The following is a 56,897-nucleotide window of genomic DNA, read 5'->3' as shown; positions in this document are numbered from 1 at the left end:
TGCCCGTCGTAGGCCACACGTACGCGCGCTCCAGATACCGGGAGACCGCCGCAGGCGTGTAACGGTCCTCCGCGATCGCATACATCGGGATCCCCAGCCGGCCCAGGCTGCGGATGGCACCGACGCCGCCGTGGTGCAGCGGGTAGTCGCCGAACTTGACGATCAGGCCCGGCACGTCCCGATCGGGTTCGAACGGCACACTGACGGCATGACTGGCCACGGGTCCCCCCACGTGTCCCCACGGACCGGACCCACCCCGTCCGTGTCCCCCAAAGGACGCTAAGCCGGAATTACCCCCTCCGACAAGCCCAATTCGGACATTGCAAACTCTTTAGACACTGCCCAAGGTCGGCAACTCGGCCGTAACGTGTGGCGCGACCACGTGGGATCCCTCCGGAACCCCTCCGGAGACCTCGTGGGATCCATCGCACGCATGGCCCGGATGAGAGTGAGGCAGCCATCCCATGCCCCCCTTCGACGTCCCCGAGGGCGACCCCTTCGGTCCGCACAACCTTCCCTACGGCGTCTTCTCCCCCTCTTCCCCCTCCTCCCCCGCCGGCTCCGACCCGGCCGGCCGCAGGGTCGGCGTCCGCCTCGGCGACCACGTCCTCGACGCGGGCGCGGCCGCACGCGCGCTCGGCTCGCCGTATGCCTCCCTCCTCGCCCAGCCCTCGCTGAACCCGCTCCTCGCCGCAGGCCGCACCGCCTGGTCGGACGTACGGCGCGCACTGACGGCGTGGGTCACGGTGCCCTCACACCGGGACGTCATCGAGCCCCTTTTCCACCCCCTGTCCTCGGTGACCTTGCACCTGCCCTTCGAGGTGGCCGACTACGTCGACTTCTACGCCTCCGAGAACCACGCCCGGAACGTGGGCCACATCTTCCGCCCGGACGCCGGGGACTCCCTGACCCCGAACTGGAAGCACCTGCCCATCGGTTACCACGGCCGCTCCGGCACGGTGATCGTCTCCGGCACGGACGTCGTCCGGCCGTCGGGCCAGCGCAAGGCCCCCTCGGACCCACAGCCGGTCTTCGGCCCGTCGGTCCGTCTGGACATCGAGGCCGAGGTCGGCTTCGTGGTCGGGATGCCCTCGGAGCGGGGGAAGCCGGTGGGACTCTCCGCCTTCCGTGAGCACGTGTTCGGGCTGTGTCTCCTCAACGACTGGTCCGCTCGGGACGTCCAGGCCTGGGAGTACGTCCCCCTCGGCCCGTTCCTCGGCAAGTCCTTCGCCACGTCGGTGTCCGCGTGGATCACCCCGCTCGACGCGCTGGAGGAGGCACGGGTGGCGCCCCCGGAACGCACCCATCCGCTGCTGCCGTACCTGGACGACTCGCAGGAGGAGCCCGGCGGCTACGACCTGCGGATCTCCGTCGCCATCAACGGCCATGTCGTCTCCGAGCCCCCCTTCTCCACCATGTACTGGACGGCCGCCCAGCAACTCGCCCACATGACCGCCAACGGCGCCTCCCTGCGCACCGGCGACCTCTACGGCTCGGGCACGGTCAGCGGCCCCACCGAACGCGAGCGCGGCTCCCTGCTGGAACTGACGTGGAACGGCCGCGACCCCCTCGAACTCCCCGACGGCAAGCGCACCTTCCTGGAGAACGACGACGTGGTGACCCTGTCGGCCTGGGCCCCCGGCCCTGGCGGCATCCGCGTGGGCCTGGGCGAGGTCACGGGGCGGATCCTGCCGGGGTGACCTCGGCCGCGGGCCTGTCCGGCGGATCAGGTCGGAGGGGAGCTGCGGCGCCGAATCGGCGCGGGTGAGCGGGGCTCGGTGCGTGCAGCTGCAAGGCGGGGGGCGTCGACGCGATGGGGGTTCCTCCCGCGCGAGCGAAGCCGCGCGGGAGGAGTCGGCGACCGACGACAACGCGGGTGGGGGTCCCTCCGGCGCGAGCGAAGCCGAGCTTGAGGGAGGACGTGCCAAGCCGCGCGTGGGGGAGGGCGTGCCAAGCCGCGCGTGGGGGAGGGCGTGCCAAGCCGCGCGTCTCCGGCATGATCCGCCGGACAGGCCTCGGCACATCGGGCTGACTCCGCGGGCGCCCACCGTCATACTGGCGGCGGGCACCCCTGGACGAGGCCGCCCACCATGCGATGAGCCGCGCTCCCCGCGCACCTGAGCCACACCCCCGTACCCCGCAGTGCCCCACTCCTCCCGCCTTCCGACCAGGATCCGGAGCCCGTGGCATGACCGTCTGCCTGCTCCTGCTGAGCGTCGTCGCTCTGACGGCCGCCGTGCCGGTCCCGCGTGCGCTGACCCGGGCGGTGTGGCCGGAGCGGGAACCCGTGGTGGCGCTGTGGGTGTGGCAGTGCCTGGTCGCTACCGTGCTGCTGTGCTGCCTGACCGCCCTGATGCTGGGCGCGGCCGCCGTCTTCCACACCGTCCGCGCCCATGTCTTCGCGCCCGCACCGGCGGCGGTCACCGAGGCGTACGACCTGTCCACCACGCCGCCCTGGGCGGCCGCCCTCACCCTGCTGCTGGCCTGCGGTGCCGCGTGGACCACCGCCATGCTCGCCCGTGAGCTGGTCGAGGCCCGCCGACGCCGCGGCAGGGCCCGCGCCCACCTGCGTGAACGCGCCCCCGACCTGCCCGCAGGGCTGGGGCCGGCCCGTGGTCCGTTGCTGGTGCTGGAGGACGAGTACCCCGACGCCTGGTGGCTGCCCGGCCACCCGCCCCAGCTGATCGTCACCACCGGCGCCCTGCACCGCCTCACCGCACACCAGCTCGACGCGGTCCTCACCCATGAGCGCGGCCACGCCCGCGCCCACCACGACTGGCTCCTGCACCTCTCCACGGCCCTTGCCACCGGCTTCCCCCGTATCCCTCTCTTCGCCCACTTCTGCGACCAGACCCACCGCCTGGTCGAACTCGCCGCCGACGACACGGCCTCCCGCCGCTGCGGCCACCTGACGACGGCTCTGGCCCTGATCGAGCTGAACCAGCACCGCGGCGTCCTGTCCTGCGCCTCCAGCCACCGCCTCCTCGGCGAACGCGTCGACCGCCTCCTCGAACCGCCCCCACGCCTGGGCCGCAGGAATCGGGCCCTGACGACGACGGTGGCGGCGCTGGTGCCGTTGCTGCCCCTGCTCATCACCTTCGCCCCCGGGCTCACGGCGCTGGGATAGAGCGGTCGGCGGCGGCGCGCAGGGGCGGGCGCGGTGGGGCGGGCGCGAGGGGCGGCAGGCGGCAGGTGGCAGGTGGCAGGTGGCAGGTGGCAGATCTTGCCGCCCGGCCAGAGAAACAGCAGGTCAGCTCGTTACCTGACGCTTCGAAGACTGGCGCAACACTTCCGCAACACCACTATCCCTACCGGGTCGGTATGGTTCCGGCATGCCGCCCACCGACCGCATCCGAGACCACGCCGGCCAGGGCGCGACCACCGTCGCCGCCCACCGTGCGCGGCGTCGGCTGCGCGCCGATCAGGCACGGCAACTCGCCGACCTCCTCCGCCACCAGATCCTCACCGGCGGCTTCACGGCCGGCACCCTGCCGCACGAGACCATCCTCGCCACCGACTACCGCGCCTCCCGCAACACCGTCCGCCAGGCCCTCGACCTCCTCCGCGCGGAGGGGCTCGTGGAACGCCAACCCGGCGTCGGCACGGTGGTCGTGGCCCAGAAGTACCCCCACGGCCTCGACCGACTGATGGGCCTCGCGGAAACCCTGCGCGAGCACGGCAACGTCACCAACGAGGTCCGCACCATGGGCCCCGTCCCCGCACCCGCACCGGTGGCCGACCGCCTCCGTGTCCCGGCCGGTGCCGACGTCCTCTACATCGAACGTCTGCGCCGCCTGAACGGTCTCCCCCTCTCGCTCGACCTCACCTACGTCCCCCTCGACATCGGCACCGCCCTCCTCGACTGCGACCTCGAGAACACCGATGTCTTCCGCCTCCTGGAATCCATCACCGGCCGGCCCCTCGGCCACGCCGAGATCACCCTGGAGGCGGTGAACGCGGACGCCAACTCCGCCGCCGTACTCGAGGCCCCGCGCGGTGCGGCGGTCCTGATGCTGGAACGCCTCACCCACCTCGCCGACGGCCGCCCCGTCGACCTGGAGTTCATCCGCTTCCGCGGCGACCGCATCACGATGAGCGGTCTGCTGCACCGCTCCTGCTGACACCCCCTTCGCTCGTCACCTCCGTCCCGCCTTCACCCCTTCATCGTTCGGCACGACCTCACCGGTTCACTGCTGCGCGGGAAATCTCAGGAAATCTCTGGAGACAGCCATGCCCTTGGTGCCCCAGCGGGCCGACGTGCCCGTGACCATCGACGAGTCGAAGTGCATCGACGGCTGCACGCTCTGCGTGGACATGTGTCCGCTGGACTCCCTCGCCATCGACGAGAACAACGGCAAGGCGTACATGCACGTCGACGAGTGCTGGTACTGCGGCCCGTGCGCGGCCCGCTGTCCCACCGGAGCCGTCATGGTCAACATGCCCTATCTGCTCCGGTGAGAGGCCCCAACCCCATGAAGCACAAAGCACTCCTCGCTGCCTCCCTCCTGGTCCTGCCTCTCACCGCCTGCGGCGGCAACGCGGCGGCCGGAGACGACGGCTCCACAGTCACGGTGACCGTCGGCTACCAGTCCAAGACCATCAACACCGTCACGGCGGGCACCCTGCTCCGCTCGCTGGGCTACTTCGAGAAGCAGCTCAACGCCCTGCACGACGGCCACACCTACAAGGTCGCCTGGCAGGACTACGCCACCGGCGCCCCCATCACCGCCGAGATGACCGCCGGGAAGATCGACATCGGCTCGATGGGTGACTTCCCGCTGCTCATCAACGCGGCCCGGGGCAAGCAGCTCGGCCGCCCCACCCACCTGGTCTCGGTCACCGGCTACAACCTCCGCGGCGGCCTCAACACCATCGTCACCGCGCCCGGCTCCAAGCTCACCTCCCTCAAGGACCTCAAGGGCAAGAAGGTCTCGACGAGCGTCGGCTCCGCCGCCGACGGCACCCTTGTGCGAGCCCTGCAGCGCGCCGGCATCGACCCGGAGAAGGGCATCGAGAAGCTCAACCAGCAGCCCGCGGTGGGCGCCTCAGCCCTCGCGGGAGGCAGCGTGGACGCGCTCTCCCAGTTCGTCGCCTGGCCCGGCCTGCTCGCCTTCCAGGGCAAGGCCCAGGCCCTCTACGACGGTGCCCAGCTCGACCTGCCGACCTTCCACGGCGTCACCGCCCGCGAGGACTTCGCGAAGAAGCGCCCAGCCGTCCTTGAGGCGTTCCTGAAGGCCCAGGCGGAGGCGACCGACTACCTCAACGACCATCCCGTGGACGCCGCCGAGAAGGTCGCGAAGGCCACCGGCCTGCCCGCCGAGGTCGTCTACCTCTACAACGGGGCCCACGGCATCTCCACCTTCGACCCGGCCGTCAAGCCGCAGCTCGTCTCCGCCCTGAAGGAGGACGTTTCCGTCCTGAAGGCGGCCAAGCTGACCGGCGACGTGGACGTGGATTCCTTCGTCGACGACCAGTACGTCAAGAAGGCCCTCGGCTCGTCGTACGCCAAGCAACTCGCCTCCTCGCCCCTGCCGGCGGCGAGCGAGGTGTGGCCGAAGGGCGCCGCACAGACGCAAACCTTCAAGACGCCCGCCGAACTGCTCGGCTATGTCGCCAAGCACCGTGCCGGCATCCGCGCGGCCTACGTCCCCGACGCCACCACCGGCACCCTCTGGTTCGCCGACAAGGCGGTGTGGGTGGCCGACGGCGAACAGCTGCTGCCGTTCGTCGCCCCGGCGACCGCCCAGGCATACGTCGCCGGCCACGGCGGGGCACGCGTCATCACGTACGACGACGCTCTGGGGCGTGCCTCATGACCGGGGCGCCCCTGTACCGGCGGCCGGTCGGCCGGTACGCGCTGCGGGCGACCGCCCTCGCCGCCGCCCTCGGCCTCTGGCAGGTGTTGACCAGCCTGGACGTCGACCTCTGGCTGCGCTTCTCGCAGTTCCCCACGGTCACCGACGTCGCCCGCGCCTTCGCCGACCGTCTGTCCGGGCCGGACTACTGGACGGACCTCACCGACAGCCTCACCCGCATCGTCACCGGCTTCCTGCTCGCCGCCGTGCTGGGCGTGGCCACGGGTGTGCTCGTGGCGCGCTCGCGGCTCGCCGAGGACCTGCTCGGCCCGATCCTGGAAGTCGTCCGTCCCATCCCGGCGATCGCCCTGGTCCCCGTCGCGATCCTCCTCTTCCCCTCCAACGAACAGGGCATCGTCTTCATCACCTTCACCGCCGCCTTCTTTCCCGTGCTGGTCTCCACCCGGCACGCGGTCCGCGCCCTGACCCCCGTGTGGGAGGAGGCGGTGCGCACCATGGGCGGCGGCCGGTGGCGGATTCTCGGCTCTGTGATCCTGCCGGGCGCCCTGCCCGGCATCTTCGGCGGTCTGTCGGTCGGCATCGGCGTCTCGTGGATCTGTGTGATCTCCGCCGAGATGATCTCCGGCCAGTACGGCGTCGGGTACCGCACCTGGCAGGACTACACGATCGTCAACTACCCGGGCGTGTTCGTCGGCATGGTCACCATCGGCGTGCTCGGCTGGCTCACCTCCACGGCCGTGGAACTCCTGGGCCGCCGGCTGACCCGCTGGCTGCCCCGCACCTCGTACGTGCCCGGCGCCCGGGCCCGAACCGTCGCGCCCACTCAGCCGAAGCCCACCCCCACCCCCGCACCCGAGGCCGAGGAGGCACGCGATGAGCACCTCGTCTGAGACGCGGACAACCCCTGCCAAGGCGGCGAGTGCATCGGAGGCTCCCGCGCACGGCACCCGCCTAACGCTCCGCGCCGCCACCCTGGGCCGCCCGGACGCTCCCGTCCTGGCCGACGTCGATCTGGACGTCGCCCGCGGCGAGATCCTCACCGTCGTCGGCCCCTCGGGCTGCGGCAAGTCCACCCTTCTGCGCACCCTGGCAGGCCTGCTGTCCCCGCTGGCCGGGGAGATCACCCAGGACGGGAGCCCTCTGCCCGGCCCCTCCGGCGACCGCGCCCTGATCTTCCAGGAGGACGCCCTCCTCCCCTGGCGCACCCTGCGCGCCAACGTGGAACTCCCGCTGGCCATCCGGGGTGTGGCACGCTCCGAGCGACGCGCCCAGGCCGAGGCGTGGCTGGACCGGGTCGGACTCGCCGAGCACGCCCGCCAGTTGCCGCACCGCGTCTCCGGTGGCCAGCGCCAGCGCGCCCAACTGGCCCGCGCCCTGGCCGGACAACCGCGCGCCGTCCTCATGGACGAACCGTTCGGCGCGCTCGACGCACAGACCCGCGCCGGCATGCAGGACCTGCTGGTGGACGTGTTGCGCGGCACCGGCGCGACCGTCGTCTTCGTCACCCATGACGTGGACGAGGCGCTGTTCCTGGGCGACCGCGTGGCCCTCCTCGGCGCGGGCGGCCTCCTCGCCGTACGGGACGTACCGCGCCCGCGGGAGCGCACAGCGCACGACGACCCCGCGCGTGTGGCATTGCGGCGCGACGTCCTGACTTCCTTCGGTACGTGACACGGCACGTGAAAGGCATCCTGGTGGCTACCCCGGACACCCCCCTGCAGATCCCCGCCCTCGCCGACGCCGAGGAACTGACCTGCGACGTCCTCGTCATCGGCGGCGGCACCGCCGGCACCATGGCGGCCCTCACCGCCGCCGAGCACGGCGCGAACGTGCTGCTCCTCGAGAAGGCCCACGTCCGTCACTCCGGCGCGCTCGCCATGGGCATGGACGGCGTCAACAACGCGGTCATCCCCGGCCGCGCCGAGCCCGACGACTACGTCGCCGAGATCACCCGCGCCAACGACGGCATCGTCGACCAGTCCACCGTCCGCCAGACCGCCACCCGTGGCTTCGCCATGGTGCAGCGGCTGGAGTCGTACGGCGTGAAGTTCGAGAAGGACGAGCACGGCGAGTACGCGGTCCGCCAGGTCCACCGCTCCGGCTCCTACGTGCTGCCGATGCCGGAGGGCAAGGACGTCAAGAAGGTTCTGTACCGGCAGCTGCGGCGGCGCGAGATGCGGGAGCGGATCCGGATCGAGAACCGGGTGATGCCGGTACGCGTGCTGACGGCGGGCGAGGGCGAGGACCGGCGGGCGGTGGGGGCCGCGGGCTTCAACACCCGCACCGGGCAGTTCGTGACCGTCCGCGCGGGCGCGGTGATCCTCGCGACCGGCGCCTGCGGCCGCCTGGGCCTGCCCGCCTCCGGCTACCTGTACGGCACCTACGAGAACCCGACCAACGCGGGCGACGGTTACGCCATGGCGTACCACGCGGGCGCCGAGCTGACCGGCATCGAGTGCTTCCAGATCAACCCGTTGATCAAGGACTACAACGGTCCCGCCTGCGCCTACGTCGCCAACCCCTTCGGCGGCTACCAGGTCAACCGGCACGGTGAACGCTTCGTCGACTCCGACTACTGGTCGGGCCAGATGATGGCCGAGTTCGCGGCGGAGGTCGCCTCGGACCGCGGCCCGGTCTACCTGAAGCTGAGCCATCTGCCGGAGGAGTCGGTCTCGGCCCTGGAGTCGATCCTGCACTCCACCGAGCGCCCCACCCGCGGCACGTTCCACTCCGGCCGGGGCCACGACTACCGCACCCACGACGTCGAGATGCACATCTCGGAGATCGGCCTGTGCGGCGGCCACTCGGCCTCCGGCGTACGCGTCGACGACCACGCCCGTACGACCGTCCCCCGCCTGTACGCCGCCGGCGACCTCGCCTGCGTCCCGCACAACTACATGATCGGCGCGTTCGTGTTCGGGGACCTGGCGGGCGCGGACGCCTCCCAGTACGGGTCGTACGACGGGGAGTTGCCTTCTGACCAGCTCCGGGAGGCGCACGAGCTGATCTACCGCCCGCTGCGCCATCCGGACGGGCCCCCGCAGACCCAGGTCGAGTACAAGCTGCGCCGCTTCGTGAACGACTACGTGGCACCGCCGAAGTCCGGCGCCCGCCTCTCCCTGGCCCTGGAGGCCTTCGAACGGATGCGCGACGACATCGCCGCGATGGGCGCGGGCACCCCGCACGAGCTGATGCGGTGCGCGGAGGTCACCTTCATCCGCGACTGCGCGGAGATGGCCGCGCGCGCATCCCTGGCCCGCACCGAGTCCCGCTGGGGTCTCTACCACGACCGGCTCGACCACCCCCAGCGCGACGACACGTCCTGGTTCCACCACCTCGATCTGCACAAGTCCCCCTCCGGTGCGATGGAGTTCACGGCCCGACCCGTGGCTCCGTATCTGGTTCCGATCGACGAGTTCACTCCGGTCGGCGGTGCCTCCCGTCACCTCGGCGAGGTCCATCCCGAGCAGGTGGCCACGGCCGGGGCGCGTGAGGTGGCGCCGGTGGCTCCGCTGGCGACGGGTCAGGAGGCGGCGGAGCCCGCGGAAACCGCTCACTCCGAGGCCGACGTGGAGGTACCGACCTCACCCCGCCTTGTCGCTCTCCTCGCCCTCGCCGAGGAGGAGCCCGACCTCTCCGCCCTCACCTCCTACTTGACCGACCCCGAGCCGGCCGTTCGCCGCACGGCCGTCACCGTCCTGACGGAGACCGTGCCGCCCGGGACCGGCCCTGCGCTCGCCGCGGCGCTCGCCGACACCGACGCCGGCGTCCGCGCCGCCGCGGCGGCCTCCCTGCGCGAACTCGTCGAGACGCTGCCGCCCGAGCCCGCTCTGCGCGACCGTCTCGCCGCCGCGGTGTCCGGCGGTGCCGACCCGGTCGTCCGCGCCACGGCCCTGGACGTCCTGCGCGCCCTGCGCCTCGGCGACGCCTCCCTCTTCACCACCGCCCTCACCGACTCCGACCCGTCCGTCCGCATCGAGGCCGTCCGCGCCCTCGTCTCGGTCGACGCGGTCGCCCCCTTGGCCCAGGCGGCCACCACGGACCCGTCCCGCGAAGTCCGGGTCACCTTCACCAAGGCGCTGGGGACGCTGGCGGCCGGGGTCGGCGCATCGGGCGGGGCTTCGGTGGAGGACGGTGACGCACGTCAGGCTTCAGCAAGGGCCGGTACCGCGGTTCACCCTTCAGCGGCGCCCGACACCGACGCCGTCCTGTCCGCCCTCACAGCCCTCACCCACGACCCCGACGCCCTCGTACGCGGCGCCGCCTACGAGGCGTTGGCCTCCGCCGGGTGCCCGGCCCCGCTGGCCGAACGGGCCGTGGCCGCTCTGACGGACCCTGCCTGGCAGGTCCGTGCCGGTGCGGCCACCGCTCTGTCGGCCGCCGCATCCGATGTCGCCGTCCCGGCACTCGCCAAGGCGCTCGCCGACCCGAACGCCGACGTGCGCAAGGCGGCGGTCCTGGCCCTGACCCGGCACACCTCCGCCGAGGAGGCCCGCGCGGCACTCGCCACGGCGACGACGGACTCGGACGCGGACGTCAGGGCGTACGCGGCACGGGCCCTGTGACGGTGCCCCTGCGCTGAGGCCTCGGCTTCATATCCAGTCCTCCGGCTCCGGTTCCGCGTCCGTCTCGGGCCAGTCGTCGTCAGCCGCGGCACTCGGTTCGTCTCCGCCAGCCGGAGTCGACCCGGGTGCCGTGCCCAGGCCGGCCAGCACCGCCACGACGCCCTCCCCGTACGTCGCGAGCTTCTTCTCCCCGACCCCGCTGATGCCGCCGAGCCCTCGCACCGATGTCGGCCAGGCCGTGACGATCTCCCGCAGCGTCGCGTCGTGGAAGATGACGTACGCCGGGACGCCCTGCTCGCGGGCCTGCTCGGCGCGCCAGGCGCGCAGGGCCTCGAAGGCGGGGATCAGTTCCTCAGGCAGCTCGGCCACGGCGGCCTTGGCCTTGCCCCGGCCAGAGCCCGACGAGCCCGACGCACCGGACGACCCGGACGACCGCGGGTTCACCGGCTTCTTCGGCTCCTTGCGCAGCGGCACCTCCCGCTCCCGCCGCAGCACCGCCCCGCTGTCCTCGGTCAGCACCAGCGTGCCGTAGTCCCCCTCGACCGCAAGCAGTCCCTGCGCGAGCAACTGCCGGACGACGCCGCGCCATTCGCCCTCGGCGAGGTCCTGGCCGATGCCGAAAACTGACAGCTGGTCGTGGTCGAACTGGATGACCTTGCCGGTCCGCTTGCCCAGCAGGATGTCGACGATCTGCACCGCACCGAACTTCTGCCCCCGCTCCCGCTGCAGCCGCACCACCGTCGACAGCACCTTCTGGGCCGCGACCGTGCCGTCCCAGGTCTCCGGCGGGGTGAGGCAGGTGTCGCAGTTACCGCAGGCCGGCGCGTCGGGGTCCTGGCCGAAGTAGGCGAGAAGCTGGCCGCGACGGCACTGGGCCGTCTCGCACAGCGCCAGCATCGCGTCCAGGTGCGAGGCGGCCCGGCGACGGAACGCCTCGTCGCCCTCCCCGGACTGGATCAGCTTGCGCTGCTGTATGACGTCGTTGAGGCCGTACGCCATCCAGGCCGTGGACGGCAGTCCGTCACGGCCCGCCCGGCCCGTCTCCTGGTAGTAGCCCTCGACGGACTTGGGCAGGTCGAGGTGGGCCACGAAACGGACGTCCGGCTTGTCGATGCCCATTCCGAAGGCGATGGTCGCGACGACAACCAGGCCCTCCTCGCGCAGGAACCTGGACTGGTGCGCCGCGCGCGTGCCCGCGTCCAGGCCCGCGTGGTACGGCACCGCCTCGATGCCCTTGCCGGACAGGAACTCGGCCGTCTTCTCCACCGAGTTGCGTGAGAGGCAGTACACGATGCCCGCGTCACCCGCGTGCTCCTCGCGCAGAAAGCTCAGCAGTTGTTTCTTGGGGTCGGCCTTCGGCACGATCCGGTACTGGATGTTGGGCCGGTCGAAGCTCGCCTCGAAGTGGCGGGCCGTCGGCATGTTCAGCCGCTGGGTGATCTCCTGGTGCGTCGCGCGCGTGGCCGTCGCCGTGAGCGCGATCCGCGGCACGTCCGGCCAGCGCTCGCCGAGCACGGACAGGGCGAGATAGTCGGGGCGGAAGTCATGGCCCCACTGGGACACGCAGTGCGCCTCGTCGATGGCGAAGACCGAGATCTTGCCGCGCGACAGGAGGTCCTGGGCGGACTCAAGACGCAGGCGCTCCGGGGCCAGGTAGAGCAGGTCCAGCTCGCCCGCCAGGAACTCGGCCTCCACCACCCGCCGCTCGTCGAAGTCCTGCGTGGAGTTCATGAAGCCGGCGCGCACACCGAGCGCCCGCAGCGCGTCCACTTGGTCCTGCATCAGCGCGATGAGCGGGGAGACGACCACGCCCGTACCAGGTCTGACCAGGGCCGGGATCTGGTAGCACAGCGACTTGCCGCCACCGGTCGGCATGAGGACGACGGCGTCGCCACCGGCCACGACATGCTCGATGATCGCTCCCTGCTCACCACGGAAGGCCTCGTACCCGAAAACCCGGTGCAGTGTGGCGAGCGCTTCGCTCTCGGTCACCTCTGGCATCTCGCTGATCCCGCCCGTCCCGGCCATCGTCCTGTCCCCCGCACGTCGTCCCTCGACCACTGCCTCCACGATAGGGGTCCGCACCGACAGCCCCTCGAGTTATCCACAGGCTCTCCTCGTGACACACGGTGCTCAGCCCAATGGGCCCCGTCACCTGGCGACCGGGAACTCCACCCACGAGCCGTTCGCCACCGAGGGTGGATACGCCCGCTCGGAACCAGCTTCGCCGATCCGACCCGGCGCGGCCTCGGCTACCACTACGTCAACACGCGAAAGCCCCGGCTCCCACGAGGGAACCGGGGCCCACGCCCGCGTCGCGCGCGGGTCAGCGCACGAACACCCCTGCCTGACTCGCCAGGTCCAGGAAGTACTGCGGCGCCACACCCAGCACCAGTGTCACCGCGACGCCCACGCCGATCGCCGTCATCGTCAGCGGCGAGGGCACGGCGACCGTCGGGCCCTCGGGCCGCGGCTCGCTGAAGAACATCAGCACGATCACGCGGATGTAGAAGAACGCCGCGATCGCCGACGAGATCACACCGACCACGACCAGCGGGCCCGCACCGCCCTCCGCCGCCGCCTTGAACACGGCGAACTTCCCAGCGAAGCCGGAGGTGAGCGGAATGCCCGCGAAGGCCAGCAGGAACACCGCGAACACGGCCGCGACCAGCGGCGAACGCCGGCCGAGCCCCGCCCACTTCGACAGGTGGGTCGCCTCACCTCCGGCGTCACGCACCAGGGTCACCACGGCGAACGCGCCGATCGTCACGAACGAGTACGCCGCCAGGTAGAACAGCACCGAGGACACGCCGTCGGGCGTGGTCGCGATGACACCCGCGAGGATGAATCCCGCGTGCGCGATCGACGAGTACGCCAGCAGCCGCTTGATGTCGGTCTGCGTGATCGCGACGATCGCACCACCCAGCATGGTGACGATCGCGACGCCCCACATGACGGGCCGCCAGTCCCAGCGCAGGCCCGGCAGCACCACGTACAGCACCCGCAGCAGGGCACCGAACGCGGCCACCTTCGTCGCCGCCGCCATGAAGCCGGTCACCGGCGTCGGCGCGCCCTGGTACACGTCGGGGGTCCACATGTGGAACGGCACCGCGCCCACCTTGAACAGCAGGCCCATCACGAGCATCGCGGCGCCGACGAGCAGCAGCGCGTCGTTGCCCATGGTGCCCGCGAGCGCCGGGTCGATGTCCTTCGCCGTGCCGTCGACGACCTGCGCGATCCTCGCGTACGACACGGAGCCCGCGTACCCGTACAGCAGGGCGATGCCGAACAGGGTGAACGCGGAGGCGAACGCGCCGAGCAGGAAGTACTTGACCGCGGCCTCCTGCGACATCAGCCGCTTGCGGCGGGCCAGCGCGCACAGCAGGTACAGCGGCAACGAGAAGACTTCCAGGGCTACGAAGAGCGTCAGCAGATCGTTGGCCGACGGGAAGATCAGCATGCCGGCGACCGCGAACAGCAGCAGCGGAAAGACCTCGGTCGTGGTGAACCCGGCCTTCACCGCGGCCTTCTCGCTGTCGCTGCCCGGCACCGACGCGGCCTGCGCGGCGAAGGAGTCGACGCGGTTGCCGTGCGTCTCCGGGTCGAGCCGCCGCTCGGCGAAGGTGAACAGGCCGACCAGGGCGGCCAGCAGGATCGTGCCCTGCAGGAAGAGAGCCGGCCCGTCGACCGCGATGGCGCCCATCGCGGCGATGCGGGCCTTCGTCGTGCCGTACCCGTCGGCCGCGAGCGCGACGACCGCGGCGAACGCGGCGACGAGGGCGACGACGGACACGAACATCTGGACGTAGTAGCGGGACTTGCGCGGGACGAACGCCTCGACCAGCACCCCGACGATCGCCGCGCCCACGACGATCAGGGTGGGCGACAGCTGCCCGTATTCGATCTTCGGCGCCTCGATCTTCGAGATCGGGTCGGCCGCGGTTGTCCACAGGCTGTGGACGGCTACTGCGCTCACTTGGCCGCCTCCACCTCGGGCTGGGGGTCCTTCTTCTGTACGTCGGACAGAGTCTGTTTGACCGCCGGGTTGACGATGTCCGTGACGGGCTTCGGGTAGACGCCCAGGAAGATCAGCAGCACGACCAGCGGGGCGACGACCAGCAGTTCACGCGCCCTCAGGTCGGGCATCGCGGCGACCTCCGGTTTCACCGGGCCCGTCATCGTCCTCTGGTAGAGGACGAGGGTGTAGAGCGCGGCGAGCACGATGCCGAAGGTGGCGATGATGCCGATCGCCGGGTACCTGGCGAACGTGCCGACCAGGACCAGGAACTCGCTCACGAACGGCGCGAGTCCCGGCAGTGACAGGGTCGCCAGGCCGCCGATCAGGAAGGTGCCGGCGAGCACCGGGGCGACCTTCTGCACACCGCCGTAGTCGGCGATGAGCCGCGAGCCGCGCCGAGAGATCAGGAAGCCGGCGACCAGCATCAGCGCCGCCGTCGAGATCCCGTGGTTGACCATGTACAGCGTGGCGCCGGACTGGCCCTGGCTGGTCATCGCGAAGATGCCCATGATGATGAAGCCGAAGTGCGAGACCGACGCGTACGCCACCAGCCGCTTGATGTCCCGCTGGCCGACGGCGACCAGGGCCCCGTAGATGATGCTGATCAGCGCCAGTACGAGGATGACGGGCGTCGCCCACTTCGACGCCTCCGGGAAGAGCTGGAGGCAGTAGCGGAGCATGGCGAAGGTGCCCACCTTGTCGACGACCGCCGTGATGAGCACGGCCACCGGAGCGGTGCACTCCTGCATGGCGTTGGGCAGCCAGGTGTGCAGCGGCCACAGCGGTGCCTTCACCGCGAACGCGAAGAAGAAGCCCAGGAACAGCCAGCGTTCGGTGTTGGTCGCCATGTCGAGCGTGCCGTTGGCCCGCGCCTCGGCGATCTCCTGGAGGGAGAAGTTCCCAGCGACCACGTACAGCCCGATCACCGCGGCCAGCATGATCAGCCCGCCGACCAGGTTGTACAGCAGGAACTTCACGGCCGCGTACGACCGTTGCGTGGAAGCCGCCTTCTCTCCGTGCTCGTGGGCACGGTCCCCGAAGCCGCCGATGAGGAAGTACATCGGGATCAGCATGGCTTCGAAGAAGATGTAGAAGAGGAAGACGTCGGTGGCCTCGAAGGAGAGGATCACCATCGCCTCGACGGCCAGGATCAGGGCGAAGAAGCCCTGCGTCGGCCGCCAGCGGCGGCTTCCGGTCTCCAGCGGGTCGGCGTCGTGCCAGCCCGCCAGGATGATGAACGGGATCAGGAGGGCGGTCAGCGCGATGAGCGCCACCGCGATGCCGTCCACACCCAGCTCGTACCGGACCCCGAAGTCCTTGATCCAGGCATGCGATTCGGTGAGCTGGTAGCGGTCGCCGTCGGGGTCGAAGCGGACCAGGATGGTGATCGCCAGTGCGAGTGTGGCGAGCGAGACGAGCAGCGCCAGCAGTTTGGCGGCGTTGCGCCGGGGGGCCGGTACGGCGGCTGTGGCGATGGCCCCGATGGCCGGGAGCGCCGCCGTCGCTGTCAGAAGGGGAAAGGACATCGGTATCAGACCGCCCTCATCAGCAGGGTCACGGCGATGAGGACCGCCGCACCGCCGAACATCGAGACCGCGTAGGAGCGCGCGAATCCGTTCTGCAGTTTGCGCAGCCGTCCGGAGAGGCCACCGACGGAGGCCGCCGAGCCGTTGACGACCCCGTCGACCAAGGTGTGGTCGACGTACACCAGCGACCGCGTGAGGTGCTCGCCGCCGCGGACGAGGACGACGTGGTTGAAGTCGTCCTGGAGCAGGTCGCGTCGGGCGGCCCGGGTGAGCAGCGACCCGCGCGGGGCGACGGCCGGGACCGGGCGGCGGCCGTACTGGCTGTAGGCGATCGCGACGCCGATCACCAGGACCACCATCGTGGAGAGGGTGACGGTGAGAGCGCTGACCGGCGAGTCGCCGTGGGAGTGTCCGGTGATGGGCTCCAGCCAGTGCACGAAACGGTCACCGATGCTGAAGAACGCTCCGGCGAAGACCGACCCGACGGCCAGCACGATCATGGGGATCGTCATGACCTTGGGCGACTCGTGCGGGTGCGGGGGGGTGTACTCGCCCCGGGTCTCCGCGGCCGGTTCGACGCTGGGCTCGGCCGGGGACGGCGTCGGGGCGTGGCGCCAACGTTCTTCTCCGAAGAACGTCATCAGCATCACGCGCGTCATGTAGTACGCCGTGATGGCCGCGCCGAGCAAGGCGCAGCCGCCGAGGATCCAGCCCTCGGTGCCGCCCTTGGCGAACGCCGCCTCGATGATCTTGTCCTTGGAGAAGAAGCCGGACAGGCCCGGGAAGCCGATGATGGCGAGGTAGCCGAGGCCGAAGGTGATGAAGGTGATCGGCATGTACTTGCGCAGGCCGCCGTACCTGCGCATGTCGACCTCGTCGTTCATGCCGTGCATGACCGAGCCGGCGCCGAGGAACAGGCCGGCCTTGAAGAAGCCGTGGGTCACCAGGTGCATGATCGCGAAGATGTAACCGATGGGGCCGAGGCCGGCCGCGAGGACCATGTAGCCGATCTGCGACATGGTCGAGCCGGCCAGCGCCTTCTTGATGTCGTCCTTCGCGCAACCGACGATCGCACCGAAGAGGAGCGTGACGGCGCCGACGACGGTCACCACGAGCTGTGCGTCCGGGGCTGCGTTGAAGATCGCTGCCGAGCGGACGATCAGGTACACGCCGGCGGTCACCATGGTGGCGGCGTGGATGAGGGCCGAGACCGGGGTCGGGCCCTCCATCGCGTCCCCGAGCCAGGACTGCAGCGGGACCTGGGCGGACTTGCCGCAGGCGGCGAGCAGCAGCATCAGGGCGATGCCGGTGAGCGTGCCCTCACCGGCATCGCCGACGAGACCCGGCTCTTCCTGGGTGCCGAGCACCGGACCAAAGGCGAAGGTCCCGAAGGTCGTGAACATCAGCATGATCGCGATGGACAGGCCCATGTCGCCGACCCGGTTGACCAGGAAGGCCTTCTTCGCCGCGGTGGCCGCGCTGGGCTTGTGCTGCCAGAAGCCGATCAGCAGGTAGGAGGCGAGACCGACGCCCTCCCAGCCGACGTACAGCAGCAGGTAGTTGTCGGCGAGGACGAGCAGCAGCATCGCCGCGAGGAACAGGTTCAGGTAGCCGAAGAAGCGGCGGCGCCGCTCGTCGTGCTCCATGTACCCGACCGAGTACAGGTGGATCAGCGAGCCGACGCCCGTGATCAGCAGCACGAACGTCATCGACAGCTGGTCGAGGCGGAAGGCGACGTCCGCCTGGAAGCCCTCGACCGGGATCCAGGTGTAGAGGTGCTGCGTCAGCGTCCGGTGTTCGGCGTTCTTGCCGAGCAGATCGGCGAAGAGGACGAGGCCGAGCACGAAGGAGGCGGCCGAGAGGGCGGTGCCGATCCAGTGGCCTACGGCGTCGAGCCGGCGGCCGCCGACCAGCAGGACGGCCGCTCCGAGCAGGGGCGCCGCGATCAGCAGCGCAATCAGGTTCTCCACGATTCTTCCGACCCCTTACAGCTTCATCAGGCTGGCGTCGTCGACCGAGGCCGAGTGGCGGGAGCGGAACAGCGACACGATGATCGCGAGTCCCACCACGACCTCCGCGGCGGCGACGACCATCGTGAAGAAGGCGATGATCTGGCCGTCGAGGTTGCCGTGCATCCGGGAGAAGGCGACGAACGCGAGGTTGCAGGCGTTGAGCATCAGCTCGATGCACATGAAGACGACGATCGCGTTGCGCCTGATCAGCACCCCGGTGGCGCCGATCGTGAACAACAGGGCGGCGAGATAGAGGTAGTTGACGGGGTTCACTTCGACGCCTCCTCGGCCCGCTTGAAGTTCGGCGGCTCGATCGCGGCCCGCTGCAGGCGCTCCTCGGCGCGCTGTTCCAGGGCCTTGAGGTCGTTGAGCGCCTCAGTGGACACGTCACGGATCTGACCGCGCTCGCGCAGCGTCTTGCTGACCGTGAGGTCGGACGGGGTGCCGTCGGGCAGCAGGCCCGCGATGTCCACGGCGTTGTGCCGGGCGTACACACCGGGCGCCGGCAGCGGCGGTACGTGCTTGCCTTCGCGGACGCGCTGCTCGGCCAGCTCGCGCTGGGTTTTGGCGCGCTCGGTGCGCTCACGGTGGGTGAGCACCATGGCGCCGACGGCGGCTGTGATGAGCAGCGCGCCGGTGATCTCGAAGGCGAAGATGTACTTGGTGAAGATGAGGGCGGCGAGGCCCTGCACGTTGCCGTTCGCGTTGGCTTCGGTGAGGCCGTTGAACTCGTTCAGGGAGGCGTTGCCGATGCCCCCGATCAGCAGGACACCGAAGCCGAGCCCGCACAGCAGGGCCAGCCAGCGCTGACCCTTGATGGTCTCCTTCAGGGAGTCCGCCGCGGTGACGCCGACGAGCATCACCACGAACAGGAACAGCATCATGATCGCGCCGGTGTAGACGACGATCTGCACGATGCCCAGGAAGTAGGCGCCGTTGGCGAGGTAGAAGACCGCGAGAACGATCATGGTTCCGGCGAGGCAGAGCGCGCTGTGCACGGCCTTCTTCATGAAGACGGTGCACAGGGCGCCGATCACGGCGACCGTGCCGAGCACCCAGAACTGGAAGGCCTCGCCGGTGGAGGTGGTGTAGGCGGCGAGCTGCGCGGTCATCGGCCGATCACCTTCTCCGACGCCGGCTCGTCCTCACCGAAGGTCGAGTCGGCTTCCTGCGGGACCTCTCCCTTGGAGAGGGCGACCTGTCGCTCCGTACCGGGAGCGGCCTCCGTCACCAGGCCCCGGTAGTAGTCCTGCTCGTCCGTGCCGGGATAGATCGCGTGCGGCGTGTCGACCATGCCGTCTTCCAGACCGGCGAGCAGCTGCTCCTTGGTGTAGATCAGGTTGGCGCGGCTGGAGTCGGCGAGCTCGAACTCGTTCGTCATCGTGAGCGCGCGCGTGGGGCACGCCTCGATGCACAGGCCGCACAGGATGCAGCGGGCGTAGTTGATCTGGTAGACGCGGCCGTACCGCTCGCCCGGCGAGTAGCGCTCCTCTTCGGTGTTGTCGGCGCCCTCGACATAGATGGCGTCGGCGGGGCAGGCCCAGGCGCACAGCTCGCAGCCGACGCACTTCTCCAGGCCGTCCGGATGGCGGTTGAGCTGGTGCCGTCCGTGGAACCGCGGAGCCGTTGTCTTCTGCTGCTCCGGGTACTGCTCGGTCAGCCGCTTCTTGAACATGGCCTTGAAGGTCACGCCGAAGCCGGCCACGGGGTTCTGGAAACCGGGCTTGGTCTCCTTGGGCTCCTCAGCCATCGGACGCCTCCTTTCCATCCAGAGATCCGTCACTGGCAGTATCCGACCCACCACTGACAATCAACTCCCGCTCGCGGCGCGAGCGGCGCCGAGGCACCGGCGGAAGCTCCTGTCCCGGCAGCGGCGGCACGGGGAATCCGCCGCCCATCGGGTCGAAGGCGGCCTCCTTCGCGGGGACCTCCGCCTGCTTCCCGCGGTCGCGGAAGAGGTCCGCCACGAAGGTGAGCAGCAGCAGCGTCAGGACACCGCCGCAGACGTACAGAGCGATGTCGGCGAAGTCGTAGTTCTCGTTCCTGAGGGTCCGCACGGTCGCGACGAGCATCAGCCAGGTCACGGAGACCGGAATGAGGACCTTCCAGCCGAGCTTCATCAGCTGGTCGTAGCGGACGCGGGGGAGCGTGCCGCGCAGCCAGATGAAGAAGAACAGCAGCAGCTGCACCTTGACGACGAACCAGAGCAGCGGCCACCAGCCGTGGTTCGCGCCCTCCCAGAAGCCGCTGATCGGCCAGGGTGCCCGCCAGCCGCCCAGGAAGAGCGTCACGGACACCGCCGAGACGGTCACCATGTTGACGTACTCGGCGAGCATGAACAGGGCGAACTTGATCGAGGAGTACTCGGTGTTGAAGCCGCCGACCAGGTCGCCCTCGGACTCCGGCATGTCGAAGGGGGCGCGGTTGGTCTCGCCGACCATCGTGACGATGTAGATCACGAAGGAGACCGGCAGCAGGAGGATGTACCAGCGGTCCTGCTGTGCCTCCACGATCGCCGACGTCGACATCGAGCCCGAGTAGAGGAACACGGAGGCGAAGGCGGCGCCCATGGCGATCTCGTAGGAGATCATCTGCGCGCAGGAGCGCAGGCCGCCGAGGAGCGGATACGTGGATCCAGAACTCCAACCCGCGAGGACGATGCCGTAGATACCGACCGAGGCGACCGCGAGGATGTAGAGCATCGCGATCGGCAGGTCGGTGAGCTGCATCGTGGTGCGCTGGCCGAAGATCGAGATCTCGTTGCCCGCCGGGCCGAAGGGGATGACCGCGATCGCCATGAAGGCCGGGATGGCCGCGACGATCGGCGCGAGGACGTACACCACCTTGTCGGCGCGCTTGACGATGATGTCTTCCTTGAGCATCAGCTTCACGCCGTCGGCGAGCGACTGGAGCATGCCCCAGGGGCCGTGCCGGTTGGGGCCGATCCGCAGCTGCATCCAGGCGACGACCTTGCGTTCCCAGACGATGGAGAACAGCACGGTCACCATCAGGAAGGCGAAGCAGAACACCGCCTTGATGACGACCAGCCACCAGGGGTCGTGGCCGAACATCGAGAGGTCTTCAGCCGCGAGGTACGGGCTCATGCCTCCACCTCCTCGGGGGCCTCGGCGGCGAGCGTCGCCGGGCCGATGCGGACGAGCTTGCCGGGCAGTGCCCCGGTGTCGGAGGCGACGCCGCCACCGGTGGAGTTCAGCGGGAGCCAGACGACCCGGTCGGGCATCTCGGTGATCTTGACGGGGAGTTCGACCGTTCCGGTGGGTCCGGTCACCACGAGAGCGTCGCCGTCCCCCACCCCCGCCTCGGCGGCCGTGGCGGCCGACACGCGCGCGTGGGCGGCGTGCCGGGTGCCGGCGAGCGCCTCGTCGCCCTGCTGGAGAACTCCCTGGTCGAGCAGCAGCCGGTGCCCGGCCAGCACGGCCTCTCCGGCCGCCGGCCGCGGCAGTGGTGCGGCCGTCTCCAGCGGCTCCGTGGCCCGCGGTCCGTCCCAGGCTCCGAGCCGGTCCAGCTCCGCCCGCGCGGTACGCAGGTCCGGCAGCCCCAGGTGTACGTCCATGGCGTCGGCCAGCATCTGCAACACACGGGCGTCGGAGGGTGCCAGGCGGCGCGTCATCTGGTCGGGCTTGAGCGCGGTCTCGAAGAAGCGGACCCTGCCCTCCCAGTTCAGGAAGGCACCCGACTTCTCTGCGACCGCCGCCACCGGCAGTACGACGTCGGCGAGCTCGGTGACCTCGCTGGGCCGCAGCTCCAGCGACACCAGGAAGCCGACCTCGGCGAGCGCCGCACGCGCGCGTGCCGGGTCGGGCAGGTCGGCGACCTCCACACCGGCCACCAGCAGTGCTTGAAGCTCACCCCCCGCCGCGGCCTCGACGATCTGGCCGGTGTCACGGCCGTAGCGGTGCGGAAGCGCGGCCAGACCCCAGAGGGCGGCGACCTCCTCACGCGCGCGCGGGTCGGTGGCCGGACGTCCGCCCGGCAGCAGCGACGGCAGCGCGCCCGCCTCGATCGCGCCCCGCTCGCCCGCGCGGCGCGGGATCCACACCAGTTTCGCGCCGGTCGCGGACGCGGCCCGTACGGCGGCAGTGAGGCCACCGGCCACGGCGGCCAGCCGCTCGCCGACGACGATCACCGCGCCTTCGGTGCGCAGCGCCTCGGAGGCCTTGCCGCCCGCCTCCTCCAGGCCGACACCGCTCGCGAGCGCGTCCAGCCACTCGGTCTCGGTGCCGGGAGCGGCCGGCAGCAGCATGCCGCCCGCCTTCTCCAGGCCGCGCGTGGCGTGCGTGGCAAGCGAGAACACCTTCTGCCCGTGCCCCCGCCATGCCTTGCGCAGCCGCAGGAAGACGCCGGGCGCCTCCTCCTCCGACTCGAAACCGACCAGCAGGACGGCGGGCGCCTTCTCCAGCGCGGTGTATGTGACGCCCGTACCGTCGAGGTCCCGTCCGCGGCCGGCGACACTCGCCGCCAGGAAGTCGGTCTCCTCGCCGCTGTGCACGCGCGCGCGGAAGTCGATGTCGTTGGTGTCGAGCGCCACGCGCGCGAACTTGCTGTATGCGTAGGCGTCCTCGATGGTGAGGCGACCGCCGGTGAGGACACCGGTCCGGCCCCGCGACGCCAGCAGGCCCTGGGCCGCGATCTGCAGCGCCTCCGGCCAGGACGCCGGCACGAGCTCACCCTCGGCGTTGCGCACGAGGGGCGTCTGGAGCCGGTCGCGCTGCTGCGCGTACCGGAACGCGAAGCGCCCCTTGTCGCAGATCCACTCCTCGTTGACCTCGGGGTCGTCGGCGGCGAGCCGCCGCATGACCTTGCCGCGCCGGTGGTCGGTGCGCGTGGCGCAGCCGCCTGAGCAGTGTTCGCAGACGCTCGGGGAGGACACCAGGTCGAACGGGCGGGAGCGGAAGCGGTACGCCGCCGAGGTGAGCGCGCCGACCGGGCAGATCTGGATGGTGTTGCCGGAGAAGTACGACTCGAACGGGTCGCCCTCGCCGATGCCGACCTGCTGGAGCGCGCCCCGCTCGATCAGCTCGATCATCGGGTCGCCCGCGATCTGGTTGGAGAAGCGGGTGCAGCGGGCGCACAGCACGCACCGCTCACGGTCGAGCAGCACCTGCGTGGAGATGGGGACGGGCTTCTCGTACGTCCGCTTCCTGCCCTCGAAGCGGGACTCGGCGTTGCCGTGCGACATCGCCTGGTTCTGCAGCGGGCACTCGCCGCCCTTGTCGCAGACCGGGCAGTCCAGCGGGTGATTGATGAGGAGCAGCTCCATCACACCGTGCTGGGCCTTCTCGGCGACCGGCGAGGTGAGGTGGGTCTTCACCACCATCCCGTCCGTGCACGTGATCGTGCAGGACGCCATGGGCTTGCGCTGGCCCTCGACCTCGACGATGCACTGGCGGCAGGCGCCGGCCGGGGCGAGGAGGGGGTGGTCGCAGAAGCGGGGGATCTCGATGCCGAGCTCCTCGGCGGCCCGGATGACCAGAGTGCCCTTGGGCACGCTGATCTCCGCGCCGTCGATCGTCAGCGTCACGAGATCTTCCGGCGGGACCGCCGCCTCTCCCCCACCTGCGGGAGCGTTGGTGGTCACAGTCATGCGTTCACCTCCGTGCGGTCGGCCCAGGCCGTCGACTTGGCCGGGTCGAAGGGGCAGCCGCGGCCCGTGATGTGCTGCTCGTACTCGTCGCGGAAGTACTTCAGCGAGGAGAAGATCGGCGAGGCGGCACCGTCGCCGAGGGCACAGAAGGACTTGCCGTTGATGTTGTCGGCGATGTCGTTGAGCTTGTCGAGGTCGGACATCACGCCCTTGCCGGCCTCGATGTCACGCAGCAACTGCACGAGCCAGTACGTGCCTTCGCGGCACGGCGTGCACTTGCCGCAGGACTCGTGGGCGTAGAACTCGGTCCAGCGGGTGACGGCGCGTACGACACAGGTCGTCTCGTCGAAGCACTGAAGGGCTTTCGTGCCGAGCATGGAACCCGCGGCACCCACTCCTTCGTAATCAAGAGGGACGTCGAGGTGCTCGTCGGTGAACATCGGTGTCGAGGAGCCGCCCGGCGTCCAGAACTTGAGGCGGTGGCCCGGCCGCATGCCGCCGCTCATCTCGAGGAGCTGACGGAGGGTGATGCCGAGCGGGGCCTCGTACTGACCGGGGCTGGCGACATGGCCGCTGAGCGAGTAGAGCGTGAAGCCCGGAGACTTCTCGCTGCCCATCGACCTGAACCATTCCTTGCCGTTTTGCAGGATGGCGGGAACCGACGCGATCGACTCGACGTTATTCACCACAGTCGGGCAGGCGTAGAGGCCCGCGACAGCAGGAAAGGGGGGACGCAGCCGCGGTTGACCACGGCGGCCTTCGAGCGAGTCGAGCAGTGCGGTCTCCTCACCGCAGATGTAAGCGCCCGCACCCGCGTGCACGGTGAGTTCGAGGTCGAGTCCGCTGCCCAGGATGTTCTCGCCCAGGTAGCCGGCGGCGTAGGCCTCGCGCACGGCCTCGTGCAACCGCCGCAGAACGGGGACGACTTCACCACGCAGATAGATGAAGGCATGCGACGACCTGATGGCATAACACGCGATGACAATGCCCTCGATGAGGCTATGCGGGTTCGCGAAGAGGAGCGGGATGTCCTTACAGGTTCCGGGCTCCGACTCGTCGGCGTTGACAACTAGATAGTGTGGCTTTCCATCACCCTGCGGAATGAACTGCCATTTCATTCCCGTCGGGAATCCAGCACCGCCGCGCCCACGCAGACCGGAGTCCTTGACGTACGCGATCAGGTCGTCCGGTGACATGGCCAGCGCCTTGCGGAGTCCCTCGTACCCTTCGTGCCTCCGGTAGACGTCCAGCGACCAGGACTTGTCCTCGTCCCAGAAGGCAGACAGCACGGGTGCGAGCAGCTTCTCGGGGCTCGTGTCCTTCAACTCGGCTGCCACGGTCATCACTCCCCCTCCTCGGCGGTAGGCCCTGCCGGGTGGGCGGGGTCGGAGGCCGATGTGTCCTGCGGCGCGTCGTGCGAACTGAGGTGCTCGGCCGGCGACGGTTGGTGCACGGCCCTGTCCTGCGGCTCGTCGTGCGGGCCGCCGTCCCGCGGATGGACCACGCGCGCGGGTGCGGCCTCTCCCCTGGCCAGGCGGAGGCCCACCAGCGAAGCGGGTCCCGCACTGCCGCTCGCCTCGACGGCCCCTTGCCGCTCGTCGGGGAAGCCGGCCAGAATCCGCGCGGTCTCCTTGAAGGTGCACAGCGGCGCCCCGCGCGTCGGCTCCACCGGCCGGCCCGCGCGCAGGTCGTCGACGAGGCGCTTGGCGCTGCCCGGGGTCTGGTTGTCGAAGAACTCCCAGTTGACCATCACGACCGGCGCGAAGTCGCAGGCCGCGTTGCACTCGATGTGCTCCAGGGTGACCTTGCCGTCGTCGGTGGTCTCGCCGTTGCCGACGCCGAGGTGCTCCTGGAGCGCGTCGAAGATCGCGTCGCCGCCCATCACCGCGCACAGCGTGTTGGTGCAGACACCCACCTGGTAGTCACCGCTCGGCTTGCGCCGGTACATGGTGTAGAAGGTGGCGACCGCGGTGACCTCGGCCGTGGTCAGGTCGAGAACGTCCGCGCAGAACCGCATCCCGGTGCGCGTGACGTGGCCTTCCTCCGACTGCACGAGATGCAGCAACGGCAGGAGGGCGGAACGGGAGTCGGGGTAGCGGGCGATGATCTCGCGCGCGTCCCGCTCGAGCCGGGCTCGGACGTCGTCCGGGTAGGCGGGCGCGGGCAGCTCGGGCATGCCCAGGCTGACGCCCCGCTCCGAAGAAGAGGTGGTCACCGGTCGACGCCTCCCATCACGGGGTCGATGGACGCGACGGCGACGATGACGTCGGCGACCTGGCCGCCCTCGCACATCGCCGCCATGGCCTGCAGGTTGGTGAAGGACGGGTCGCGGAAGTGGACCCGGTAGGGGCGGGTGCCTCCGTCGGAAACGGCGTGCACCCCGAGTTCGCCCTTGGGCGACTCGACAGCCACGTACACCTGTCCCGGCGGGACGCGGAAGCCCTCGGTGACCAGCTTGAAGTGGTGGATCAGGGCCTCCATGGAGGTGCCCATGATCTTCTTGATGTGGTCGAGGGAGTTGCCGAGTCCGTCCGGCCCGAGCGCGAGCTGGGCGGGCCAGGCGATCTTCCGGTCGGCGACCATGACCGGGCCGGGCTGCAGCCTGTCCAGGCACTGCTCGACGATCGAGAGCGACTGGCGCATCTCCTCGAGGCGGATCAGGAAGCGGCCGTAGGAGTCGCAGCTGTCGGCGGTCGGGACGTCGAAGTCGTACGTCTCGTAGTCGCAGTACGGCTGCGTCTTGCGCAGGTCGTGCGGCAGGCCGGTGGAGCGCAGGATCGGGCCGGTGGCGCCGAGGGCCATGCAGCCGGCCAGGTCGAGGTAGCCGACGTCCTGCATACGGGCCTTGAAGATGGGGTTCCCGGTGGCGAGCTTGTCGTACTCCGGGAGGTTCTTCTTCATCTTCTTCACGAACTCGCGGATCTGGTCCACCGCGCCGGGCGGCAGGTCCTGGGCGAGTCCGCCGGGGCGGATGTACGCGTGGTTCATCCTGAGGCCCGTGATGAGCTCGTAGATGTCGAGAATCATTTCACGATCACGGAATCCGTAGATCATGATCGTGGTGGCGCCGAGTTCCATGCCGCCGGTGGCGATGCACACCAGGTGCGAGGAGATCCGGTTCAGCTCCATCAGGAGCACCCGGATGATCTTGGATCGCTCGGTGATCTCGTCCTCGATGCCGAGGAGCTTCTCGACGGCGAGGCAGTAGGCGGTCTCGTTGAAGAAGGACGTCAGGTAGTCCATGCGCGTCACGAACGTGGTGCCCTGCGTCCACGTGCGGTACTCGAGGTTCTTCTCGATACCGGTGTGGAGGTAGCCGATGCCGCAGCGGGCCTCGGTGACCGTCTCACCCTCGATCTCCAGGATCAGGCGGAGCACCCCGTGGGTCGAGGGGTGCTGGGGACCCATGTTGAGGACGATGCGCTCGTCGTCGGCGCGGGCCGCGGACTGGACGATTTCGTCCCAGTCGCCACCGGTGACCGTGTAGACGGTGCCCTCGGTGGTCTCACGTGCCGAAGCGGCGGATGCTGACTGCGTGCTCACGAGTAGGACCTCCGCTGGTCCGGAGCCGGGATCTGGGCGCCCTTGTACTCGACGGGGATGCCGCCGAGGGGGTAGTCCTTGCGCTGCGGATGGCCCTGCCAGTCGTCCGGCATGATGATCCGCGTCAGGGCCGGGTGACCGTCGAAGACGATCCCGAAGAAGTCGTAGGTCTCGCGCTCGTGCCAGTCGTTGGTCGGATAGACGGAGACCAGCGACGGGATGTGCGGGTCGCTGTCGGGGGCGCTGACCTCGAGGCGGATCAGCCGGTTGTGGGTGATCGAGCGCAGGTGGTAGACGGCGTGCAGCTCGCGGCCCTTGTCCTCCAGGTAGTGGACGCCGCTGACGCCGGTGCAGAGCTCGAAGCGCAGGGCCGGGTCGTCGCGCAGGGTGCGGGCGACGCGGAGCAGGTGTTCGCGCTCGACGTGGAAGGTGAGCTCGCCTCGGTCGACGACCGTCTTCTCGATCGCGTTCTCGGGCAGAAGGCCCTGCTCCTCCAGCGCGCCCTCGAGTTCGTCGGCGACCTCGTCGAACCAACCGCCGTAGGGCCTGCTCGCCGGTCCCGGGAGCCGGACCGAGCGGACCAGGCCGCCGTAGCCGGAGGTGTCGCCGCCGTTGTTGGCGCCGAACATGCCGCGCTGGACGCGGATCTCCTCGCCGCCCTGACCGCGCTGGCCCGGGAGGTTGGAGGCAGAGAGGTCCCTTTCGGGGTTGGTCCCGTTCGCGGAGCCGTTCACGCCGTTCTCACCGTGGGTGCCGTTCGCGTCGCTCACCGCAGCAGCCCCTTCATCTCGATCGTGGGCAGGGCCTTGAGTGCCGCCTCCTCAGCCTCGCGGGCCGCTTCCTCGGCGTTCACGCCGAGCTTGGAGCTCTGGATCTTCTGGTGGAGCTTGAGGATGGCGTCCATGAGCATCTCGGGCCGTGGCGGGCAGCCGGGGAGGTAGATGTCGACCGGGACGATGTGGTCGACGCCCTGGACGATCCCGTAGTTGTTGAACATGCCGCCCGACGAGGCGCACACACCCATGGAGATCACCCACTTGGGGTTCGGCATCTGGTCGTAGACCTGCCGCAGTACCGGCCCCATCTTCTGGCTGACCCGGCCCGCGACGATCATCAGGTCCGCCTGGCGCGGTGAGCCGCGGAAGACCTCCATGCCGAAGCGCGCCAGGTCGTAACGGCCGGCGCCGGTGGTCATCATTTCGATGGCGCAGCAGGCGAGGCCGAACGTGGCCGGGAAGACGGACGCCTTGCGCACCCAGCCCGCGGCCTGCTCGACGGTGGTCAGCAGGAAGCCGCTCGGCAGCTTTTCTTCGAGTCCCATGTCCTATGGCCCCTCAGTCCCATTCCAGGCCGCCGCGCCGCCATACGTACGCGTACGCGACGAAGACGGTGAGCACGAAGAGCAGCATCTCCACGAGCCCGAAAACACCCAGGGCGTCGAAGGTGACGGCCCACGGGTAGAGGAAGACGATCTCGATGTCGAAGACGATGAAGAGCATCGCCGTCAGGTAGTACTTAATGGGGAAGCGCCCGCCGCCGGCCGGCGTGGGGGTCGGCTCGATACCGCACTCGTAGGCCTCGAGCTTGGCCCGGTTGTACCGCTTTGGTCCGATCAACGTGGCCATGACCACGGAGAAGATCGCAAAGCCTGCCCCGAGGGCTCCCAGTACGAGGATGGGCGCATACGCGTTCACCGCTCCTCGCTCCTCTCAGTCGGCACTGACTGCTGGCGGTTGCGTCGGGCCCACTTCCGCCCCACCTGTCGCACGAGCCCCGCTCGTCCCCGGCGAAGATCGCGAACATGTGAAGCAGGTCACAAGCCCAACTGCCTCGCATCCTATGCCCGCCGCTCTGTGATCTGCGACACGGGGTATTGGACAAGCTTTGTGATCTCCACCACCTGACGAAGGATCATGAAGGGGGATGAGCGGCGATCTTCGCACAAGAAGCGTCCGAGTGATCACCAGAGGTGACATTTTCATTCATCGGCGCAGGTCGCGAAGGGCGTCTCTATATCAAGAGGGTTCCCTTGCATGCAAATTGGCGCTGGGTGCGACACCCTGATAGAGGCACGCGTTCACACCTCAGAGGGAGCTGCGCGGCGAGATGTGGACGCGTGCACGCGTTCACGAGCGGAGTCGGCCACCTGTCGCGCACAGGACGCCTCCATTCCGGTAACCGTTCCGTGACCTGCACCACACCCATAAGGGGGCCCTGAGAACCGGGCTTGGCCACCGACCCCAACAAGTGGTAAGCGGGGGGCAATTAGGGCGTAACGACGAAAGCCCATGATCACAGGCTTGATCACCTGCGCCCGCAATGCCCGTTATGGCGTCAATAAAGAAACTGGCGACGGGTGTTCAGGGCTCCCGTTGAACAAATGTGGCGCAGCACACGTTTCTTGAAGGTATGGAGGAGCCCCTGATACCGGTTGTACCCATGTCCCACACCGCTCACATACGCAGCCACCGGAAACCCCGCCGCAGCGCGTCGACCATCGCGATGCGCGCCGGAGTTGCCGGTGGTGTCCTCAGCACCCTGGCAGTGGCCGGGGCGTCCGGTGCGGCGAACGCGGCCGAGCCGGTGACGCAGACACTCGAACTGCCCACCCTGACGGGCGACGTGGCCGCTCAGGTGGCCCAGTCCGCGGCCGCCACGCAGCAGGCCGCCGCGAACTACGAGCTGCAGGCCGAGCGTGACGCGGCCGCCTCCGCGGCGGCCAAGGAGGCCAAGAAGGACCTCGCCGAGGCCAAGAAGAAGGCTGAGGCCAAGAAGAAGGCTGAGGAGGCCCGCAGGGCCGCCGCCGAGGCCGCTGCATCCCGTTCGTCGGAGCGGACCACTCTGTCCGCCTCCGCGTCCGCGTCCACCTCGACAGGCGTCTCCGCTCCCGCCAGCGGCAGCGTCGGGACGGTGATCGCGTTCTTGAAGGCTCAGGTGGGCGACGCCTACGTCATGGGCGCCACCGGCCCCAACGCGTGGGACTGCTCCAGCCTGGTCCAGGCCGCCTTCCGGCAGGTCGGCGTCGACCTGCCGCGTGTCTCGCAGGACCAGTCGATGCAGGGCACGGACATCCCCCTGTCCAGCATCCAGGTCGGCGACATCCTGTACTGGGGCGGCAAGGGCTCCGCGTACCACGTGGGTGTGTACATCGGTAACGGCCAGTACCTGGACGCGGCGAACCCCTCCAAGGGCGTCGTCATACAGGACCTGTCGGGCTACCCGGCGTCGGGCGCGGTGCGCGTGCTCTGAGCCGCACCGGCATCCGCCGTACAAACGCCGTACGAAGTGAAGGACCGCAGCCGCTCGGGGGCCGCGGTCCTTCAGTCGTCCCCTGGGGGACACACCTCGGGCGCGGCCCCCACCAGGGCCGCGCCCTCCAGGGTCACGCCTTGGGGGCCACCTTGCTCAGGCCGTTGATGATGCGGTCCATGGCATCGCCGCCGGTGGGGTCGGTGAGGTTGGCCAGGAGCTTGAGGGTGAACTTCATCAGCATCGGGTGGGTCAGACCGCGCTGGGCGGCGATCTTCATGACCCTCGGGTTGCCGATGAGCTTCACGAAGGCGCGGCCCAGCGTGTAGTAACCGCCGTAGGTGTCCTTGAGGATGCGCGGGTAGTGCTGGAGCGCCGTCTCGCGCTGGGCCGGGGTGGATCGGGCATGGGCCTGGACGATGACCTCGGCGGCGATCTGACCGGACTCCATGGCGTAGGCGATGCCCTCACCGTTGAAGGGGTTCACCAGGCCGCCGGCGTCGCCGACCAGCAGCAGGCCCTTGGTGTAGTGGGGTTGGCGGTTGAAGGCCATCGGGAGGGCGGCGCCGCGGATCGGCCCCGTCATGTTGTCGGGGGTGTAGCCCCAGTCCTCCGGCATCGACGCGCACCAGGCCTTCAGGACCTCGCGCCAGTCCAGTTCCTTGAAGGAGGCCGAGGTGTTGAGGACGCCCAGGCCGACGTTCGACGTGCCGTCGCCCATGCCGAAGATCCAGCCGTAGCCGGGCAGCAGGCGGTCCTCGCCCGGGCCCCGGCGGTCCCAGAGTTCCAGCCAGGACTCCAGGTAGTCGTCCTCGTGCCGCGGGCTGGTGAAGTAGGTGCGGACGGCGACGCCCATCGGGCGGTCCTCGCGGCGGTGCAGGCCCATCGCCAGGGACAGCCGGGTCGAGTTGCCGTCGGCGGCGACCACCAGCGGGGCGTGGAAGGTGACTTCGCGCTTGTCCTCGCCGAGCTTGGCGTGGACGCCGGTGATGCGGCCGGTGCGGTCGTCGCGGATCGGGGCACCGACGTTGCAGCGCTCGTACAACCGCGCCCCGGCCTTCTGGGCCTGGCGGGCGAGCTGCTCGTCGAAGTCGTCCCGCTTGCGGACGAGGCCGTAGTCGGGGAAAGAGGCGAGATCCGGCCAGTCCAGCTGGAGGCGGACGCCGCCGCCGATGATGCGCAGGCCCTTGTTGCGCAGCCAGCCGGCCTCCTCCGAGATGTCGACGCCCATGGCGACGAGTTGCTTGACCGCGCGCGGGGTGAGACCGTCGCCGCACACCTTCTCGCGCGGGAACTCGGTCTTCTCCAGCAGGAGGACGTCGAGTCCGGCCCGGGCGAGGTGGTACGCGGTCGTGGAGCCGGCTGGCCCCGCGCCGACGACGATCACATCGGCGGTGTTTTCGGAGAGGGGCTCGGTCACGGCGGGATCTCCCCAAGGTTCGAAATCTGCGTGCCGACCGGCACTGGACATGGGCAGTCTATTCAGCAGAATTGATCACCCGGCTGAAGGGCTGCCCCGTGAACCGAGCTCTCCCCGTAGTACGGCTGCGTGTCCCCACCGACGAGGACGCGGTCGCCTGGCACCGGGCCTTCGCCCACCCGGACGTCATGGAGTTCCACGGCGGCAGGGCCGCGGAGCTGTTCGTCTACGAGGAGCTGACCGCCCGCCAGCGCCGGCACGACGCCGAGCGCGGCTACTGCCTGTGGACCGTGCTCGACGAGTCCGGGCAGGTCATCGGCTTCACCGGCGCCCAGCCCTGGGAGCGTCAGTGGGGGCCGACGGGTGAGATCGAGATCGGCTGGCGGCTCGGCCGGGAGCACTGGGGCAAGGGGTACGTCACCGCCGCCGCGCGGATGACGCTGGACCGGGTGCGCGCGGCGGGCGTGCCGAGCGTGGTGGCCATGGTCGACGCCCGCAACGAGCGGTCCATCGCCGTCACCCGTCGGCTGGGCATGCGGCTCGCCGAGGTCTTCACCACGCCACGCAAGCAGCAGGGGCACTGCTATCGGCTCGCCCTGTAGCGGAGGTACGGGATCCAGTACGCATACGGTGAGTAGTCGACGGCTACAGGAAGCCACTTGAGGCTTCCCGGTGACACCCTCGGGCGGTTACCCTGCCCGTACCGCTGGGGGTGACATCTGTGCACGTAACACCCAAAACACCCGAAGTGCGAGTGCCGAAGCTGGTCGGTCTGATGGCCGTGGACGCGCGCGAGACGGCGCTGGCACACGGAGTGCTCCTCGCCGCGCCCGACCGGCCGGACTTCCCTCACACCGTCGTCGACTACGTCGTACGGCAGTACCCGCCGCCCGGCGTCGAGATACCGCGCGGTGCCGTCGTCACCGTCTGGTTCGAGCTGGGGGGAGGTGAGGGCGGCGGGGGCGTGCGCGAGCCGCGCATTCCGAACCCGAGCGGGGGCGGCATGCGACGCGAGCTCGACGAGCGGGGAGACGCCTACGAGATGATCGACAAGTGAGCGTCAGCCGTTCTTGAGGCCGGGGTCCACCTTGAAGCCCCGGTGCAGGGCCACCACCCCGCCCGTCAGGTTCCGCCAGGCCACCCTCGACCAGCCGGCCTTGCGGAGCCGCTCGGCGAGGGCGGGCTGGTCGGGCCAGGCGCGGATGGACTCGGCCAGGTAGACGTAGGCGTCCGGGTTGGAGGAGACAGCGCGGGCGACCGGGGGCAGGGCGCGCATCAGGTACTCGGTGTAGACGGTCCGGAAGGGCGCCCAGGTCGGGTGCGAGAACTCGCAGATCACGACCCGTCCACCCGGCCGGGTCACCCGGTACATCTCCCGCAGCGCGGCATCCGTGTCCTGCACGTTGCGCAGCCCGAAGGAGATGGTGACGGCGTCGAAGGTGTCGTCCTTGAAGGGCAACCGCGTCGCGTCGCCCGCCGTGAACGGCAGCCAGGAGTGCCGCTGCTTGCCGACCCGGAGCATGCCGATCGAGAAGTCGCAGGGGACGACGTAGGCGCCGGTGCGGGCGAAGGGCAGGGAGGACGTCGCCGTACCGGCGGCGAGGTCCAGGACCTTCTGCGCGGGGCGGGCGTCGACCGCCTTGGCGACCTCCTTGCGCCATCGGCGGTCCTGGCCGAGCGACAGCACGTCGTTGGTCAGGTCGTACCGTTCCGCCACGTTGTCGAACATCGAAGCGACTTCGTGCGGCTGCTTGTCCAGGGATGCGCGGGTCACGGATCCATTGTGGCAGCAGGGGGTACGGCGTCACGGCAGCAGCCTCGGCTTCTTGCGCGCCGCCACGTCCTCGACCCAGCCGCAGAGCAGCACGAAGCCCGCGATCAGGAGCCAGCCGACGGCGAACATCAACCACCCGCGCGGCGGCGGCCGCGGGAGGAAGTCGTCGTCATGCTGCGTTCCGGTCAGTTGGCGGCCGCGGAGGCGGACGCGGACGGGCTGGAGGTGGGGGCTCCCGAAGGCGGGGCGGACGGAATGCCGCTGGGGCGGACGGCCTGTTCGCCCTGGCCGCCGTCCGGGCGGAAACCGCCGTACCCCTGGCCGCTCCGACCACTCGGGCGCCCTGCCCACCAGGGCCTCCCCCGCCGAACGGCAGCAGCGAGGAGGGAGTCAGGGAGGTGCCCCAGCCCGTTGAAGGCCGCGCCGAGGACGACCGCGTACCCGAGGCAGGCGACGCCGAGGAGGAGGCCGATCCGGCGCAGCAGCTTGGAGCGGCGTCCGGAGGTGTCAACGAACACGGGTCCTTCGGCTGACTCGTTGCCGCGTTTGCGACGGCGACCGCGCACATCTGCGCGGCTTTCGATGGCAGGCTCGGATTGCATTCCCCGGATGTCAGGGACGCTTTATGTGGCCCAAACTCTGGATTCCTTGTGAGAGACCCACGAGAAAAGACTTAACCTGTCTCTTTTCTGAGGGATCTCCGGAACTCGTCCGCAACAGCCCCTCGCCATGAGAGCGTTGAATGTCCCTTTTGACGAGAGCGGGTGCATGCGCAATGAGGAGTTTCCGGACGCCGATGGCCGGGCTGACCTGTCTGTTCGCCTTGGCCTCGGCGGGATGCTCCGCGGGCTCCGAGGGCAGCACGAACGCGAATCCAGCACCGTCGAGACAGACCCCCGCGTCACCGTCGCAAAGCACCGCGCCCGCCACTGCTGCCCCCACCACCACCGCCTACGCCCCGTACGTCAGCGCCACCGAGGCCTCCGACAACGACCCGGCCGGCTCCCCCACGACGTACAACCTGGCCTTCGTGATCTCGGGCCGCAGCGGCTGCACGCCGAAGTGGAACGGCACGCACGCCGTCGGCGACTCGACGGTCAAGTCCCGGATCTCGGCACTGACGAAAACCGGCGGCACGGTCCGTGTGTCCTTCGGCGGAGCCTCCGGCAAGGAACTCGCGGCGACCTGCGACAGCGCCTCGAAGCTCGCGGCGGCGTACGGCGCCGCCCTGGACGCGGCCGGCTCCACCCAGGCCGACTTCGACATCGAGGGCGACGAGCTGACCGACTCCGACTCGGTCGACCTGCGCTCCGAGGCGATCGCCGCGCTCCAGAAGGAACGCCCCGACCTGGAGGTCTCCTTCACCCTGCCGGTGATGCCGTCCGGGCTCGACGCCGACAGCCTGGCCCTGCTGGAGTCCGCCAACGAGCACGACGTGCAGGTCTCCACGGTCAACATCATGACGATGAACTACGGCGAGTCCTACGACGACGACATGGGCGACTACGCCGTCACCTCGGCCACGGCCACCCAGGCCCAGCTCAAGAAGGTCTTCGGCCTGTCCGACGCGGGTGCCTGGCGGGGCATGGCGCTCACCTCGATGATCGGTGTCCAGGACGTGGCCAACGAGACGTTCACCCTCGCGGACGCGGCGCAGGTACGGACGTTCGCCGAGGAGAAGGAGGTCGCGTGGGTGTCCATGTGGTCCACGTTCCGCGACCAGCAGTGTGAGGCCGAGGACGCCGATCAGGACGACGCGGCCACCAACTGCAGCGGGGTGAAACAGAGTTCGGGGGCCTTCGCGCAGGCGTTCACAGGGTAGGCCTCACCGCCGCCGGTAGACGATCCGCCCCTCCACGATGGTCGCCACGCACGTCCCCGCGGCCCCCCGTTCGGCGAGCGCCGCCTCGTCGGGTACGTCGAAGAAGGCGAACCGTGCGGCGGAGTTCCGCTCCCTGGGCCGGGCGAACTCCACCGGCTGATCGCAGGCGTACGGGTCGAGCGAGGGCACCCCGGCGGGCCGTCCGATCCGGCCCATGACGCCGATTCCCGTCCGGCGCACGGCGTCCCGCACCGCGCGGTTGCGCATCTCCTCGCAGGCCGCGGTGACCGTTCCGTGCGCCAGCATGCGCTGCACCCCGCGCCGGGCGCTCGCGCCCCAGCGGGCGTCGTCCATGGTCAGCATCGCGAGGGCGTCCCCGAACAGCGGCTCGGTGCCGAGCTCGTCGGCCTCGCGCGGATCGGGGTGGTACGCCTCCTCCAGCAGCTCGGTGCCGTAGAGGTTGATGAGTCCCGGCGTGAGGATGCCGGGCCACTGGCGCACCCGGGCCCGCGGACGGTCGGCGAGGAGCTCGTCCAGCGGGCCGGCCGCGGCGATCCACGCGCCCTCGACGACGAGTGCCCGGCCCCTGGAGTCGGCGTGAATGGTCAGCACGTACGGGTCAGTTGGAGGCGAGCAGCTTCAGCTCGGGGTGGGCGGTCCCGCCGTCGATCGCGGTGGACGAGATGTGGGACATGACCCGCTCGTCGACCGGGTCGTTCGCCGGATCGTCGTGGACGACGATGTGCTCGTACGTCGTGGTCCGCTGGGCCGGGACGCGCCCCGCCTTGCGGATCAGGTCGATGATCTCCAGGCGGTTGGAGCGGTGCTTGGCGCCGGCGGAGGAGACGACGTTCTCCTCCAGCATGATCGAGCCGAGGTCGTCCGCGCCGTAGTGCAGCGACAGCTGGCCGATCTCCTTGCCCGTGGTCAGCCAGGAGCCCTGGATGTGCGCGATGTTGTCCATGAACAGCCGCGCGATGGCAATCATCCGCAGGTACTCGAAGAGGGTGGCCTGGGTGCGGCCCTTCAGGTGGTTGTTCTCGGGCTGGTAGGTGTACGGGATGAACGCCCGGAAGCCACCGGTGCGGTCCTGGACGTCACGGATCATCCGCAGGTGCTCGATGCGCTCGGCGTTGGTCTCGCCGGTGCCCATCAGCATGGTGGAGGTGGACTCCACACCCAGCCGGTGCGCGGCCTCCATGATCTCCAGCCAGCGCTCGCCGCTCTCCTTCAGCGGGGCGATCGCCTTGCGCGGCCGCGCGGGCAGCAGCTCCGCGCCGGCACCCGCGAACGAGTCGAGACCGGCCGCGTGGATGCGCTGGATCGCCTCCTCGACCGACACCTTCGAGATGCGGGCCATGTGCTCGACCTCGCTCGCCCCCAGGCTGTGGATGACGAGCTGCGGGAACGCCTTCTTGATGGCGGAGAAGTGCTCCTCGTAGTACTCCACGCCGTAGTCCGGGTGGTGCCCGCCCTGGAACATGATCTGGGTGCCACCCAGCTCCACGGTCTCCGCGCACCGGCGCAGGATGTCGTCGAGGTCGCGGGTCCAGCCCTTGGCCGTGTCCTTCGGCGCCGCGTAGAAGGCGCAGAACTTGCACGCCGTGACACACACGTTCGTGTAGTTGATGTTGCGCTCGATGATGTACGTCGCGATGTGCTCGGTGCCGGCGTACCGACGGCGGCGTACGGCGTCGGCGGCGGCGCCCAGCGCGTGCAGGGGCGCGTCGCGATAGAGGTCGAGCGCCTCCTCTGGTGTGATCCGCCCGCCGTCCGCGGCACGGTCGAGCACAGACTGGAGGTCGGCCTTCTCGGTCACCGGGGGCGTCCCTTTCGTCAAGGGTTGATAAGGGGGGCGCGCGAAGCGCTCGGGCAAGGGTGGTGGTGGGAGACGGGTGGGCGGACCGAACCAGCCTACGTCAGCCGCTTTCCCGCCAGCACTTCAGGCCGTGTACGCGCCGATGAGCAGCCCCAGGAACGCCCCCACGATCAGGAACGGCCCGAACGGGATCGCCGTCTTGCGGTCCGCGCGCCGCGCCAGGACCAGGACACCGCCGTACAACGCCCCCAGCAGGAAGCCGGCGAACGTGCCCAGCATCACCGTCGGCCAGCCGTACCAACCCAGGACGGCACCCGCCCCGAGCGCGAGTTTCACATCGCCGAGGCCCATGCCGCCGGGGTTGATGAGGTGCAGCACGAGGTAGCCGACACCGAGAGCGAGGGAGCCCAGCAGGGCCGTCGTCCAGTCACCGGCGTGCTCGGGCGCCAGCGCGGCCAGGCCCAGCAGCGCGAGCGCGCCGGCCGCGAGCGGCAGCGTGAGCGGGTTGGGCAGCCGCCGCACCCGCAGGTCGACGGCCGCCAGCAACACCCCGACGGGCGCCAGCAACAGCCAGACGCCGAGCTCTGGGCGGGTACCGGTGGCGGCGGCGAGGACGGCGCAGAGAAGGGTGGTGACCGTGGCGAGCGGCAGCGCACGGGGCCCGTACGTGACTCCCGCGCCACCCGCGCACGCCTCGCACTGCGTCCGCCCGACCCACCCCCGGACCCGCCCGCCGATCGGATGCCCCTGCGGACAGGCCTCCCGCCACGGCTCCTCGTCCGGCACCGCGAACCGGTACACGGCCCTCGGCAGCAGCGCCCCCGCCGCCGCGCCCCATACCGCGGCCACGAGGATCAGCAGCTGGTCGATCATGCGCTACCTGACCTTCGTCAGCCGGGCCACCGGGCGGCCGGAACCATCGCTGTCCGACTTGTACGTGAGGTCGTCGCCGGCGGGGGTGAGGGTGACGGTGTGTTCGCTCTTCACGCAGGTGGCCGGATTCGAGTCGGCACCTACGGACTTGGCGACGATCTGCTGGTCTGTCACCTCCTTCAGGGTGAGGACGTCGACACAGACCATGGTCCCGAGCGGATCGGTGTTGCGGACCGTGCCCAGCTCCTCCCCCGCCTCCGCCTGCTTCACGGTGACCCGGAACGTACCCATGGGCACGCTGCCGTCGAGCCCGGTGCCCTGTCCCTCCCAGGTACCGAGGTAGCGACCGGGAACACCGACGACTTGTGGGGCCGTGTCACTGGGCTGGTCGCTTTGTGAGGCCGTGTCACTGGGCCGGCCGCTCTGGCTCGGGGCGGGCGTGGGTGAGGCCGCCGGCGCGGAGGTCGGCGTCGCGGAGTGATCGCCGCCCGCCGAGGTGTCGCTGTCCCGGCCGCCGCCCGGCAGCAGGTCGAACACGAACACCGACCCCACCGTCACCGCCGCCAGCGCTCCCGCCACCGCGAGGGCCACGGTGCAGCTCAGCCGTCGCCCCCGCCCGCCGTCCCCCGGCGTCGAGGTCGCCGCGACGGACACGGACAGCCTGCCGGGGCCCTGCCCGGACGACGGAACGGCGACGTCCTGCGGCGGCGCGTCACGCGGTTCCGGTACGAAGGGCAAGGCGTCCACGGGCGGCCGCACGGGCTCCATCACAGGAGGCGGCCCGAACTCACCGACGACCGCCGAAGAACCAGCCGCCTCACCAACCCCCGACACCCCACCCACAGAAGGACTGCTGAACTCCACCGGCCCCGACACCACCGGCGCCGCCCCGGCCACGCCCGCCGCCTCCAGGTTCAGCAGCTGTACGGCACTCCGCCCGACCCGCTCCACCAGCGCCCCCGGCAGCCATCCCGCCGCCACCAGCCGGGCCGCACCGTCCGGAGCGAGCCGTCGGGCCACCTCCCGAGGCGTCGGCCGGGCGGTCGGGTCCTTCGACAAGCACGCCTGGACCACCTCACGCAGCTCACCGCCCAACTCCCCGAGCGACGGCTCCTCGTGGACGACCTTGTAGAGCAGCGCGGCCGAGGAGTCCCCGGGGAAGGGCTGCTCGCCGGTCGCCGCATAGGCCAGGACCGCTCCGAGGGAGAAGACGTCGGCCGCGCCCGTCGCGCCCTTGCCGAGGATCTGCTCGGGGGCCATGTAGCCGGGGGAACCGATCGAGACGCCGGTCGAGGTCAGGGAGGCCGTGCCGTCGGTGGCGCGGGCGATGCCGAAGTCGATGAGCAGCGGACCGTCCACGGTGAGCAGGACGTTGGACGGCTTCACGTCCCGGTGCACCAGCCCCAGTTCGTGCACCGCCGTCAACGCCTCGGCGAGGCCCGCGCCCAGGACCCGTACGGTGTGCTCGGGCAGGGGCCCGCCGTCCGCGACGGCGCCGGCGAGCGACGGGCCCGCCGCGTACGCGGTGGCGACCCAGGGCACCGTCGCGTCGGGGTCGGCGTCCAGGACCGGTGCGGTCCAGGCGCCGCCCACCCGCCGGGCCGCCTCGACCTCGCGGCGGAAGCGGGCACGGAACTCCTCGTCGAGCGCGAAGTGCGGGTGCACGATCTTGACGGCAACCGTCCGGCCGCCGGTGCTGCGGCCCAGGTAGACCCGGCCCATGCCACCGGAGCCGATCCGGCCGAGCAGTCGGTAGGGCCCTATGACGGTGGGCTCGTCGGCTCCGAGCGGCTGCATGGCGTCCACCTCTCCCCCGTAGGACTCCTCAGCAGATTAGTGCGGTGAGGTCGTCATGCCCCCACTACTGGAGCAGATCCCCGCGCCGCCGGAACAGTTCCCCTACCTCTGGAGCAGATCCACCTTCACGTCCGCGGGGAAGCCGGTGGTCGGGCCGACGCGGCGGGCGAACTCGGCGACGGCGGCGAGTTGGGGGCCGCCGAAGCGGAAGTCGAGGGTGGTGAAGTAGCGCTCCAGGACGTCCTCGTCGAAGGCCTCCCAGCGGGCCGCCTGCTCGGCGACCTTGCCGACCTCCTCCAGTGAGAGGTTGCGGGAGGCGAGGAAGGCCTCGTGGACCTGGCGGGTGATGGCCGGTTCGCGCTCCAGGTAGTCCCGCCGCGCCGCCCACACCGCGAAGACGAAGGGGAGCCCGGTCCACTCCTTCCACAGCGCGCCGAGGTCGTGCACCTCGAGTCCGTAGCGCGGCCCGTCGAGCAGGTTGGCCCGCAGTGCCGCGTCTCCGATGAGTACGGCGGCCTCCGCCTCCTGCATCATCAGGCTGAGGTCCGGCGGGCACGTGTAGTAGTCGGGCTGCACGCCGAAGCGTTCCGCCAGCAGCAGCTGGGCGAGGCGGACGGAGGTGCGCGAGGTCGAACCGAGGGCGACCCGGGCGCCGTCGAGCCGGTCCAGCGGGGCCTGCGAGACGATCACGCAGGACATGACCGGTCCGTCGCACCCCACGGCGATGTCGGGGAAGGCGACCAGGTCGTCCGCGTTCCTGAGGAACTCGACGAGGGTGATGGGCCCGATGTCGAGGTCTCCGCGCACCAGCCGCTCGCTGAGCTTCTCCGGGGTGTCCTTCGTCAGCTCGAAGTCGAGCAGCGTGCCCGTTCTCGCGAGCCCCCAGTACAGGGGCAGGCAGTTCAGGAACTGAATGTGGCCGACGCGCGGCCGGGTGCGAGAATTGTCCACATCGGGAGGCTAGCCCTCGTGGGGTACGGTGCCCCCTCCAGGGTGGGCCCGGGTTTCGGCCTCGTGTCGCCGGGTTGGGTCAACCTCACCCACATGGTTTCAAACATCCGGGTGAAGTGATCTTGGCCTCTATTGCTTTCGGCTGCCTGCGTGCTAGGCTCGCCGCAAGTTGCAGTTTGGTTTCCCTTGCAGTACAGAGCCTGCGGAGCATGTAACCGCGGGCTCTCGTCGTTTTCAGACGTATGCAGTTGTGCGGCACTTGCTTTCACGCTTGCAGGGTTCTGGAGCAGGGCAACCCTTTGGGCCCAAGGAGGGCTTATGGCTACCGGAACCGTGAAGTGGTTCAACGCCGAAAAGGGCTTTGGCTTCATCGCCCAAGAAGGCGGCGGCCCCGACGTCTTCGTTCACTACTCCGCGATCAACGCCGCCGGCTTCCGCTCCCTCGAGGAGAACCAGTCGGTGAGCTTCGACGTCACCCAGGGTCCGAAGGGCCCGCAGGCGGAGAACGTCACTCCCATCTGATCGCGCCGCACCGCAGTACCCAAGGAGCCCCGCGCCACCCGGCGACGGGGCTCCTGCCCTTTCCCCGCCCGCCCCGCACAGCCGCTCACACATGCTGCATGACCAACACGAACGTCGTCCCCGGCACCAGCGCCTCGTACGAGTGCGGCACATCTCCCCGGTAGGTCAGGTAGTCCCCGGGATCCAGTTCCACGGTCTCCCCGACCGGCCCCGCCTTCACCCGCCCCGCGCTCACGACCAGATGCTCCACCGTGCCCGGAATGTGCGGCTCCGATTCTCGGGCCGCGCCGGGTTCCGCCCGCAGGTGGTAGATATCGCGCCGGGCCCCCGGCGGACTGGCGGACAGCAGCGTCGCCACGAAGTTGGCCTGCTCGGAGGCGACCGTGGGCCCCTTCCCCGCCCGGATCACCCGCACCGCGGCCGTCGGCGGCTCCACCAGCGCGCTGAACGGCACCCCCAGCGCCACCCCCAGCGCCCAGATCGTCTCCATGCTCGGATTACCGCTCGCCGCCTCCAACTGCGACAGCGTGGACTTCGCGATCCCCGCCCGTTTCGCCAGCTCGGACAGCGACAGCCCGGCGCGCGTGCGCTCGCGGCGCAGGGAGGCGGCGATCCAGTCGAGGGGGAGGCGGGAGGGGGGCGTCGCATCGGACACGAGTGCACTCCGTTCGCTACACGAGCACGATCGTTCGCCTTGACGAACGGGCCATCTGCTGTCCATTGTAGAAAACATGCGTTCGGTACAGCGAACAGACCCAGACCTGATCCGTGATGTCGCGCTCGTCTGCCTCGCGAGCGGCGTCGTCGGCGTCTCCTTCGGCGCGATCGCCGTCGCCGGCGGCCTGCCCGTGTGGGTCCCGGTGGTGATGTCCCTGGTCGTGTACGCGGGCTCCGCCCAGTTCAGCGCGGTCGGCGTACTGCTCGCCGGGGGCGGCCCGTTCGCCGCGGCCGCCACCGGCCTGCTCCTCAACACCCGCACCGCCGCCTACAGCCTCGCCGTAGCAGACGTACTGGGCCGCAGCCCCCTACCCCGCTTCGTCGGCGCACACCTGGTGACCGACGAGACCGTGGCCTTCGCCCTCGCCCAGCCCGACCCGGTACGGCGACGGACCGCGTTCTGGGCATCCGGGCTCGGCCTGTTCGCCACCTGGAACGTCTCGGTGCTCGCCGGCGCCCTCGCCGGAAGCGCCCTGGGCGACACCGCCCGCTTCGGCCTGGACGCCGCCTTCCCCGCCGTACTCGTGGCCCTGGTCCTGCCCGCCCTGCGCGAGGACACGCGGGTACGGCGGGCCGCACTGCCCGGCGCGGCGGTGGCCCTGGCGGTGACACCGGTCGCGCCCGCCGGAGTGCCGGTCCTTGCCGCCCTGACCGGACTCGCCACCCTGTACCGCCGCCGAAAGGTGCCGGCATGAGCACGACGGTCGCCATGATCCTGGCGCTGGCACTGGGAACGTACGCCTTCCGCCTGGTGGGCCCCGTCCTGCACGGGCGGATCGACATCTCGCCCCGCGTCCAGGACCTGCTGTCGACGGGAGCCGTCGTCCTCCTGGTCGCCCTGCTGGCCACCGGCGCCCTCACCGAGACCGGCGGCTTCGCCGGTTGGGCACGCCCGGCCGGCGTACTCGTGGGCGGCCTGCTCGCCTGGCGCCGGGCACCGTTCGTGGTGGTGGTGCTGGGCGCGGCGGCCGCGACGGCACTCCTGCGAGCAGCAGGGGTGGCGTGATCCGGCTCCCGTGTCAGTGGCCGAGGCTAGGCTCCCCCGCCATGACCCAGACCCCCGACTTCCTGACCACGACCCGCACGTTCTACGACGCGGTGGCCGACGACTACGCCGCCCACTTCCCGGGCGATCTCGCGGGAAGACCCCTGGAGCGGGCGCTGCTCACCGCGTACGCGGACCTGGTGGGCGACACGGGCCTGGTGGCGGACCTCGGCTGCGGCCCGGGACGGATCACGGCGCACCTCGCCTCCCTCGGGCTGCCGGTGTTCGGGCTCGACCTCTCGGAGGGGATGCTGGCCGTGGCCCGGCGCGAGAACCCGGGGCTGCGGTTCGAGCAGGGCTCGATGCTGGAGCTGGACATCCCGGACGGCGAACTCGCGGGCGTGGTGTCCTGGTACTCCTCCATCCACATTCCGGTGGACCGGCTCCCCGCTCTGCTGGCTGAGTTCCACCGCGTCCTGGCGCCCGGCGGCCACCTGCTCCTGGCCTTCCAGGTGGGTGACGGGCCCCGCCACATCGACCAGCCCTGGGGCCACCCGGTGACGCTCGACTTCCAACGCCGCCGACCGGAACACATCGCGGAGTTGCTGCTGTCCGCCGGGTTCGCGCTCCGCCACCGGACGGTCCGCGAACCCGACGACACCGACACCCTGAACGAGAGCGTCCCGCAGGCCTTCCTGACGGCCCGCAAGCCCCTTTCATAAATGCGGAAGTGAACGCTCCTCCTTAATGGGCCGAATGCGAGAGGGCGCCCGCGTGAAGTCGCGCGCGGCGCCCTTTTCCGGCACAACCGGCTCATCTGATCCAGGGTCAAACAGGTGATCGCAGGAAACCGCATTTCCCGAAGGGCCTCCCCATGAGCGCGTACCGAACCGTCGCCGCCACCGCCGCCCTCGCCTTGACACTCGGCGGAGCGGTCCTCGCGGCACCCGCCGCCCAGGCCGCCCCGGCGGCCACGGCCTCCCTCGTCCACTACGACGGCGAGCTCTGGTACAAGGCGGCCCCCGGCCAGACGAACAACCTCACGGTGTCCGCCAAGGTGGTGCCGAGGACGGAGTGGGAGTCCGACTACGTCCTCACCTTCCGTGACCGCGTCGACGTCACCATCGCCACCCGCGAGTGCACCTACCCCTCGCCGTCCGACCACACCGTCGCCCAGTGCGTCGTCCCCGCCCCTCTGGGCTCCGACGACTCCGACATCTACGACGTCGACCTCGGCGACCGCGACGACACGGCCACCATCCCCGCCGACAACTCCGCGTACGCCGCGATCCACGGCGGCGCCGGCAACGATGTCATCCGAGGCAGCGGAGCGTCCGTCCTCTACGGCGAGGCCGGCAACGACCGCCTCGCCGGAGGCGGCGGCGTCTGGGGCCTCGGTTCCTTCGGCGGCCCCGGCAACGACACCCTCACCAACTGCCGCTACGAGTGCCACGGCGGCGCCGGCAACGACACCCTGACCGGCGCCGCCGACGAGATCGAGAACACCCTCTACGGCGACGACGGCAACGACACCCTCCACGGCCGCACCGGCGACGACGTCCTCTACGGCGGCAAGGGCAACGACAAGCTGTACGGCGAACAGGGCAACGACGTTCTCTACGGCAACAGTGGCAACGACGTGCTGTACGGCGGGGCCGGCCGGGACACGCTGTCCGGCGGGCCGGGGACCAACAGGGTCTACCAGGACTGAGGCTGCGTGCGTGTGGGGGAGCGCGGGTGGGCTGCGCTCCCCCACACTCCCTCAGGCCCGCCCGAACCCGATGAGCACACCGCCCTCCGCCGGGGTGAACAGCCTTCCCTGGGCGGTCGCGATGCCAGGGACGGTCCAGCCGCGCCAGTCCTCCTCGGCGATCACGTTCTCCTGCGGATGCGGTTCGGTCCACAGTCGGTACGACCACACCCGGGCACCGTCACGCTCCCTGAGCACCACCAGCTCACCGTTCCCGTCCTGGACGTACACGTGACCGCCCGCGACGAGACGGACGGTGGCCGCCTGGCGCGGGCTGCTGTAGGTCCACGCGGTCCGGTAGGTGGCCGTGCTGATGGCATTCACTTCGCCGCGGTGGGCGACGTAGACGCGTCCCGGGCCGAACGCCGGGGTGGCGTCGGCGGGGAAGGAGCGCAGGACGGCTCCCGTCCCCTGGTCGTAGGCGACGACGTTCTCGTCATCGGCGAAGCTGTTGCGCAGCCACAGGGCGCCGCCGCCGAGGGCGGCCGGGTTGCCGCCCGGCCCCGAGATGTCGGGCACCTCGAAGCGGCGCAGTTCCCGGCCCGTGGTCCGGTCCAGGAGCTGGTAGGCGTAGTTGTTGAAGCCGATCCACACCCCCACGTCGTTGACGACGACAGGGGCCCAGCCGTACTCGACGAGCGGGGCCGTCCACAGGACGTGCCCGTCGGAGGGGCGCAGCGCCACGGCCTGCCCACGCCCGTCCTGGGTGTAGAGCACACCTCCGTACCACGTCGGCGGGTACACGCTGCTGCCCGATGAGCTGAGGCTCGTCGCCCACTTCTGCTCGCCGGTCACGGGATCCCAGGCGGCCACCTTGCCGCTGAGGGTCTGCGTGTAGAGGAGACCGCCCCCATAGGTCAGGTTGGCGCTGGGCTCACGCGTCACGAACCGCTGCGGCCACAGCTCCTTGCCCGTGGCGGCATTGAGCCCCACGAGCTCCATGCGGACGTCGCCCTCGTCCTCCCGCGCCCCGTTGACGACCGCGAAGATCCGACCGCCGACGGCCACCGGCGCCGAGACGGAGGACCCCAGGTCGCGTGACCACAGCTTGCGGAACGGCGGGGCCGCGGTGGCCCCGGGGACGTAACTGTCGTTGCGCGCGTTGGCTCGGTAGCCCGTCGTCGCGTCGGTGGATGTCGTGACGGCTTCCGACGGAGCGACCTCCATGGTCAGCAGCGCCGCGGCCGCGACGAGGACACCGACGGTTCTGACCCACGCACGCCGCACTGTTCTGTTCACTCGACCCCCCACGGGAACGGAAACGGGAACGGCCGGGACCCCGGCCGCCCCTCCGCTTACCCCTGCAAGGCGAGTGAACTCGGTTCATTTCAGGCCGAGTTCGGCCAGTGGGGGGCCCGGGCGCGCAGCGGGCGAGTGGCGGCACGCCAGGGGATTGGCGGATGTGTGCCAGGGCGGGGAGGTCGAAAGACCAGGTGGGCAGGACGGGGGGTGGCACAGATCCGCCCCTCCCCCTCGCGCGACCCCTTTACCTCGCGCGACCCCTTTACTTCGCGTACAGCCCCTCCACCTGCGCCGCGAAGTCCCGCATGATCGCCTCGCGGCGCAGCTTCATCGACGGGGTCAGGTGGCCGGTGGTCTCTGTGAAGTCGACAGGGAGGACGGCGAAGCGGCGGATGGACTCGGGGCGGGAGACCAGCTTGTTGGCCTCGTCCACCGCGCGTTGCAGGACCGCGTTGAGGTCCTCGTCGCCGATGAGGAGTTCGGCCGGGACCGGGTGCTTGCCGTTCATCTGGCGCCAGTGGGTGATGCCGTCGGGGTCGAGCGTGATCAGCGCGGAGACGTAGGGGCGGCCGTCGCCCAGGACGATGCACTGGGAGATCAGGGGGTGGGAGCGCAGCCAGTTCTCCAGTGGGGCGGGGGCCACGCTCTTGCCGCCCGCCGTGATGAGCATTTCCTTCTTGCGGCCGGTGATGGTGAGGTAGCCCTCGTCGTCCAGTTCGCCGATGTCGCCCGTCGGGAGCCAGCCGTCGGGGGCCGCCGGGACGACTCCGCCTGCCGCCGGGTCCCAGTAGCCGCGCAGGACGTGGTCACCGCCGAGGAGGATCTCGCCGTCCGCCGCGATGCGGACCCGGGTCCCCGGAAGAGGCCAGCCCACCGTCCCCAGGCGCGGTTTCAGCGGAGGTGTCACCGTCGATGCCCCCGTCACCTCCGTCAGGCCGTAGCCCTCGTAGATCTCGATGCCCGCCCCGAGGTAGAACGCGGAGAGGCGGCGGCCCAGCGGCGAGCCTCCGCAGATGGCGTGGCGGACGCGGCCGCCCATGGCGTTGCGGATGCGGCGGTAGACCAGGGGGTCGTAGAAGGTGCGGGCGGCTCGCAGGGCCGTGGAGGGGCCGGAGCCGGTGCCCGTCTTGTGGGCCTCGACCGCCTCGCCGTAGCGGCGGGCGACCGACACCGCGCGGTCGAAGGAGGAGAGGCGGCCGCCGGACTCGGCGCGGGCGCGGGCGGTGTTGAAGATCTTCTCCAGCATGTACGGGATGGCCAGGAGACAGGTCGGGCGGAAGACGGCCAGGTCGGGGAGGAGATCCTCCGCCTTCAGGCTGGGGGCGTGGCCGAGCCGTACGCGCGCGCGTATGCAGGCGATCGCCACCATTCTGCCGAACACGTGGGACATCGGCAGGAACAGCAGCACCGACACCTCCTCGTTCGACCGCGCTTTGAAGATCGGGTAGAGGAGTTCGATCGCGTTGTCGATCTCGGCGAAGAAGTTGCCGTGGGTGAGGACGCAGCCCTTGGGGCGGCCGGTGGTGCCGGAGGTGTAGATGAGGGTGGCGAGGGTGTCCGGGACCAGCATGCCGCGCCGTACGGCGACTTCCTGGTCCGGCAGATGCGCGCCCGACTCCTCCAGTCGGTCCAGATGGCCCTTCTCGATGACCCACATGTGCTGGAGGTCGGGCAGCCGGTCGCGCTCGGGACCGATCGCGGCGGCCTGGCCGACGGTCTCGGTGACGAGGGCGACCGCGCCGGAGTCCTGGAGGATCCAGCGGGTCTGGAAGACGGAGGAGGTCGGGTAGACGGGGACGGTCACCAGGCCGGCGGCCCACGCGGCGAAGTCGAGGAGCGTCCACTCGTACCGTGTCCGCGCCATGACGGCGACCCGGTCGCCCGGCACCAGGCCCTCGGCGATCAGGCCCTTGGCGACCGCCTGCACCTGTGCGGCGAACTCGGCGGCCGTGACGTCCACCCAGGTGCCGTCCTGGGTCTTGCGGCTGATGACGACCGCGTCGGGGGCGGCGGCCGCGTTGTCGAAGGGCAGGTCGGCGAGCGAGCCGTGGGTGACGGGCAGGGCGAACGGGGGCATCGAGGCCTCGCGTACGACTCCGTCGAGTCGGCGGGTCTCGGGGGCGACGAGGGTGGGGGGAGCGTCGTCGTAGCTGGCGGTGGTGGAGTACGGCGTGGACACGGGGCGGCTCCCTGGGCGTGCAGCGATGAACTGCTAGCTGCAAATACGTACGTGCCCCGAGTGGCGAGGCGTTCACCGTCGGTGGCGACAGGAAGGAGTTACCGACGGTTAGGAAGGGGATCGTACGGCGCCGCTGTGGTGCGTTTGTGCGGATACGGCGGTGATCCGGGGCCAGGCCTGTGCAACCTCGAGGGTTGTGTGAGTGACCCTCACGTACACCACAAGCCGCCCTGACCTAGCCTTACCCAGGGTAACCTGACTCCGGAGCAAGCAACGGAGCCCGTGTTCGCGCCGAAGCCCTGGGGAGATCGACATGGCCGACCGCTATCTGAGCTTCACCGGCACCGCGCCCGGCCGCTTCCTGACCCGGCGGCTCGGCCTTCCGCAACCGGCACCGCTGAGGCGCTGGACGGCCGAACATCCCTCACTCGCGGCGGCAGGCCGCCGTATGAACTCCCTCGCGCAGGGCGGGCTGCCCGTCGACGTCGCCGAGACGACCGCTTGGCTCGCGCATCCGGCGTCGGGCGCGGTCAACGGACAGGTCGTACGGGTCTGCGGGCAGAGCCTGCTGGGGGCCTGATGACCCTCCTCACCCGCTCCCCCGCCCTCGCCCCGCTGCTCGCCCGCGGCGCCCTCCTGTCCCCCTTCAAGCAGCCTCGCCCGGACGCCGACTTCCCGCGTGCGCCGCTCGTCCTGCCCGGCGTGCGCGTCGACCTCGCGCGCCTGGCCGCCTATGAGCGGGTGTGCGGCTTCGCCACCGGCGAGGACGCCCTGCCGATCACCTATCCGCACGTCCTCGGCTTCCCGCTGGCGATGAGCCTGATGAGCGGCCGGGACTTCCCGCTCCCGGTGCTCGGCCTGGTCCACACGTCGATCGACATCACCCGGCACACCCCGCTCGCGGCGACGGCCTCGTACGACCTCACCGTCCACGTGGCGGGGCTGGCGCCGCACCGGCGCGGCACGGAGGCCGCAGTCGTCACCGAGCTGCGGGCCGGGGCGGACGTGGCGTGGGAGTCGCGGAGCACGTATCTGGCACGGCACCGCACGGACGGGCCTGCCGCCGCCGACGTCCCGGCCAAGGAGTGGAAGCGGCTTCCGCGCCTCGCCGAGTGGCGGCTGGGCGCCGACGTCGGGCGGCGCTACGGGGCCGCGTCCGGCGACCGCAATCCCATCCACCTGTACCCGCTCACCGCCCGCCTCTTCGGCTTCCCCCGGGCCATCGCCCACGGCATGTGGACCGTCGCCCGCTGCCTCGCCGCCCACGGCACCCCGCGGGCCGCCCGGGTGCGGGCGGAGTTCCGGGCGCCGGTGCTGCTGCCGGGGACGGTGGAGTACGCGGCGGGCGGAGGGCGGTTCGAGCTGAGGGGCGGGGAGAAGGTGCACGTGGCCGGGATTGTTCAGCCGCTGGCGTGAGCGGCCGGCTGCTCCGGTGCCGACGGGGGTGTCCACGGCCGCCCCGCCATGAGGCTGCCCAGGCCCGCCCACGCGAAGTTCATCAGGGTCGTCGCCGTCTGCCGGGCCGTGACGCCCTCCGTGGTGTTGGCCCAGGCGGCGAGCGACTCGGCGGCGCCCACCAGGGCCTCGGCGAGACCGGCGACCTCGCGCTCCTGCAGGTCGGGGTCGATGGGGGTCTCCCCGCTCGAGCGAAGCCGAGAGTGGGGGCGTGCGTCCCGGGCCGCGATCGCGATCAGCTGGGTGACGAACGCGACGATCTCCTCGCGCATCGCGGCGACCTCGGCGGCGAACGGCTCGCCGTGGGTGCGGGCCTGGAGGTGCAGTACCGACCAGGCGTCCGGGTGGTGCGCGGTGTGCGTGAAGAACGCCAGCAGGCCGTCCCAGAGCTGACGGTCGGCGGGCAGCTCGGGGTGCACACCGGCCCGGACCGCCTCGGTGAGGGCCTTCGCCTCGCGCCGTATGCAGGCCGTGAAGAGGTCTTCCTTGGAGTTCAGGTACAGGTACACCAACGGCTTGGACACGCCCGCGAGTTCGGCGATGTCGTCCATCGAGGCGGCCATGTACCCGCGCTGCCCGAAGGTCCGTACGGCGGCGTCCAGCATCTGCTGCTCACGGACGGCACGCGGCATCCGCTTGCTCTTCACGGCACCCATGGGCGAAGCCTAGTTGGGGCCGCGGCGGGTGAACCCCTACGAGGCGTGGCCCTGCGCCTGGCCCTGGGCGCGCGCACTGTCGTCGGCCACGTCCTCCTGGCTGCGGTTCGCCTCCAGGTTCGCCTTGACGCGGTCCACCTTCTGCACGACCTGGATCGACGCGCGGTCCCGCTCCTTGCGCAGCACCACGAAGCTGATCGGGGCGGAGAGCACCAGCGACAGCAGGATGACCCACATGCCGTTGGACTGGCCGAGGCCGCGCGGGACGACACCGGAGTAGACGAGGCCCCAGACGACCACGAAGCAGCCCACGAAAATCCCGAGGCGCATCAGCGTGTAGCGGAGCATCTCAATCCACTCTTCCGTTTCTGGCACAAAGGGGCACCGTTCAGTGAAGCACGGCGGAGTTCGGATCTTGCAGGGGGGTACGAGGCTCAGCTCAGCGGCAGCAGCATGATGACGTCGTCCCGGTCGTCGTCGGGAGCGACACGGATCGCGCCGGGGATGCGGCCGACCTCCTTGTATCCGCAGGAGGCGTAGAAGCGCTCCAGGCCGAGTCCGCCCCGGCAGGTGAGGCGTATCGCCTCGATGCCGTCGAGGGCGCGGGCCGCGTCCGCGGCGGCGGCCAGCAGGTCGCGGCCGTGCCCCTTGCCCTGGTGCCGCGGGTGCACCATCACCGTGTACAGCCACAGCCAGTGGGTCATCAGCCGGTGCGTGTTGAAGGTCAGGAACGCCGTCGCGGCCACCTGCCCCCGCTCGTCGTACCCGACGAGGAGCCGGGCCCGCCCCTCGCTCATCGCCGCGAAGTGCTTCACCAGCTCCGGGCGTATCTCCTCCCGCGTGACCGGCGGTACGAATCCGACGGCCCCGTCGGCGTTGCTGACGTCGACCCACAGGTCGAGCAGGCCGTCCCGTAGGGCGGGGGTGACGGATGGGTCCAGAGTGAAGGTAAGGGGCATTCGGGCATGCTATCCCTTACGGGGGCTACGAAAGCGCCTGTGCCGCCACTTTCAGGTCCGACACCAGCCCCCGGTACGCCGCCTCCCGGTCGTCCGCCCGCAGCACCGACGACGGGTGCACCGTCGGCACCAGCCGCTCCGGCCGACCGTGGATCTCCTCCTCCAGCACCGTCCCCCGCACCTGCGTGACCCGGAACGACGAACCCAGCAGCGCCTTCCCCGCCGTCGCCCCGAGCACCACGATCAGCTCCGGCTCCACGACGGCCAGCTCGGCGGCGAGCCATGGACCGCAGGCGGTCATCTCACGCAGGTTGGGTGCCTTGTGGATGCGGCGCTTGCGGGGTTCGGCCCGGGTGAACTTGAAGTGCTTCACGGCGTTGGTCACGTATGCCTCGCCGGGTTCGATGCCGGCCTCTGCCAGCGCCCGGTCGAGCAGTTTCCCCGCCGGGCCGACGAACGGCTCGCCCTGCCGGTCCTCCTGGTCGCCGGGCTGTTCGCCTACGAGCATCACGCGGGCGGTCGTGTTTCCCGCGCCGAAGACCGTCTGTGTGGCGTCGCGGTGCAGGGGGCAGCCCCTGCACTCCGCCGCTGCTCGGCGGAGGGCGGGAAGATCGGCGCCGTCGGGGACGAAGGGCTCGGCGGTGTAAGCGTCCTCAGGGGTTCTGGTGGTCGCCATGGGGGCCGAGTACCCGTCGTGGGGACTCGGACCCATGTCGTCCGCGGGCGTGCGGGGGCTGGTCGCGCAGTTCCCCGCGCCCCTTGGGGCGGTCCACTGGGGTCTTTCGTTCGGATCAGGCCGGACCCCGCGAGCCCGGCATGATCCGAACGAGAGGCCCTAGGTCACACCCGCATCGGCTGCGGGGACTCCCGGCGCGCCGGGTCCGGGCCCTCGTACTCCCTGATGATCTCGTACCGCGTGTTGCGCTCCACCGGGCGGAAGCCCGCGTCCCTGATGAGATCCAGCAGGTCCTCGCGGGTCAGCTTGTTCGGGGTGCCGTAGTTGTCGGCGTCGTGGGTGATCTTGTACTCGACCACCGAGCCGTCCATGTCGTCGGCGCCGTGCTGAAGGGCGAGCTGGGCGGTCTGGACGCCGTGCATGACCCAGAAGACCTTGACGTGCGGGACGTTGTCGAAGAGCAGGCGGGAGACCGCGAAGGTCTTCAGGGCCTCAGCGCCGGTGGCCATCTGGGTGCGGGCCTGGAGGCGGTTGCGTACCTTGCCGTCCTTCATGTCGACGAAGTCGTGCTGGTAGCGCAGCGGGATGAAGACCTGGAAGCCGCCGGTCTCGTCCTGGAGCTCACGCAGGCGCAGGACGTGGTCGACGCGGTGGCGGGGCTCCTCGATGTGGCCGTACAGCATGGTGCTCGGGGTCTTCAGACCCTTCTCGTGCGCCAGCCGGTGGATGCGCGACCAGTCCTCCCAGTGGGTGCGGTGGTCGACGATGTGCTGGCGGACCTCCCAGTCGAAGATCTCCGCGCCACCGCCGGTCAGCGACTCCAGACCCGCGTCGATCAGCTCGTCGAGGATCTCGGAGGCGGAGAGCCCCGAGATCGTCTCGAAGTGGTGGATCTCCGTGGCCGTGAACGCCTTCAGGGAGACGTCCGGGAGGGCGGCCTTCAGCTCCCGCAGCGAGCGCGGGTAGTAGCGCCACGGGAGGTTCGGGTGGAGGCCGTTGACGATGTGCAGCTCGGTGAGGTTCTCCGACTCCATCGCCTTGGCGAGCTTGACGGCCTCCTCGATGCGCATCGTGTACGCGTCCTTCTCGCCCGGCTTGCGCTGGAACGAGCAGTAGGCGCAGGAGGCCGTGCACACGTTCGTCATGTTGAGGTGGCGGTTGACGTTGAAGTGGACGACGTCGCCGTTCTTCCGCGTCCGCACCTCGTGCGCGAGGCCGCCGAGCCACGCCAGGTCGTCCGACTCGTACAGCGCGATGCCGTCCTCGCGGGACAGCCGCTCACCGGAGCGGACCTTCTCCTCCAGCTCGCGCTTGAGCCCGACGTCCATGGTCATCCCTCTCCTAGACAGACTCCGTAAACCGTACTCCCCACCCTTCGGGCAGGCGGCGCCCCCATACGGCGCTTCGCGCCTACACCTCTTCGGGAAGTTCCCCGACCCGGTTCTCCCACTTGGTGGAGAGCACGATGGTGGTACGAGTCCGGGAGACACCCTTGGTGCCGCTGAGCCGCCGAATGATCTTCTCCAGACCGTCGACATCGGTCGCCCGCACCTTGAGCATGAACGAGTCGTCGCCGGCGATGAACCAGCAGTCCTCGATCTCGCTCAGGTCCTTCAGCCGGGCGGCCACGTCCTCGTGGTCGGCGGCGTCGGAGAGTGAGATGCCGATCAGGGCGATGACGCCGAGGCCCAGCGAGGCGGCGTTCACGGTGGCGCGGTAGCCGGTGATGACACCGGCCGCCTCCAGCCGGTTGATGCGGTCGGTGACGCTGGGTCCCGACAGGCCGACAAGGCGCCCCAGCTCCGCGTAGGAGGCCCGGCCGTTCTCCCTCAGGGCCTGGATGAGCTGCCTGTCCACCGCGTCCATGCGATCGAAGCCTTCCACTGAAAGTTCTTGGGTGATGAGGGGTGGTGATGAGAGGTACTGCGACTTACTCAGATGGCGCTCACGCCGGACGGGTTGCGTTGCCGCCGCCCAGTTCGCCCGTCCAGCGGCGGTACAGCCCGTGCGGGACGCCCGCCGCGTCGAGGACCCGGCCGGCGACGAAGTCCACCAGGTCCTGGATGTGGGTGGCGCCCGCGTAGAAGGCGGGCGAGGCCGGCACGACGCTCGCGCCCGCGTCGTCCAGTGTCACCAGGTGCCGGAGGGTCTGCCCGTTCAGCGGCGTCTCGCGCACGGCCACCACCAGCGGGCGCCGCTCCTTGAGGGTCACACTCGCGGCGCGTTGCAGCAGGTCCTTGGAGAGGCCCAACGCGACTCCGGCGACGCATGCCGTCGAGGCGGGCACGATCAGCATGCCCTTCACCGGGTACGACCCGGAGGACGGTCCCGCGGCCAGGTCCCCGGCGTTCCAGTGCCATACGCGGTCGATGCCCACCTGGAAGGTCCCGGGTTTCCCGTCGGCGCCCCGCGCCAGCCATTCGCGCAGGTCGTCCTGCCAGTGGGCGTCCCGGAAGGAGATGCCCGTCTCGTCCAGCATCGTCAGCCGGGAGGCCCGGCTGACGACAAGGTCGACGCTCTCGCCCGCGTCCAGAAGCGCACGCAGCACGGCGGCGGCGTATGGCGTCCCAGACGCTCCGGACACCCCCACGATCCAAGGCACACGCTGCGTTTCTCCTGCGTTCACACCTTGAGCGTACCGGTGGGGCGGACCGCCTTCAGGACGGGGCGGACGTCTCGGGGTCGACGGGAAGGCGGCCGGTGTCGACGGTGAGGCGCCCGATCTTGGCCTCCACGGTGATCTTGCCCCCGTACGCCAGCGTGTCCCGTCCGAGGTAGCCGTCGGGGCCCGGGTTCCAGAGCGTGACGAGGTGTCCGCGCTGAGGGTCGAAGATCAAGTAGTTCGGGATGCCCCGGGCCGCGTACTGCTTGTTCTTGACCTCGTAGTCGTTGCGGACACTGCTCGGGGAGACGACCTCGATGGCGAGCTCGATGAGATCGGGCGCGTAGGACGTCAGATTGCGGTTCTTCTCGGCCGCGGGGATGAGCGCGAGATCGGGGCAGAACTCGAAGTCGTCGCTGAACGGGATCGCGACATCGCTGATGAAGGCCCACTCCGGGCCCAGTTGGGCTTCGAGCTGGGTCCACAACCTCATGATGGTCTCGTTGTGGAACGGCCTGAGCGGACTCATCACGATGTTGCCCTCGACGATCTCCATCCGGTATCCGCGGAACATGTCCTCGTACCGGGCGAGCTGCGAGTGCAGGCGGTCGCTGTCCGAGATGGTCACGTCGGCCTCCCTCTCTCTGCACTCGATGGTAGGCCGCACCGTAGTCAGACGGTCAGACCCCGAACCAGAAGATCAAGCAGCGCGCACACGAACAGGGCAATGCCGATGAAGCCGTTGACGCTGAAGAACGCGCGGTTGACGCGGGAGAGGTCGTGGGGGCGGACGATGGAGTGCTCGTAGACGAACGCGCTGGCGACGATCAGCAGGCCCAGCCAGAAGAAGCCGCCCGCGTCGGTGGCGAGGGCGTACCAGACGAACAGGGCCGTCGTCACGGCGTGGCAGACGCGCGCTCCCCAGACGGCCGCCGGGATGCCGAAGCGGGCCGGGACCGACATGACGCCGATCTCGCGGTCGGTCTCGACGTCCTGGCAGGCGTAGATGAGGTCGAAGCCGCCGATCCAGACGCCGACCGCGAGGCCGAGGATCACCGCGTCCCAGGACCACTCGCCGGAAATCGCCAGCCAGCCGCCCACCGGGCCCATCGCCTGGGCCAGGCCCAGGATGGCCTGAGGGAAGTTCGTGAACCTCTTGCCGTAGGGGTAGACCACCATCGGGATCACCGCGATGGGGGCGAGCGCCAGGCAGAGCGGGTTCAGCAGGGCGGCCGCGCCGAGGAAGAACACGAGCGCGACCAGCGCGCCGGTCCAGGCGTGCTTCACCGTCACCGCGCCGGTGACCAGTTCACGCTGGGCCGTGCGCGGGTTGCGGGCGTCGATCTCGCGGTCGATGATCCGGTTCGCCGCCATCGCGAAGGTCCGCAGCCCCACCATCGCGACCGTCACCAGCAGCAGCCGGCCCCAGTGGATGTTCCTGTCCCACTGGAACATCGCGGTGAGCGCGGCGATGTAGGCGAAGGGCAGCGCGAAGACGGAGTGTTCGATCATCACCAGGCGCAGGAACGCCTTGGTGCGTCCCGGTTGCGGGAGAGCGGCTGACGCGCTGCTCACAGCCCGTACTCCTTCCACCGGCGGTCGACCTTCGCCGCCGTCTCCGGGTCCGACTCCACCATGTCCGGCCACCCCCCGTCCCGCGTGTAGCCCTCCTCGGGCCACTTCCTCGTCGCGTCGATGCCCGCCTTGCCGCCCCAGAACTGCTGGTAGGAGGCGTGGTCGAGGTGGTCGACGGGGCCCTCGACGACCGTGAGGTCGCGGGCGTAGTCGGTGTTGCCGAGGGCGCGCCAGGCGACCTCGTGGAGGTCGTGGACGTCGCAGTCGGAGTCGACGACCACGATCAGCTTGGTCAGGGACATCATGTGGGCGCCCCAGATCGCGTGCATCGTCTTCTGGGCGTGCTTGGGGTACTTCTTGTCGATCGAGACGATCGCGCAGTTGTGGAAGCCGCCGGACTCGGGCAGGTGGTAGTCCACGATGTCCGGCACGATGATCTTCAGCAGGGGGAGGAAGAAGCGCTCGGTCGCGCGTCCGAGGGGTCCGTCCTCCGTCGGGGGCCGGCCGACGACGATCGACTGGAGCAGCGGCCGCTTCCGCATCGTCACGCAGTCGATGGTCAGCGCCGGGAACGGTTCCTGCGGGGTGTAGAAGCCGGTGTGGTCGCCGAAGGGGCCCTCGGGCAGCATCTCGCCGGGCTCCAGCCAGCCCTCGATGACGACCTCCGCCTGCGCCGGCACCTGGAGCGGGACGGTCTTGCAGTCGACCATCTCGATCCGCTTGCCGGCGATGAACCCGGCGAAGAGGTACTCGTCGATGTCGCCGGGGAGCGGTGCGGTGGAGGCGTAG

The 56,897-nt window shown here is 70.2% G+C and carries 55 protein-coding genes and 1 pseudogene (2 of these 56 cut by a window edge); 19 read left to right on the top strand and 37 right to left on the bottom strand.

Annotated features, from left to right (window positions below):
• Positions 1–199: the 5' portion of a carboxylate--amine ligase gene (locus AC067M_RS36860; RefSeq protein ID WP_478701398.1), read on the bottom strand. Its footprint begins 1,046 nt before the window's first position; only the first 199 of its 1,245 coding nucleotides appear in the window; the start codon lies at positions 197–199; its stop codon lies beyond the left edge, outside the window.
• 265 nt (positions 200–464) lie between these two features.
• Between AC067M_RS36860 and fahA the strand changes: the two genes are divergently transcribed.
• From fahA to AC067M_RS36820, 8 genes are all read left to right on the top strand, one after another.
• Positions 465–1,700, top strand: a complete 1,236-nt coding sequence (gene fahA, locus AC067M_RS36855; RefSeq protein WP_478701375.1) for a fumarylacetoacetase — start codon at positions 465–467, stop codon at positions 1,698–1,700.
• 488 nt (positions 1,701–2,188) lie between these two features.
• Positions 2,189–3,127 carry a M56 family metallopeptidase gene (locus AC067M_RS36850; protein ID WP_478701374.1) on the top strand — a complete coding sequence of 313 codons (939 nt, stop codon included), beginning with the start codon at positions 2,189–2,191 and terminating at the stop codon, positions 3,125–3,127.
• Between the two features lie 205 nt (positions 3,128–3,332).
• Entirely contained in the window at positions 3,333–4,121 is a 789-nt protein-coding gene (locus AC067M_RS36845; RefSeq protein ID WP_478701373.1) for a GntR family transcriptional regulator, read from the top strand.
• A 109-nt stretch (positions 4,122–4,230) separates the two neighbouring features.
• Positions 4,231–4,458, top strand: a complete 228-nt coding sequence (locus tag AC067M_RS36840) for a 4Fe-4S dicluster domain-containing protein (protein WP_478701372.1) — start codon at positions 4,231–4,233, stop codon at positions 4,456–4,458.
• A 14-nt stretch (positions 4,459–4,472) separates the two neighbouring features.
• Complete coding sequence (locus tag AC067M_RS36835; RefSeq protein WP_478701371.1) at positions 4,473–5,816, top strand: ABC transporter substrate-binding protein; 1,344 nt, start codon at positions 4,473–4,475, stop codon at positions 5,814–5,816.
• Positions 5,813–6,706, top strand: coding sequence for an ABC transporter permease (locus tag AC067M_RS36830; RefSeq protein WP_478701370.1), 894 nt, complete (start codon positions 5,813–5,815; stop codon positions 6,704–6,706). The genes AC067M_RS36835 and AC067M_RS36830 overlap by 4 nt, the downstream gene beginning before the upstream one ends.
• The gene (locus AC067M_RS36825) at positions 6,690–7,487 is read left to right on the top strand and encodes an ABC transporter ATP-binding protein (RefSeq protein ID WP_478701369.1); all 798 of its coding nucleotides are present in this window, start codon (positions 6,690–6,692) and stop codon (positions 7,485–7,487) included. Before AC067M_RS36830 ends, AC067M_RS36825 begins: the two co-directional genes overlap by 17 nt.
• 23 nt (positions 7,488–7,510) lie before the next feature.
• Positions 7,511–10,381: a fumarate reductase/succinate dehydrogenase flavoprotein subunit gene (locus AC067M_RS36820; protein ID WP_478701368.1), complete on the top strand. Its 2,871-nt coding sequence runs from the start codon at positions 7,511–7,513 to the stop codon at positions 10,379–10,381.
• A 27-nt stretch (positions 10,382–10,408) separates the two neighbouring features.
• On the opposite strand, the gene recQ is transcribed toward AC067M_RS36820, so the two are convergent.
• The 15 genes from recQ to AC067M_RS36745 form a co-directional block, all read right to left on the bottom strand.
• Complete coding sequence (recQ, locus tag AC067M_RS36815) at positions 10,409–12,409, bottom strand: DNA helicase RecQ (RefSeq protein ID WP_478701397.1); 2,001 nt, start codon at positions 12,407–12,409, stop codon at positions 10,409–10,411.
• A 298-nt stretch (positions 12,410–12,707) separates the two neighbouring features.
• Positions 12,708–14,357, bottom strand: coding sequence for an NADH-quinone oxidoreductase subunit NuoN (gene nuoN / locus AC067M_RS36810; RefSeq protein WP_478701367.1), 1,650 nt, complete (start codon positions 14,355–14,357; stop codon positions 12,708–12,710).
• A complete protein-coding gene (locus AC067M_RS36805) occupies positions 14,354–15,925 on the bottom strand; it encodes an NADH-quinone oxidoreductase subunit M (protein WP_478701366.1) in 1,572 nt (523 codons plus the stop codon). The genes nuoN and AC067M_RS36805 overlap by 4 nt, the downstream gene beginning before the upstream one ends.
• A gap of 5 nt (positions 15,926–15,930) precedes the next feature.
• Complete coding sequence (nuoL, locus tag AC067M_RS36800) at positions 15,931–17,895, bottom strand: NADH-quinone oxidoreductase subunit L (protein WP_478701365.1); 1,965 nt, start codon at positions 17,893–17,895, stop codon at positions 15,931–15,933.
• Positions 17,896–17,910: 15 nt separating this feature from the next.
• A complete protein-coding gene (nuoK, locus tag AC067M_RS36795; RefSeq protein ID WP_003974374.1) occupies positions 17,911–18,210 on the bottom strand; it encodes an NADH-quinone oxidoreductase subunit NuoK in 300 nt (99 codons plus the stop codon).
• Positions 18,207–19,049, bottom strand: coding sequence for an NADH-quinone oxidoreductase subunit J (locus AC067M_RS36790; protein WP_478701364.1), 843 nt, complete (start codon positions 19,047–19,049; stop codon positions 18,207–18,209). The genes nuoK and AC067M_RS36790 overlap by 4 nt, the downstream gene beginning before the upstream one ends.
• On the bottom strand, positions 19,046–19,687 hold the full coding sequence (gene nuoI, locus AC067M_RS36785; RefSeq protein ID WP_478701363.1) for an NADH-quinone oxidoreductase subunit NuoI: 642 nt from the start codon (positions 19,685–19,687) through the stop codon (positions 19,046–19,048). Before nuoI ends, AC067M_RS36790 begins: the two co-directional genes overlap by 4 nt.
• Positions 19,680–21,041, bottom strand: a complete 1,362-nt coding sequence (gene nuoH, locus AC067M_RS36780; RefSeq protein WP_478701362.1) for an NADH-quinone oxidoreductase subunit NuoH — start codon at positions 21,039–21,041, stop codon at positions 19,680–19,682. Before nuoH ends, nuoI begins: the two co-directional genes overlap by 8 nt.
• Positions 21,038–23,542: an NADH-quinone oxidoreductase subunit G gene (locus tag AC067M_RS36775; RefSeq protein ID WP_478701361.1), complete on the bottom strand. Its 2,505-nt coding sequence runs from the start codon at positions 23,540–23,542 to the stop codon at positions 21,038–21,040. Before AC067M_RS36775 ends, nuoH begins: the two co-directional genes overlap by 4 nt.
• Positions 23,539–24,888 (bottom strand): NADH-quinone oxidoreductase subunit NuoF, encoded by a 1,350-nt coding sequence (gene nuoF, locus AC067M_RS36770; RefSeq protein WP_478701360.1) that lies wholly within the window; start codon positions 24,886–24,888, stop codon positions 23,539–23,541. Before nuoF ends, AC067M_RS36775 begins: the two co-directional genes overlap by 4 nt.
• The gene (nuoE, locus tag AC067M_RS36765) at positions 24,885–25,757 is read right to left on the bottom strand and encodes an NADH-quinone oxidoreductase subunit NuoE (RefSeq protein ID WP_478701359.1); all 873 of its coding nucleotides are present in this window, start codon (positions 25,755–25,757) and stop codon (positions 24,885–24,887) included. The genes nuoF and nuoE overlap by 4 nt, the downstream gene beginning before the upstream one ends.
• A complete protein-coding gene (locus AC067M_RS36760) occupies positions 25,754–27,085 on the bottom strand; it encodes an NADH-quinone oxidoreductase subunit D (RefSeq protein WP_478701358.1) in 1,332 nt (443 codons plus the stop codon). The genes nuoE and AC067M_RS36760 overlap by 4 nt, the downstream gene beginning before the upstream one ends.
• On the bottom strand, positions 27,082–27,855 hold the full coding sequence (locus AC067M_RS36755; protein WP_478701357.1) for an NADH-quinone oxidoreductase subunit C: 774 nt from the start codon (positions 27,853–27,855) through the stop codon (positions 27,082–27,084). The genes AC067M_RS36760 and AC067M_RS36755 overlap by 4 nt, the downstream gene beginning before the upstream one ends.
• Entirely contained in the window at positions 27,852–28,406 is a 555-nt protein-coding gene (locus AC067M_RS36750; RefSeq protein WP_478701356.1) for a NuoB/complex I 20 kDa subunit family protein, read from the bottom strand. The genes AC067M_RS36755 and AC067M_RS36750 overlap by 4 nt, the downstream gene beginning before the upstream one ends.
• A 13-nt stretch (positions 28,407–28,419) precedes the next feature.
• Positions 28,420–28,779 (bottom strand): NADH-quinone oxidoreductase subunit A, encoded by a 360-nt coding sequence (locus AC067M_RS36745; protein WP_007383963.1) that lies wholly within the window; start codon positions 28,777–28,779, stop codon positions 28,420–28,422.
• A gap of 715 nt (positions 28,780–29,494) precedes the next feature.
• Between AC067M_RS36745 and AC067M_RS36740 the strand changes: the two genes are divergently transcribed.
• Positions 29,495–30,334, top strand: a complete 840-nt coding sequence (locus tag AC067M_RS36740; protein ID WP_478701355.1) for a C40 family peptidase — start codon at positions 29,495–29,497, stop codon at positions 30,332–30,334.
• A 133-nt stretch (positions 30,335–30,467) separates the two neighbouring features.
• Here AC067M_RS36740 and AC067M_RS36735 read toward each other — a convergent pair whose 3' ends face one another.
• Positions 30,468–31,805, bottom strand: a complete 1,338-nt coding sequence (locus AC067M_RS36735; protein WP_478701354.1) for a geranylgeranyl reductase family protein — start codon at positions 31,803–31,805, stop codon at positions 30,468–30,470.
• A gap of 47 nt (positions 31,806–31,852) precedes the next feature.
• Between AC067M_RS36735 and AC067M_RS36730 the strand changes: the two genes are divergently transcribed.
• Both AC067M_RS36730 and AC067M_RS36725 read left to right on the top strand, forming a co-directional pair.
• Positions 31,853–32,356: a GNAT family N-acetyltransferase gene (locus AC067M_RS36730; protein WP_478701353.1), complete on the top strand. Its 504-nt coding sequence runs from the start codon at positions 31,853–31,855 to the stop codon at positions 32,354–32,356.
• Positions 32,357–32,502: 146 nt separating this feature from the next.
• A complete protein-coding gene (locus AC067M_RS36725) occupies positions 32,503–32,811 on the top strand; it encodes a PASTA domain-containing protein (protein ID WP_478701352.1) in 309 nt (102 codons plus the stop codon).
• Positions 32,812–32,814: 3 nt separating this feature from the next.
• Here AC067M_RS36725 and AC067M_RS36720 read toward each other — a convergent pair whose 3' ends face one another.
• Together AC067M_RS36720 and AC067M_RS36715 are read right to left on the bottom strand one after the other, a co-directional pair.
• Positions 32,815–33,528, bottom strand: a complete 714-nt coding sequence (locus AC067M_RS36720) for a demethylmenaquinone methyltransferase (RefSeq protein ID WP_478701351.1) — start codon at positions 33,526–33,528, stop codon at positions 32,815–32,817.
• 185 nt (positions 33,529–33,713) lie between these two features.
• On the bottom strand, positions 33,714–34,046 hold the full coding sequence (locus AC067M_RS36715; RefSeq protein ID WP_478701399.1) for a hypothetical protein: 333 nt from the start codon (positions 34,044–34,046) through the stop codon (positions 33,714–33,716).
• Positions 34,047–34,303: 257 nt separating this feature from the next.
• Between AC067M_RS36715 and AC067M_RS36710 the strand changes: the two genes are divergently transcribed.
• Complete coding sequence (locus AC067M_RS36710; protein ID WP_478701350.1) at positions 34,304–35,350, top strand: chitinase; 1,047 nt, start codon at positions 34,304–34,306, stop codon at positions 35,348–35,350.
• A 3-nt stretch (positions 35,351–35,353) separates the two neighbouring features.
• Here AC067M_RS36710 and AC067M_RS36705 read toward each other — a convergent pair whose 3' ends face one another.
• The 5 genes from AC067M_RS36705 to AC067M_RS36685 all read right to left on the bottom strand — a co-directional run bounded on the left by AC067M_RS36705 (position 35,354) and on the right by AC067M_RS36685 (position 40,790).
• Entirely contained in the window at positions 35,354–35,962 is a 609-nt protein-coding gene (locus tag AC067M_RS36705; protein WP_478701349.1) for a hypothetical protein, read from the bottom strand.
• 7 nt (positions 35,963–35,969) lie between these two features.
• Positions 35,970–37,169 carry a cyclic dehypoxanthinyl futalosine synthase gene (gene mqnC, locus AC067M_RS36700; RefSeq protein WP_478701348.1) on the bottom strand — a complete coding sequence of 400 codons (1,200 nt, stop codon included), beginning with the start codon at positions 37,167–37,169 and terminating at the stop codon, positions 35,970–35,972.
• 123 nt (positions 37,170–37,292) lie between these two features.
• On the bottom strand, positions 37,293–38,042 hold the full coding sequence (locus AC067M_RS36695) for a prepilin peptidase (protein ID WP_478701347.1): 750 nt from the start codon (positions 38,040–38,042) through the stop codon (positions 37,293–37,295).
• 3 nt (positions 38,043–38,045) lie between these two features.
• The gene (locus AC067M_RS36690; protein WP_478701346.1) at positions 38,046–39,839 is read right to left on the bottom strand and encodes a serine/threonine-protein kinase; all 1,794 of its coding nucleotides are present in this window, start codon (positions 39,837–39,839) and stop codon (positions 38,046–38,048) included.
• A gap of 102 nt (positions 39,840–39,941) precedes the next feature.
• The gene (locus AC067M_RS36685) at positions 39,942–40,790 is read right to left on the bottom strand and encodes a menaquinone biosynthetic enzyme MqnA/MqnD family protein (RefSeq protein WP_478701345.1); all 849 of its coding nucleotides are present in this window, start codon (positions 40,788–40,790) and stop codon (positions 39,942–39,944) included.
• A 318-nt stretch (positions 40,791–41,108) separates the two neighbouring features.
• On the opposite strand from AC067M_RS36685, the gene AC067M_RS36680 reads away from it, so the two are divergent.
• Positions 41,109–41,312, top strand: a complete 204-nt coding sequence (locus AC067M_RS36680; RefSeq protein ID WP_037674453.1) for a cold-shock protein — start codon at positions 41,109–41,111, stop codon at positions 41,310–41,312.
• 85 nt (positions 41,313–41,397) lie between these two features.
• Here AC067M_RS36680 and AC067M_RS36675 read toward each other — a convergent pair whose 3' ends face one another.
• Entirely contained in the window at positions 41,398–41,967 is a 570-nt protein-coding gene (locus AC067M_RS36675; RefSeq protein WP_478701344.1) for a helix-turn-helix domain-containing protein, read from the bottom strand.
• Between the two features lie 76 nt (positions 41,968–42,043).
• Between AC067M_RS36675 and AC067M_RS36670 the strand changes: the two genes are divergently transcribed.
• The 4 genes from AC067M_RS36670 to AC067M_RS36655 all read left to right on the top strand — a co-directional run bounded on the left by AC067M_RS36670 (position 42,044) and on the right by AC067M_RS36655 (position 44,725).
• The gene (locus AC067M_RS36670; protein WP_478701343.1) at positions 42,044–42,724 is read left to right on the top strand and encodes an AzlC family ABC transporter permease; all 681 of its coding nucleotides are present in this window, start codon (positions 42,044–42,046) and stop codon (positions 42,722–42,724) included.
• Complete coding sequence (locus AC067M_RS36665; RefSeq protein WP_478701342.1) at positions 42,721–43,035, top strand: AzlD domain-containing protein; 315 nt, start codon at positions 42,721–42,723, stop codon at positions 43,033–43,035. Before AC067M_RS36670 ends, AC067M_RS36665 begins: the two co-directional genes overlap by 4 nt.
• A 41-nt stretch (positions 43,036–43,076) precedes the next feature.
• Positions 43,077–43,736, top strand: a complete 660-nt coding sequence (locus tag AC067M_RS36660) for a class I SAM-dependent DNA methyltransferase (protein WP_478701341.1) — start codon at positions 43,077–43,079, stop codon at positions 43,734–43,736.
• 152 nt (positions 43,737–43,888) lie between these two features.
• Positions 43,889–44,725, top strand: coding sequence for a calcium-binding protein (locus AC067M_RS36655; protein ID WP_478701340.1), 837 nt, complete (start codon positions 43,889–43,891; stop codon positions 44,723–44,725).
• A gap of 51 nt (positions 44,726–44,776) precedes the next feature.
• On the opposite strand, the gene AC067M_RS36650 is transcribed toward AC067M_RS36655, so the two are convergent.
• Positions 44,777–46,003 (bottom strand): outer membrane protein assembly factor BamB family protein, encoded by a 1,227-nt coding sequence (locus tag AC067M_RS36650; protein ID WP_478701339.1) that lies wholly within the window; start codon positions 46,001–46,003, stop codon positions 44,777–44,779.
• Between the two features lie 265 nt (positions 46,004–46,268).
• Entirely contained in the window at positions 46,269–48,185 is a 1,917-nt protein-coding gene (locus AC067M_RS36645; protein WP_478701338.1) for an AMP-dependent synthetase/ligase, read from the bottom strand.
• A gap of 436 nt (positions 48,186–48,621) precedes the next feature.
• Here AC067M_RS36645 and AC067M_RS36640 point away from each other — a divergent pair.
• Both AC067M_RS36640 and AC067M_RS36635 read left to right on the top strand, forming a co-directional pair.
• Positions 48,622–48,765 (top strand): annotated as a pseudogene (locus tag AC067M_RS36640) (3-oxoacyl-ACP reductase); the annotation flags it as partial.
• The gene (locus AC067M_RS36635) at positions 48,765–49,601 is read left to right on the top strand and encodes a MaoC family dehydratase (RefSeq protein ID WP_478701337.1); all 837 of its coding nucleotides are present in this window, start codon (positions 48,765–48,767) and stop codon (positions 49,599–49,601) included. The pseudogene AC067M_RS36640 and the gene AC067M_RS36635, both read left to right, overlap by 1 nt.
• Here the strand turns inward: AC067M_RS36635 and AC067M_RS36630 are convergent.
• From AC067M_RS36630 to AC067M_RS36585, 10 genes are all read right to left on the bottom strand, one after another.
• Entirely contained in the window at positions 49,586–50,296 is a 711-nt protein-coding gene (locus tag AC067M_RS36630) for a TetR/AcrR family transcriptional regulator (protein ID WP_478701336.1), read from the bottom strand. The genes AC067M_RS36635 and AC067M_RS36630 overlap by 16 nt on opposite strands.
• A gap of 36 nt (positions 50,297–50,332) precedes the next feature.
• On the bottom strand, positions 50,333–50,644 hold the full coding sequence (locus AC067M_RS36625) for a DUF4229 domain-containing protein (protein ID WP_478701335.1): 312 nt from the start codon (positions 50,642–50,644) through the stop codon (positions 50,333–50,335).
• 86 nt (positions 50,645–50,730) lie between these two features.
• Complete coding sequence (locus AC067M_RS36620) at positions 50,731–51,255, bottom strand: N-acetyltransferase family protein (protein ID WP_478701334.1); 525 nt, start codon at positions 51,253–51,255, stop codon at positions 50,731–50,733.
• Between the two features lie 25 nt (positions 51,256–51,280).
• Positions 51,281–51,931, bottom strand: a complete 651-nt coding sequence (locus AC067M_RS36615) for a UdgX family uracil-DNA binding protein (RefSeq protein WP_478701333.1) — start codon at positions 51,929–51,931, stop codon at positions 51,281–51,283.
• Positions 51,932–52,095: 164 nt separating this feature from the next.
• Entirely contained in the window at positions 52,096–53,259 is a 1,164-nt protein-coding gene (mqnE, locus tag AC067M_RS36610) for an aminofutalosine synthase MqnE (RefSeq protein ID WP_478701396.1), read from the bottom strand.
• An 82-nt stretch (positions 53,260–53,341) separates the two neighbouring features.
• Positions 53,342–53,797, bottom strand: coding sequence for an Lrp/AsnC family transcriptional regulator (locus AC067M_RS36605; protein WP_133933125.1), 456 nt, complete (start codon positions 53,795–53,797; stop codon positions 53,342–53,344).
• A gap of 79 nt (positions 53,798–53,876) precedes the next feature.
• A complete protein-coding gene (locus AC067M_RS36600; protein WP_478701395.1) occupies positions 53,877–54,533 on the bottom strand; it encodes a UbiX family flavin prenyltransferase in 657 nt (218 codons plus the stop codon).
• A gap of 55 nt (positions 54,534–54,588) precedes the next feature.
• On the bottom strand, positions 54,589–55,161 hold the full coding sequence (locus tag AC067M_RS36595) for a Uma2 family endonuclease (protein WP_478701332.1): 573 nt from the start codon (positions 55,159–55,161) through the stop codon (positions 54,589–54,591).
• Positions 55,162–55,205: 44 nt separating this feature from the next.
• The gene (gene mqnP / locus AC067M_RS36590) at positions 55,206–56,108 is read right to left on the bottom strand and encodes a menaquinone biosynthesis prenyltransferase MqnP (protein ID WP_478701331.1); all 903 of its coding nucleotides are present in this window, start codon (positions 56,106–56,108) and stop codon (positions 55,206–55,208) included.
• Positions 56,105–56,897: the 3' portion of a menaquinone biosynthesis decarboxylase gene (locus AC067M_RS36585; protein ID WP_478701330.1), read on the bottom strand. 665 nt of this gene lie beyond the right edge of the window; 793 of the gene's 1,458 nt are visible here — the last part of the coding sequence; its start codon lies beyond the right edge, outside the window; the stop codon is at positions 56,105–56,107. The genes mqnP and AC067M_RS36585 overlap by 4 nt, the downstream gene beginning before the upstream one ends.

Source organism: Streptomyces sp. NPDC043427 (assembly GCF_056436655.1).
Note: the sequence above shows the minus strand (reverse complement) of the source record. Positions and strands in the feature narration are given on the sequence as shown.

Excerpts from the sequence above, each read along its gene's own strand:
- fahA (WP_478701375.1), top strand. The coding sequence starts at position 465 with ATGCCCCCCTTCGACGTCCCCGAGGGCGACCCCTTCGGTCCGCACAAC.
- AC067M_RS36850 (WP_478701374.1), top strand. The coding sequence starts at position 2,189 with ATGACCGTCTGCCTGCTCCTGCTGAGCGTCGTCGCTCTGACGGCCGCC.
- AC067M_RS36845 (WP_478701373.1), top strand. The coding sequence starts at position 3,333 with ATGCCGCCCACCGACCGCATCCGAGACCACGCCGGCCAGGGCGCGACC.
- AC067M_RS36840 (WP_478701372.1), top strand. The coding sequence starts at position 4,231 with ATGCCCTTGGTGCCCCAGCGGGCCGACGTGCCCGTGACCATCGACGAG.
- AC067M_RS36835 (WP_478701371.1), top strand. The coding sequence starts at position 4,473 with ATGAAGCACAAAGCACTCCTCGCTGCCTCCCTCCTGGTCCTGCCTCTC.
- AC067M_RS36830 (WP_478701370.1), top strand. The coding sequence starts at position 5,813 with ATGACCGGGGCGCCCCTGTACCGGCGGCCGGTCGGCCGGTACGCGCTG.
- AC067M_RS36825 (WP_478701369.1), top strand. The coding sequence starts at position 6,690 with ATGAGCACCTCGTCTGAGACGCGGACAACCCCTGCCAAGGCGGCGAGT.
- recQ (WP_478701397.1), bottom strand. The coding sequence starts at position 12,409 with ATGGCCGGGACGGGCGGGATCAGCGAGATGCCAGAGGTGACCGAGAGC.
- AC067M_RS36805 (WP_478701366.1), bottom strand. The coding sequence starts at position 15,925 with ATGTCCTTTCCCCTTCTGACAGCGACGGCGGCGCTCCCGGCCATCGGG.
- AC067M_RS36790 (WP_478701364.1), bottom strand. The coding sequence starts at position 19,049 with ATGACCGCGCAGCTCGCCGCCTACACCACCTCCACCGGCGAGGCCTTC.
- nuoI (WP_478701363.1), bottom strand. The coding sequence starts at position 19,687 with ATGGCTGAGGAGCCCAAGGAGACCAAGCCCGGTTTCCAGAACCCCGTG.
- nuoH (WP_478701362.1), bottom strand. The coding sequence starts at position 21,041 with ATGAGCCCGTACCTCGCGGCTGAAGACCTCTCGATGTTCGGCCACGAC.
- AC067M_RS36775 (WP_478701361.1), bottom strand. The coding sequence starts at position 23,542 with ATGACTGTGACCACCAACGCTCCCGCAGGTGGGGGAGAGGCGGCGGTC.
- AC067M_RS36750 (WP_478701356.1), bottom strand. The coding sequence starts at position 28,406 with ATGGGACTCGAAGAAAAGCTGCCGAGCGGCTTCCTGCTGACCACCGTC.
- AC067M_RS36740 (WP_478701355.1), top strand. The coding sequence starts at position 29,495 with ATGGAGGAGCCCCTGATACCGGTTGTACCCATGTCCCACACCGCTCAC.
- AC067M_RS36735 (WP_478701354.1), bottom strand. The coding sequence starts at position 31,805 with ATGTCCAGTGCCGGTCGGCACGCAGATTTCGAACCTTGGGGAGATCCC.
- AC067M_RS36710 (WP_478701350.1), top strand. The coding sequence starts at position 34,304 with ATGAGGAGTTTCCGGACGCCGATGGCCGGGCTGACCTGTCTGTTCGCC.
- AC067M_RS36695 (WP_478701347.1), bottom strand. The coding sequence starts at position 38,042 with ATGATCGACCAGCTGCTGATCCTCGTGGCCGCGGTATGGGGCGCGGCG.
- AC067M_RS36690 (WP_478701346.1), bottom strand. The coding sequence starts at position 39,839 with ATGCAGCCGCTCGGAGCCGACGAGCCCACCGTCATAGGGCCCTACCGA.
- AC067M_RS36680 (WP_037674453.1), top strand. The coding sequence starts at position 41,109 with ATGGCTACCGGAACCGTGAAGTGGTTCAACGCCGAAAAGGGCTTTGGC.
- AC067M_RS36670 (WP_478701343.1), top strand. The coding sequence starts at position 42,044 with ATGCGTTCGGTACAGCGAACAGACCCAGACCTGATCCGTGATGTCGCG.
- AC067M_RS36665 (WP_478701342.1), top strand. The coding sequence starts at position 42,721 with ATGAGCACGACGGTCGCCATGATCCTGGCGCTGGCACTGGGAACGTAC.
- AC067M_RS36660 (WP_478701341.1), top strand. The coding sequence starts at position 43,077 with ATGACCCAGACCCCCGACTTCCTGACCACGACCCGCACGTTCTACGAC.
- AC067M_RS36655 (WP_478701340.1), top strand. The coding sequence starts at position 43,889 with ATGAGCGCGTACCGAACCGTCGCCGCCACCGCCGCCCTCGCCTTGACA.
- AC067M_RS36635 (WP_478701337.1), top strand. The coding sequence starts at position 48,765 with ATGACCCTCCTCACCCGCTCCCCCGCCCTCGCCCCGCTGCTCGCCCGC.
- AC067M_RS36630 (WP_478701336.1), bottom strand. The coding sequence starts at position 50,296 with ATGGGTGCCGTGAAGAGCAAGCGGATGCCGCGTGCCGTCCGTGAGCAG.
- AC067M_RS36625 (WP_478701335.1), bottom strand. The coding sequence starts at position 50,644 with ATGCTCCGCTACACGCTGATGCGCCTCGGGATTTTCGTGGGCTGCTTC.
- AC067M_RS36620 (WP_478701334.1), bottom strand. The coding sequence starts at position 51,255 with ATGCCCCTTACCTTCACTCTGGACCCATCCGTCACCCCCGCCCTACGG.
- AC067M_RS36615 (WP_478701333.1), bottom strand. The coding sequence starts at position 51,931 with ATGGCGACCACCAGAACCCCTGAGGACGCTTACACCGCCGAGCCCTTC.
- mqnE (WP_478701396.1), bottom strand. The coding sequence starts at position 53,259 with ATGGACGTCGGGCTCAAGCGCGAGCTGGAGGAGAAGGTCCGCTCCGGT.
- AC067M_RS36605 (WP_133933125.1), bottom strand. The coding sequence starts at position 53,797 with ATGGACGCGGTGGACAGGCAGCTCATCCAGGCCCTGAGGGAGAACGGC.